The organism is Mesorhizobium amorphae (genome assembly GCF_014843845.1).
Classification (GTDB): Bacteria; Pseudomonadota; Alphaproteobacteria; order Rhizobiales; family Rhizobiaceae; genus Mesorhizobium; species Mesorhizobium amorphae_A.
The window spans coordinates 56,443-114,113 of the sequence record NZ_JHQS01000051.1; the positions used below are offsets into that span (position 1 = coordinate 56,443).

General features: G+C 64.2%; 47 protein-coding genes (2 of these 47 only partly in view). 21 read left to right on the forward strand and 26 right to left on the reverse strand.

The window, feature by feature from the left end; genetic code table 11:
• The 5 genes in view from DH08_RS18725 to DH08_RS18745 are tightly spaced (at most 57 nt apart) and all read left to right on the forward strand, a layout consistent with a single transcriptional unit that may run on beyond the window.
• Positions 1-288: the end of a Gfo/Idh/MocA family protein gene (locus tag DH08_RS18725; protein ID WP_192180738.1), read on the forward strand. Its footprint begins 801 nt before the window's first position; the window shows 288 of its 1,089 coding nt (coding positions 802-1,089); the start codon falls outside the window, past its left edge; the stop codon is at positions 286-288.
• 57 nt (positions 289-345) lie between these two features.
• Positions 346-1,260 (forward strand): sugar phosphate isomerase/epimerase family protein, encoded by a 915-nt coding sequence (locus DH08_RS18730; RefSeq protein ID WP_192180739.1) that lies wholly within the window; start codon positions 346-348, stop codon positions 1,258-1,260.
• Positions 1,261-1,279: 19 nt separating this feature from the next.
• Entirely contained in the window at positions 1,280-2,374 is a 1,095-nt protein-coding gene (locus tag DH08_RS18735; RefSeq protein WP_192180740.1) for a fatty acid desaturase family protein, read from the forward strand.
• A gap of 47 nt (positions 2,375-2,421) precedes the next feature.
• On the forward strand, positions 2,422-2,736 hold the full coding sequence (locus DH08_RS18740; protein WP_192180741.1) for a MocE family 2Fe-2S type ferredoxin: 315 nt from the start codon (positions 2,422-2,424) through the stop codon (positions 2,734-2,736).
• Between the two features lie 30 nt (positions 2,737-2,766).
• Positions 2,767-3,570 carry a 3-methyl-2-oxobutanoate hydroxymethyltransferase gene (locus DH08_RS18745; protein WP_192180742.1) on the forward strand — a complete coding sequence of 268 codons (804 nt, stop codon included), beginning with the start codon at positions 2,767-2,769 and terminating at the stop codon, positions 3,568-3,570.
• A 38-nt stretch (positions 3,571-3,608) separates the two neighbouring features.
• Here DH08_RS18745 and DH08_RS18750 read toward each other — a convergent pair whose 3' ends face one another.
• Complete coding sequence (locus DH08_RS18750; protein WP_192180743.1) at positions 3,609-5,090, reverse strand: HAL/PAL/TAL family ammonia-lyase; 1,482 nt, start codon at positions 5,088-5,090, stop codon at positions 3,609-3,611.
• Entirely contained in the window at positions 5,087-6,088 is a 1,002-nt protein-coding gene (locus tag DH08_RS18755; protein ID WP_192180744.1) for an ornithine cyclodeaminase family protein, read from the reverse strand. The genes DH08_RS18750 and DH08_RS18755 overlap by 4 nt, the downstream gene beginning before the upstream one ends.
• Positions 6,089-6,202: 114 nt before the next feature.
• Here DH08_RS18755 and DH08_RS18760 point away from each other — a divergent pair, with 114 nt between their 5' ends.
• Positions 6,203-7,636 (forward strand): DHA2 family efflux MFS transporter permease subunit, encoded by a 1,434-nt coding sequence (locus DH08_RS18760; RefSeq protein ID WP_192180745.1) that lies wholly within the window; start codon positions 6,203-6,205, stop codon positions 7,634-7,636.
• 74 nt (positions 7,637-7,710) lie between these two features.
• Here DH08_RS18760 and DH08_RS18765 read toward each other — a convergent pair whose 3' ends face one another.
• From DH08_RS18765 to DH08_RS18815, 11 genes are all read right to left on the reverse strand, one after another.
• The gene (locus tag DH08_RS18765; protein WP_192180746.1) at positions 7,711-8,598 is read right to left on the reverse strand and encodes an amidohydrolase family protein; all 888 of its coding nucleotides are present in this window, start codon (positions 8,596-8,598) and stop codon (positions 7,711-7,713) included.
• Positions 8,598-9,716, reverse strand: coding sequence for a vWA domain-containing protein (locus DH08_RS18770; protein WP_192180747.1), 1,119 nt, complete (start codon positions 9,714-9,716; stop codon positions 8,598-8,600). Before DH08_RS18770 ends, DH08_RS18765 begins: the two co-directional genes overlap by 1 nt.
• Before the next feature lie 149 nt (positions 9,717-9,865).
• Complete coding sequence (locus DH08_RS18775; protein WP_192180748.1) at positions 9,866-10,747, reverse strand: AAA family ATPase; 882 nt, start codon at positions 10,745-10,747, stop codon at positions 9,866-9,868.
• An 8-nt stretch (positions 10,748-10,755) separates the two neighbouring features.
• Positions 10,756-11,760, reverse strand: a complete 1,005-nt coding sequence (locus DH08_RS36925; RefSeq protein WP_192180749.1) for a xanthine dehydrogenase family protein molybdopterin-binding subunit — start codon at positions 11,758-11,760, stop codon at positions 10,756-10,758.
• A 1-nt stretch (position 11,761) separates the two neighbouring features.
• Positions 11,762-13,129: a xanthine dehydrogenase family protein molybdopterin-binding subunit gene (locus DH08_RS36930; protein WP_192180750.1), complete on the reverse strand. Its 1,368-nt coding sequence runs from the start codon at positions 13,127-13,129 to the stop codon at positions 11,762-11,764.
• 10 nt (positions 13,130-13,139) lie between these two features.
• Entirely contained in the window at positions 13,140-13,622 is a 483-nt protein-coding gene (locus DH08_RS18790; protein ID WP_192180751.1) for a (2Fe-2S)-binding protein, read from the reverse strand.
• Between the two features lie 59 nt (positions 13,623-13,681).
• Entirely contained in the window at positions 13,682-14,476 is a 795-nt protein-coding gene (locus tag DH08_RS18795) for an FAD binding domain-containing protein (protein ID WP_192180752.1), read from the reverse strand.
• 15 nt (positions 14,477-14,491) lie between these two features.
• Positions 14,492-14,935, reverse strand: a complete 444-nt coding sequence (locus tag DH08_RS18800) for an SRPBCC family protein (protein ID WP_192180753.1) — start codon at positions 14,933-14,935, stop codon at positions 14,492-14,494.
• 187 nt (positions 14,936-15,122) lie between these two features.
• The gene (locus tag DH08_RS18805; protein ID WP_192180754.1) at positions 15,123-15,950 is read right to left on the reverse strand and encodes an AraC family transcriptional regulator; all 828 of its coding nucleotides are present in this window, start codon (positions 15,948-15,950) and stop codon (positions 15,123-15,125) included.
• Between the two features lie 175 nt (positions 15,951-16,125).
• The gene (locus tag DH08_RS18810) at positions 16,126-17,124 is read right to left on the reverse strand and encodes an ABC transporter permease (RefSeq protein ID WP_192180755.1); all 999 of its coding nucleotides are present in this window, start codon (positions 17,122-17,124) and stop codon (positions 16,126-16,128) included.
• A 76-nt stretch (positions 17,125-17,200) separates the two neighbouring features.
• A complete protein-coding gene (locus tag DH08_RS18815; RefSeq protein ID WP_006202797.1) occupies positions 17,201-17,944 on the reverse strand; it encodes an ATP-binding cassette domain-containing protein in 744 nt (247 codons plus the stop codon).
• A 451-nt stretch (positions 17,945-18,395) separates the two neighbouring features.
• Here DH08_RS18815 and DH08_RS18820 point away from each other — a divergent pair, with 451 nt between their 5' ends.
• Both DH08_RS18820 and DH08_RS18825 read left to right on the forward strand, forming a co-directional pair.
• Positions 18,396-19,385 carry a sugar-binding protein gene (locus DH08_RS18820; protein WP_192180756.1) on the forward strand — a complete coding sequence of 330 codons (990 nt, stop codon included), beginning with the start codon at positions 18,396-18,398 and terminating at the stop codon, positions 19,383-19,385.
• A gap of 189 nt (positions 19,386-19,574) precedes the next feature.
• Complete coding sequence (locus tag DH08_RS18825) at positions 19,575-20,360, forward strand: FadR/GntR family transcriptional regulator (protein ID WP_192180757.1); 786 nt, start codon at positions 19,575-19,577, stop codon at positions 20,358-20,360.
• A 27-nt stretch (positions 20,361-20,387) separates the two neighbouring features.
• Here the strand turns inward: DH08_RS18825 and DH08_RS18830 are convergent, their stop codons facing one another.
• Positions 20,388-21,326: an NAD(P)-dependent oxidoreductase gene (locus DH08_RS18830; RefSeq protein WP_192180758.1), complete on the reverse strand. Its 939-nt coding sequence runs from the start codon at positions 21,324-21,326 to the stop codon at positions 20,388-20,390.
• Between the two features lie 132 nt (positions 21,327-21,458).
• Between DH08_RS18830 and DH08_RS18835 the strand changes: the two genes are divergently transcribed.
• Together DH08_RS18835 and DH08_RS18840 are read left to right on the forward strand one after the other, a co-directional pair.
• Complete coding sequence (locus DH08_RS18835) at positions 21,459-22,349, forward strand: NAD-dependent epimerase/dehydratase family protein (protein WP_192180759.1); 891 nt, start codon at positions 21,459-21,461, stop codon at positions 22,347-22,349.
• Positions 22,350-22,457: 108 nt separating this feature from the next.
• Positions 22,458-23,234, forward strand: a complete 777-nt coding sequence (locus DH08_RS18840; RefSeq protein ID WP_006202802.1) for a FadR/GntR family transcriptional regulator — start codon at positions 22,458-22,460, stop codon at positions 23,232-23,234.
• A gap of 45 nt (positions 23,235-23,279) precedes the next feature.
• Here DH08_RS18840 and DH08_RS18845 read toward each other — a convergent pair whose 3' ends face one another.
• Positions 23,280-24,212, reverse strand: a complete 933-nt coding sequence (locus DH08_RS18845) for a GlxA family transcriptional regulator (protein ID WP_192180760.1) — start codon at positions 24,210-24,212, stop codon at positions 23,280-23,282.
• A 222-nt stretch (positions 24,213-24,434) separates the two neighbouring features.
• On the opposite strand from DH08_RS18845, the gene DH08_RS18850 reads away from it, so the two are divergent.
• Together DH08_RS18850 and DH08_RS18855 are read left to right on the forward strand one after the other, a co-directional pair.
• On the forward strand, positions 24,435-26,432 hold the full coding sequence (locus DH08_RS18850; protein WP_192180761.1) for an oxidoreductase: 1,998 nt from the start codon (positions 24,435-24,437) through the stop codon (positions 26,430-26,432).
• Positions 26,433-26,586: 154 nt separating this feature from the next.
• A complete protein-coding gene (locus DH08_RS18855) occupies positions 26,587-28,239 on the forward strand; it encodes an ABC transporter substrate-binding protein (protein WP_192180762.1) in 1,653 nt (550 codons plus the stop codon).
• A 67-nt stretch (positions 28,240-28,306) separates the two neighbouring features.
• Here DH08_RS18855 and DH08_RS18860 read toward each other — a convergent pair whose 3' ends face one another.
• Entirely contained in the window at positions 28,307-28,594 is a 288-nt protein-coding gene (locus DH08_RS18860; protein WP_192181038.1) for a DUF3175 domain-containing protein, read from the reverse strand.
• Positions 28,595-28,769: 175 nt separating this feature from the next.
• Between DH08_RS18860 and DH08_RS18865 the strand changes: the two genes are divergently transcribed.
• The 7 genes from DH08_RS18865 to DH08_RS18895 all read left to right on the forward strand — a co-directional run bounded on the left by DH08_RS18865 (position 28,770) and on the right by DH08_RS18895 (position 36,744).
• Positions 28,770-30,002, forward strand: a complete 1,233-nt coding sequence (locus DH08_RS18865) for an MFS transporter (RefSeq protein WP_192180763.1) — start codon at positions 28,770-28,772, stop codon at positions 30,000-30,002.
• A 152-nt stretch (positions 30,003-30,154) separates the two neighbouring features.
• Entirely contained in the window at positions 30,155-31,183 is a 1,029-nt protein-coding gene (gene gntR, locus DH08_RS18870) for an HTH-type transcriptional regulator GntR (protein ID WP_192180764.1), read from the forward strand.
• A gap of 305 nt (positions 31,184-31,488) precedes the next feature.
• Positions 31,489-32,613 carry a sugar ABC transporter substrate-binding protein gene (locus DH08_RS18875; RefSeq protein ID WP_192180765.1) on the forward strand — a complete coding sequence of 375 codons (1,125 nt, stop codon included), beginning with the start codon at positions 31,489-31,491 and terminating at the stop codon, positions 32,611-32,613.
• A gap of 59 nt (positions 32,614-32,672) precedes the next feature.
• The gene (locus DH08_RS18880; RefSeq protein WP_192180766.1) at positions 32,673-34,220 is read left to right on the forward strand and encodes a sugar ABC transporter ATP-binding protein; all 1,548 of its coding nucleotides are present in this window, start codon (positions 32,673-32,675) and stop codon (positions 34,218-34,220) included.
• Positions 34,217-35,197 (forward strand): ABC transporter permease subunit, encoded by a 981-nt coding sequence (locus tag DH08_RS18885; RefSeq protein ID WP_192180767.1) that lies wholly within the window; start codon positions 34,217-34,219, stop codon positions 35,195-35,197. Before DH08_RS18880 ends, DH08_RS18885 begins: the two co-directional genes overlap by 4 nt.
• Positions 35,194-36,180, forward strand: coding sequence for an ABC transporter permease subunit (locus tag DH08_RS18890; protein ID WP_192180768.1), 987 nt, complete (start codon positions 35,194-35,196; stop codon positions 36,178-36,180). The genes DH08_RS18885 and DH08_RS18890 overlap by 4 nt, the downstream gene beginning before the upstream one ends.
• A 3-nt stretch (positions 36,181-36,183) precedes the next feature.
• Complete coding sequence (locus DH08_RS18895; protein ID WP_428338626.1) at positions 36,184-36,744, forward strand: gluconokinase; 561 nt, start codon at positions 36,184-36,186, stop codon at positions 36,742-36,744.
• On the opposite strand, the gene DH08_RS18900 is transcribed toward DH08_RS18895, so the two are convergent.
• The 10 genes from DH08_RS18900 to DH08_RS18945 form a co-directional block, all read right to left on the reverse strand.
• On the reverse strand, positions 36,739-37,890 hold the full coding sequence (locus tag DH08_RS18900) for a hypothetical protein (protein ID WP_192180770.1): 1,152 nt from the start codon (positions 37,888-37,890) through the stop codon (positions 36,739-36,741). The two genes, DH08_RS18895 and DH08_RS18900, sit on opposite strands and share 6 nt — an antisense overlap.
• A 123-nt stretch (positions 37,891-38,013) precedes the next feature.
• Positions 38,014-38,463, reverse strand: coding sequence for an RrF2 family transcriptional regulator (locus DH08_RS18905; RefSeq protein WP_006202816.1), 450 nt, complete (start codon positions 38,461-38,463; stop codon positions 38,014-38,016).
• Between the two features lie 343 nt (positions 38,464-38,806).
• The gene (locus DH08_RS18910; RefSeq protein ID WP_192180771.1) at positions 38,807-39,793 is read right to left on the reverse strand and encodes a sulfate ABC transporter substrate-binding protein; all 987 of its coding nucleotides are present in this window, start codon (positions 39,791-39,793) and stop codon (positions 38,807-38,809) included.
• A gap of 211 nt (positions 39,794-40,004) precedes the next feature.
• The gene (locus DH08_RS18915; RefSeq protein ID WP_192180772.1) at positions 40,005-41,045 is read right to left on the reverse strand and encodes a sulfate/molybdate ABC transporter ATP-binding protein; all 1,041 of its coding nucleotides are present in this window, start codon (positions 41,043-41,045) and stop codon (positions 40,005-40,007) included.
• 13 nt (positions 41,046-41,058) lie between these two features.
• Entirely contained in the window at positions 41,059-41,943 is an 885-nt protein-coding gene (gene cysW, locus DH08_RS18920; RefSeq protein ID WP_192180773.1) for a sulfate ABC transporter permease subunit CysW, read from the reverse strand.
• Positions 41,936-42,787: a sulfate ABC transporter permease subunit CysT gene (gene cysT, locus DH08_RS18925; protein WP_192180774.1), complete on the reverse strand. Its 852-nt coding sequence runs from the start codon at positions 42,785-42,787 to the stop codon at positions 41,936-41,938. The genes cysW and cysT overlap by 8 nt, the downstream gene beginning before the upstream one ends.
• 74 nt (positions 42,788-42,861) lie before the next feature.
• Positions 42,862-43,890, reverse strand: coding sequence for a sulfate ABC transporter substrate-binding protein (locus DH08_RS18930; RefSeq protein ID WP_192180775.1), 1,029 nt, complete (start codon positions 43,888-43,890; stop codon positions 42,862-42,864).
• A 230-nt stretch (positions 43,891-44,120) separates the two neighbouring features.
• Positions 44,121-44,843: a M15 family metallopeptidase gene (locus DH08_RS18935; RefSeq protein ID WP_192180776.1), complete on the reverse strand. Its 723-nt coding sequence runs from the start codon at positions 44,841-44,843 to the stop codon at positions 44,121-44,123.
• Between the two features lie 18 nt (positions 44,844-44,861).
• Positions 44,862-46,952, reverse strand: coding sequence for a penicillin-binding protein 1C (pbpC, locus tag DH08_RS18940; RefSeq protein WP_192180777.1), 2,091 nt, complete (start codon positions 46,950-46,952; stop codon positions 44,862-44,864).
• Between the two features lie 213 nt (positions 46,953-47,165).
• Entirely contained in the window at positions 47,166-52,646 is a 5,481-nt protein-coding gene (locus DH08_RS18945) for an alpha-2-macroglobulin family protein (protein WP_192180778.1), read from the reverse strand.
• Positions 52,647-52,926: 280 nt separating this feature from the next.
• Here DH08_RS18945 and DH08_RS18950 point away from each other — a divergent pair, with 280 nt between their 5' ends.
• Positions 52,927-54,855: an autotransporter assembly complex protein TamA gene (locus DH08_RS18950; RefSeq protein WP_192180779.1), complete on the forward strand. Its 1,929-nt coding sequence runs from the start codon at positions 52,927-52,929 to the stop codon at positions 54,853-54,855.
• Positions 54,856-54,858: 3 nt separating this feature from the next.
• Positions 54,859-57,671, forward strand: the start of a protein-coding gene (locus DH08_RS18955) for a translocation/assembly module TamB domain-containing protein (RefSeq protein WP_192180780.1). 3,238 nt of this gene lie beyond the right edge of the window; only the first 2,813 of its 6,051 coding nucleotides appear in the window; its start codon is at positions 54,859-54,861; its stop codon lies beyond the right edge, outside the window.

The window sequence follows — 57,671 nt, forward strand, 5'->3', positions numbered from 1 at the left end:
GGTGTGGCCAAGGGCACGATCGGCTGGCCGAAAGGCGTGGCCTCGACACTGACCTATGCCTCGACAAAGACGACGGGCGGCGAATGGGTGACGCCGCGCTGGGACACGATGTGGTTCCCGCATGCCTTCATCGGCGTCATGGAACAGCTGCAGCATGCAGTGAAGACCGGAACGCCACCGGCGCTGTCCGTCGCCGACAACGTCAAGACGATGGCGCTGGTCGAGGCCGGCTACCGCTCCATGGCGGAAGGCCGGACGATCAGGCTGTCCGAAATATCGACTGACTGAACATGTGGCCATCGAATAGCGTGGCGGCTGAATCGCTTACCGGGAGGAGTTCACATCATGATGCAGGCAGGTATCTTCACCGGCTATTTTCCCTATGAGCTCGAGGAGGTCGCCAGGCGCATTCGCGGGCTCGGCTTCAACACTGTGCAGCTCGACCTGCATTTCAAGGATATCGACCTCTCGGCCGGGCAGATTACGAAGGACAAGGCAAGCAAGGTCCGCGATACGTTCCGCGACTACAATTTGCCGATCTGCTGCGTGTCGGGCTACACGAACATCATTCATCCGGACAGGGCCGAGCGCGAGCGGCGACTTGCCTATCTCAAGGAGATCATCCGCAACGCGCGCGAGTTCGGCAGCCCTTACGTGATTTCGGAAACCGGCACCTACAACACCGAGTCCGACTGGGTGCATCACCCCAGGAACAAGACCGAGGAAGGGTTCGAGGAATGCCGCAAGGTGATCTCCGATCTCGCCCAGACCGCCTATGACCATGGCGCGGTGTTCCTGCTCGAAACCTATGTCAACAACGTCGTCGGTTCGGTCGAGGAGACGGTGAGGATGTTCGCGCAGGTCGACCATCCCGGCCTTGGCCTGCTGATGGATCCGACAAACTATTTCGAGGCGCACAACATCGACCGCATGGACCAGGTGCTCAACCAGGTGTTCGACACGCTGGCCGACAAGATCAAGATCGCGCATGCCAAGGACGTCAAGCGCGCCGGCAGCGACAAGTCGGAGAAGCATGCCGACATCGGCGACGACGACGCACATGAGGGGCTGACGTTCCGCGGCGTCGGCGAGATCGAGCTGCCGGCACCCGGTCTCGGCTCGCTCAACTATGACCTTTATCTGAAGCGGCTCAGCGAGAAGCACCCAAACATCCCGGTCATCATCGAGCATCTGACCGAAGACGATGTGCCGCGCGCGAAAACTTTCCTCGATGGGAAATTCCGCGCCAACGGCCTTTGAGGGCCGGCGGGAGGTGACAATGGCGACGACGGCCAAGACAAAACGCGATTACAGCCTGGTCGGCGAAAGCACCCGTCGGGCGATCGAGACCGGGCTTGCCTCGGCCGAATGGTACCACACCGACGTCTCGCGCAAGACGATGAAGGAGTTGATGCAGCGTTCCGACGGTCCGGCGATCCGCGACACGATCATCTGGATCGCCGCCATACTGGGCTCGGCGGCCGGCATCATCTGGTTCTGGGGCACCTGGTGGGTCGTGCCGTTCCTGGTCGTCTATGGCGTGCTCTACGGCTCCTCAAGCGACTCGCGCTGGCACGAATGCGGCCACGGCACCGCCTTTCGCACGCGCTGGATGAACGATGTCGTCTACCAGATCGCCAGCTTCATGGTGATGCGCAATCCGGTGACATGGCGCTGGAGCCATGCCCGCCACCACACCGACACCATCATCGTCGGGCGCGACGCCGAGATTGCGGTGATGCGGCCGCCAGACTTGCTGAAGGCGGGACTGGCTTTCACCGGCATACTCGATTTCCGCTACTCGCTGCCGGCACTGGTGCGCCAGGCGTTGGGCAGGCTGTCGGACGACGAGAAGAGCTACGTTCCCGAGATGGAACAGGCCAAGGCCGTCACCGCCGCGCGCTGGCATGTCGCCATCTATGTCGCGACGATCGCTCTTGCGATCGCGCTGAGGTCTTGGCTGCCGCTGGCGCTGATCGGCTTGCCGCGCCTCTACGGCACCTGGCACATGGTAATGACCGGCCTGCTGCAGCATATCGGGCTCGCCGACAATGTCGTCGACCACCGGCTGAATACCCGCACCGTCTACATGAACCCGATCAGCCGCTTCATCTACTGGAACATGAACTACCATGTCGAACATCACATGTTCCCGATGGTGCCCTATCATGCGCTGCCCAGGCTGCACGAACTGATCAAGCACGATCTGCCCGTGGCGAACCCGTCGATCTGGCATGCCTATCGTGAGGTCTGGCCGGTACTTCTGAGGCAGCTGAGATATGAGGACTATTACCTCAAGCGCGAATTGCCGCCGACGGCGCGGCCCTATCGCGAAGAGTTCCATGGGGTCGATATGTCGGCTGCGGCCGAATAGCTTTGGCCGTGATCCGTCGTGCTGGCGGGGACTAGGAGGAGACGGAAATGGCCGAATGGGTCGAGGCGTGTGCCGTGGACGATGTCGACGAGGAGGATGTTATCCGCTTCGATCATGGCGGCCGTACCTTTGCGATTTATCGCTCCCCGGACGACCGTTTTTTCGCCACGGACGGGTTCTGCACGCATGAGAAGGCGCATCTTGCCGACGGCCTCGTGATGGACGAGATCATCGAATGCCCCAAGCACAATGGCCGCTTCAACTACAAGACCGGGCAGGCCAAGGGAGCTCCGGTGTGCGTCAACCTCAAAACCTATGCGGTCAAGGTCGCGGCCGGCAAGGTCATGATCGAGATCGACTGATCGCATCCCAAACCGCAAGGAACCAGTCCGATGAGCCGTAAGAGACCGACGATCGCAGATTTGCGCGCCACGAAAGGCAAGCGGCAGCTGACCATGCTGCGCGTGCTGACCATGGATGAGGCCGAAGCCGCCGAACGGGCCGGTGTCGACATTGTGTCGGTGCCGCCGGAACTGGTGCTTAATCCTCAGTATCGCGATGCGGCGCCGAGCCTGTTCACCATGCCCGGCGAGAATTTTTTCGAGATCGGCACCGCCGACGATTTCGTGCGCTGGGCGTTCCGCCTCTACAAGGCCGGCGCCGACGCCGTCTATTGCAGCGCCGGCTACGCCACCGTCAAGCGGATGGCCGACGATGCGATCCCGGTGATCGGCCATGTCGGCCTGATCCCGTCGCGCGCCACCTGGACCGGGGGCTTCAAGGCCGTCGGCAAGACCGCCGACACCGCCATGCAGGTCTTCGAGGCGGTCAAGCAACTGGAAACCGCGGGCGCCATCGGCGCAGAGATCGAGGTGGTGCCGGTCGAGGTGGCCAAGGCGATCTCGGAACGCACCTCGCTGATCATGCTGTCGATGGGGGCAGGCACCGGCTGCGACGCGCAATACCTGTTCGCCGAGGACATACTCGGCCAGAACCGCGGTCACATGCCCCGCCATTCCAAGGTCTATCGCAACTTCGCCGCCGAATACGACCGGCTGCAGGCGGAACGCATCGCCGCTTTCTCGGAGTACGTCGCGGACGTCAACAGCGGAGCGTACCCGGAAGACAGGCACGTCGTGCACATGGATCCGAACGAACTCAGCCTGTTCATGAAGAGGGTCGATGGCGTGGCCTGAGCGCCCGGGCCTGCCTTGGTTCGGCTCGTTAGCCGCAGCTAAGCCTGCCAGCTCCCCTTGGCGAGCGCGGCGTAGAGCGCCTCGGCCTCGACGCCGAGCGGCCTGTCTTCGGTGAGCTTCGGCACGTGCGTGCGCACCGCCGCATGGATCACGCCGGTGGCCGGCGCCAGCGTCAGCCCATCGCGCAGGTCTATCGCCTGTGCGGCGGCCATCAGTTCGAAGGCGATCAACCGCCGCCACAGCACGATCATCTCGGCGCATTTCGAAACGGCCAGCAGAGTCTGCGTGGCATGGTCCTCGACGCCTTCCGAGACCGGCAAGAAGTCGAGCATCACCGGATTGGCCTTGTGACGGAGCGTGGCCAGGATCGCCGCCACTGTCTTTTGCAGCGGCACGAAGCCGGCCGAGGCGCCGCCGAGCGGCGACAGATATTTCGGCAAGCCGTTGCGGCCGGAGCCGGTTAGCTGGATGAAGCGGGCGGCGCAGGCGGCGGCCGCTTGCGCAATGGCGAGGCCGAGAGTCTCGAAGCCCAATGCCAGCGACGCGGTGTGGAAGTTGCCGGTCGACAGCACCAATTCGTCTTCGCCCAGCACCAGCGGATTGTCGGCAGCTGAATTGAGTTCGATCTCGGCGGCCAGCCGCGCGTGATCGATCGCCTGGATCAGCGCGCCGTGGATCGACGGCATACAGCGGATCGACAGGGGATCCTGCAAGGTCGTCGGCGCGGGGGGCTCATTGCGGGCAAGCAATTCCCGCAGGCCCTTTGCCGCCAGTTGCTGGCATGCGGCGGGCCGCGCCAGATGCAGGCGCGGGTCGAGGACGGTGTGGTTGGCGCCGATGCCTTCCATGGTCAGAGCGCCGGCCTGCTGCTGTTGGGCGAAGGCAGAGAGCGCATCGGCGAGCGCCAGCGCGCCGCTGCCGGTGGAGCCGGCCGAGGCATTGATCAGCGACAGCCCGTCCTTGGGTGCCAGGCTTACGGGCGCGAGGCGCGCCATCATCAGCGCCTTGGCCGAGGGCATGCGCCGGCCCTGATAGTCGGCTTCGCCTTCGCCGATCAGCATGCGGCCGAGCGCCGCCATCAGCACCAGGTCGCCGGCGCCGATCGAAGCCAGCGACGGCATGACCGGATGGACACCGGCGTTGAGCGCGTCGAGCAAGGCTACGAACACATGCGGCGACAGGCCGGAGCCGCCTGCAGCAAGCATCGCGACGCGGGCAAACATGACGGCGCGCACGGTTTCGAAGGGTAAAGGCTCGCCGACCGCACCACTGCGACCGTCGAGAAGCTGGCGCTGGAAGGCGCTGGCGTCGCCGCTGACCGACGTGCCGAGATTGGCGCCGAGCCCGGTGTTGAGACCGTAGATCTGCTGGCCGGCGGCCGCGGCGTCATCGAGCACCTTGCGCGCCTTGACCAGCCGTTCCAGGACAGTGGGTGTGACCTCCACCTTGCATCCCTCGCGGGCGACGGATGCAACGTCCTCGATGCTGACGCCGGCGCCGGTGAGAACGAGCGGGCTCATGCGAAACGCAACCTTTGGCCGATGCCTTGCGCCTGGGCCTTGGCCAGCATCGCCTTGCCGAGCGCGATGTCGGACAGCGACAGGCCGCGATGCCAGAACAGGATCGTCTCGCCGTCGCTCTGACGTCCGGCTTTCAGCCCGGCGGCGATCTGGCCAAGTTCGGCATGCAGCGACTTCTCGCTCAGCCGTCCCGTCTCGACATGGGCGCGCAGCGAACCGAACTTGCCGCCCTTGCACTGGCCCCAATCGTCGACGACGATTTTCTGCATGATGTCGGTCAGCGACAGCTCCACTGCGCTCATCGTGCCGTAAGGCACGACCAGCGCGCCACGCTTGATCCATTCGGTCTTGAGCAGCGGCTGCGGTTCCGGCAGCCGCGAGGCCTCGACGACGATGTCGGCGCCTTCCACGCAAGTCTTCCAGTCGGCCACCGCCGTGACCGGCTTGCCAAGGTCCGCCGCCAGTTTGGCGGCAAAGCCGTCGCGGCTTTCGGGCCGGCGCGAATGGACGCGGATCTCGTTGAAGTCGAAGAGATGATCGAGCAGGCGCACGTTCCAGTAGGCGGTGCCGCGCGCGCCGATATGGGCGAGCACGTTCGATGTCTTCTTCGCCAGATGTTTCGCGCCGATGGCGGTGATCGCTCCGGTGCGCATGTCGGTGATGACGGTGGCGTCCAGGATCGCGCGCGGCGTGCCGGTGCGCGGATCGAACAGGTTCAGGATGCCGAACTCCGAGGGCAGGCCATGCTTGTAGTTGTCGACATAGTCGCCGACGATCTTGACGCCGGCCGCATCGAGCGGCGCGACGTAGCCGCGCAGAACATTGAAATGGCCATGGAAGGACGGGTCGGGCTCGAGATCGACACGCGGCTCGATCACGGTCTGGCCGTTGCCCTGGGCGACGAGCCCGGCCTCGACCGCGTCGATGATTTCGGCATCGGTCATGGCAAGCGCCTCGATGTCGAGGGCGTTGAGGTAGTCGATATAGATGGGCTTCATGCGTGCGTGTTCCCGGGAGCCCCTTTCATGCCATAGCAGGCGGCGAGGCGACACGAAAGTTTGTTAGTCGATATCTGGACGCAGCCGGCCAAATGCTGTTCAAACCGGTTCGTCATGACTGCCATCCCCGAAAGTGAAGTTTCGTCAAAAACGGCCACGAATTCGCGGCGCGTGGCGCTGATCGTCGCCATCGCCTTCTTCATGCAGCTGCTGGATTCGACGATCATCTCGACCTCGCTGCCGCAGATGGGAGCCAGCTTCGGCGTGCCGGCGGTGGCGATGAGCATCGGCATTACCGTCTACATGCTGACAATGGCGGTGTTCGTGCCACTGTCCGGCTGGCTCGCCGACCGTTTCGGGGCGCGCAACATCTTCCTTGTGGCGATAGCGCTGTTCACGCTGGCCTCGATCGCCTGCGGCTTCTCGGAGAATTTGACCGAATTCGTCGCCGCGCGCGCCGTGCAGGGCCTCGGCAGTGCGTTGATGACGCCGGTCGGGCGCATCCTGGTGCTGCGCAACGCCTCCAAATCGGAATTGCTCAACGCCACCGCGCTGATCACCTGGCCGGCGCTGTTTGCGCCGGTGGTCGGGCCGGTGCTCGGCGGCTTCATCACCACTGCGCTCTCCTGGCACTGGAACTTCTTCATCAACATTCCGCTTGGGCTGGCCGGCCTGGTGCTGGTCGCCCGCTTCGTCCCCGGTTACCGCGAGGCCGACCGAAAGCCGCTCGACTGGCCGGGCTTTTTCCTGACATCGGCGGGGCTCGCTTGCCTGCTCTACGGCCTCGAGCGCATCGCGCATGCGGAAGATGGCGTCTTGCCGACCGTGATGCTGCTCGCCCTTGGCAGCCTGATCGGCTGGTTGGCTGTGCGCCACCTCTTGCGCACGCCGCATCCGCTGCTCGACCTTTCATCGTTCAAAGTGCTGACCTTCGCCCTCTCGACATTGTCGGCCGGCACCATCTTCCGGGTTGCGATCAACGCCACGCCGTTCCTGTTGCCGCTGCTGTTCCAGGTCGGCTTCGGCCTCAGCCCGATCGATGCCGGCATGATGATCTTCGCCTATTTCCTCGGCAATCTCGGCATGAAAGCGGTGACGACGCCGACGCTGAGGCGCTTCGGTTTTCGCTCGGTGATGGTCGTCAACGGCGTGGTCGCCTCCCTGTCGATCATCGCCTGCGCGGCGATCTCGCCGCAGACACCGCAGGCGCTGGTGGTGGCGCTGATGCTGATCGCCGGCCTGTCGCGCTCAATGCAGTTCACCGCGCTCAACACGCTAGCCTTCGCCGACATCGCGGCCACGCAGCGCAGTTCCGCGGCGACCCTGTCCAGCATGCTGCAGCAGGTGGCGATGCTGTTCGGCGTCGCGGTCGCGGCGGCGATCCTCAATTTGTCGCAGATCGCCAGAGGCCAACCGGCGCTCGATCTCGTCGACTTCCGGATAGCCTTCCTCGTGATCGGCGTGATCGGGCTGGTAGCCGCATTCCGCTTCCTGGCATTGCCGCGCAGTGCGGGCGCCGAAGTTTCGGGCCATGCGCTGGAGAATTGACGTCGAATTTATCGCTCCGGCGTAGGCGCGCCGATTCACCTTCTCCACAGGGGAGAAGGGCGGTCGATGCCGCGCTACACTGGCCGGTAAACCTTCTCAGCCGTGTTCCAAAAAATATCTGCCTCTGCCGCCGCACCATGTTTCGCCACCGCTGCGCGGTGCGCCTTGATCAGTTCGGCGTGGCTGGTCCACAGTTTTTCGATCGGAAAGTTCGAGCCGAACATCAGGTGGTCCGAGCCAAGGATATCGATCGCATTGTCAACGATGTAGGCGATCAGCGCCGGGTCGTTGCGGTGGACGAAGGTGCCGAGGCCGGAGAGCTTCGCGTAGAAATTGGGCGCAGCGGACAAAGTGCGCAGGCCGGCCTTCCAGGCCTCGGTGGTTTCCGGTTCCATGCCGGTCAGCATGCCGGCATGGGTGAGGATGAAGTTCGTCTCCGGATTCTCGCCGACCAGCGTCAGCCCGTCTTTCATCTGTGCCGGGAAAAGCTGCAGGTCGAACGACAGGCCATAGTCCTTAAGCCTGGCGACATTGGCGCGCACCTTGGGATCGATCACCTGGTCTGTGGAAGCCGCGAAGCGGAAGGCCGGTGTCTCGTGCCAGTGAAGCTGCATGCGCACCCCGCGCAGCAGCGGATATTTTTTCAACCGGTCGATCTGGTGGCGGACATCGTCCACCGTCATGTCGGCATAGCCGACGATGGCGTGCGGCCAGCCGGTTTCTTCCGCGGTCTTCTGCAGGAAGGCGACCTCGTTTTCGAAGTCTCCCTTGGCCCAGTTGGTCTGGACATAGACAGCCTTCTCGACGCCGGCCCCCTTTTGGTCGGCCAAGAATTCCTCGATCGGATAGTCGCGGCGGATCGGCTCATAGGGACCGAAGATGCGTGGCACCATCGGTCCGACCAGCCAGGGCTGGTCCTTTTGGCGCCAGATGTGGAAATGCGCGTCGATCGCTTTCTGCATCACGAAACCCTCTTCCAGATGGCTGCGGCCGCCGGGGCAGGGCGGGCGAGCGACAGGATGAAATCGGTGAGGCTTTTCACCGAGGAGCCGTCGACCAGATCGTCGAGCACCGGCAGGATGGCGCGAAGCGCTGCCGTCGCCGGCCGAAAGCGCGGATCGCCGGCCAGCGGCGTTGCCAGCGAAAGCCGGAAGGCGCGGGCGCTCAGCCGGCGCATCGCGATCTCCAGCTCGGCATGGTCGCCGCGCTCCAACGCGTCCGACAGGATGACCACCGCCGCCCCGCGCGCAAAGGCGGAAAAGCGTGCCACCGAGAGGAAGGCGAGCAGCGTCGGTCCCATTCTCGTCCCGCCATCCCAGTCGTCGACCTGGGCCGCCGCGCGCGCCAGTGCCTGGCCGCGGTCGCGGATGCGCAGCGCCGTGGTGATGCGGGTGAGCCGCGTGCCGAAGGTGAACACTTCAGCGCGGCCGGCGCCCTGCACGGCGGCATTCGCCAGCTTGAGGTAGTCGGCCGTGTGCAGCTTCATTGAGCCGGAGACATCGATCAAAAGCAGAAGCTTGCGCGGCACGGTCTGGCGGCGGCGCAGAAGCGGCGAGGGGATGTCGCCATCGGCACTGACGATTTCGCTGAGCGAGCGGCGCAGGTCGAGCGTGCCGCGCGAGCGCGTGCGGATGGTGCGGAAGGAGCGGCGGGCGGGCAGAGCGGAGGCGAGCTTGCGTCGGAAGGGGGCGAGGCTGTCGCTGTCGCGCTGGAAGTCGCGGCTGTTCAGTTGCTCGGTGGTCGAGGAGAGTTCGCCGCCCTTCTCGTGGGGGGTGGTCTGGTTGTCCTCCTCGTGGGTGCCGCGATCATCCTTGATGCGGGTTTCCTCGTCTTCCTCACCGTCGATCGAAGGTCGCGCATCGCCATAGAAATAGCTGCGAAAATGCGTCTCGAACTCGTCGCGGCGGTCGGGCGAGGGGGCAAGCGTGGCCAATGCCGCCTCGCGAATATCGGCCATCGAGCGCGGCCCGAGCAGCGTGATCGCCTGCATGAAGCTGGAGACCTGCTCCGGCGCGATGGCGAAACCATAGCGGCGCAGCAACCGGCCGAAGCCGAGAAGCGGCGCGGCGGCGCGGGGCAAGCTCTCCTCTCCCCGTTCACGGGGAGAGGATGCCGGCAGGCAGGTGAGGGGCAGCGCCACCTTCTGCCCATCATGGCGCTGCCCCTCATCCGCCCCTTCGGGGCACCTTCTCCCCGTAAACGGCGCGAAGGGAGCGTTGATGTCTCGCGTCACGCCAGCGCCTCCTCGACGATACGGCCGAGCTCCGGCGCTATCGAGGACATATCCTCCTCGTCCTTGATCAGCACGCCGATGGCGCGGCGGAAGGCTTCCGGCCACGGGCTGCCGCCCTTTTCCAGAATGGTGGCGGCATTGGCCCATTCGACGGCCTCAGCGATGCCGGGTGGCTTGGCCAGCGGGCGGGCGCGGATGGTCTGCACGGCATTGGCGACGGCGCGCGCGGTGGCCTCTGCCACGTCGCCGGCGCGCAGCATGATGATTTCGGCCTCACGTGTGGCGTCGGGATAGCCGATCCAGTGGTAGACACAGCGCCGTCGCAGCGCTTCGGCGAGTTCCCGCGTGCGGTTGGAGGTCAGGATGACGATCGGCTGCGTGGCGGCGCGGATGGTGCCACGCTCGGGGATGCTGATCTGGAAATCGGAGAGGAATTCCAAGAGCAACGCTTCGAATTCATGGTCGGAGCGGTCGATCTCGTCGACCAGCAGCACGCGCTGCTCCGGCACCCGCAGCACCTGCAGCAGCGGCCGTGCGATCAAAAAACGGTCGTCATAAATGTCGATCTCGTGCTCTCCGGCATGACGGATGGCGAGCAATTGACGCTGGTAGTTCCATTCGTAGAGCGCATGCGCGGCGTCGATGCCTTCGTAGCATTGCAGCCGCACCAGTTCGCGGCCGAGCAATTCGGCGATCGCCTTGGCTGCTTCCGTCTTGCCGACGCCGGGCGCACCTTCGAGCAGCAGCGGCTTGCCCAGCCGGATCGCCAGGAAGATGGCGGTCGCAAGGCTCTCATCTGCCAGATAGCGCGAAGCGGCGAGCCGCGATGCCACCGCCTCGGGCGAGGGCGCGACAGTCTCGGCGCTTGGATCAGGCATTTCGGCCCTCAGCTCGCGGCCTGCACCTTGAGCGCGCGCAGGATGCGCTCCGGCGTGATCGGCAGCGTGTCGATGCGCACGCCGACGGCGTCGAAGACGGCGTTGGCCACGGCCGGGATTTGCGGATTGGCGCACATTTCGCCCGGCCCCTTGGCGCCAAACGGTCCGTCGGCCGACGGCCGCTCCAGCACGATGATCTCGGTTTCCGCAAGATCGCCCGGCCCCGGCATCAGATACTGGTTGAAGTCGGTGCCGCCATGATCGCGGTTCGGATAGTAGGGCTCGGTGGTCTCATAGAGCGCGTGGCTGATGCCCATCCAGGAACCGCCGACCAGCTGCTGCTCGACCATTTTCGGGTTCAGCGCGCGGCCGATCTCGAAGACGTTCTTGACCGTCAGCACGGTGACCTCACCGGTCTCGTCGTCGACCTCGACCTCTGCCACCGTGCAGGCATGCGCGTAGCAGGTCGACGGCTTCATCGCGCCGGTTTCTTTCTCCGGATAGGAGCGCGGGATCAGGAACATGCCGCGGCCGGAGATCGAGCGGCCGCGCTTGAAATGTGCCGACAGCGCGACATCGAAGATCGAGATCGATTTCTGCGGCGCACCCTTGACCAGGATGTTGCCTTGGCCGTCGGTTTCGAGGTCCGACGCGTTGACCTCCAGCTCTTCGGCCGCCACCTCCAGCATCACCTGGCGGGCTTCCTTGGCGGCCTGGATGACGGCGTTGCCGGCGCGATGCGTGCCGCGCGAGGCGAAGGTGCCCATGCAGTGCGGACCGGTGTCAGTGTCAGCGGTGTCGATAATGACGCGGTCGGTCGGCACGCCGATGGTCTCGGCGCAGATCTGCGCCATGATCTGCTTCATGCCCTGGCCAAGATCGACTGATGACAGCGTCACCATGAAATTGCCGGTCGGCGTCGAATGCACCAGCGCCTGGGTCGGGTCGCCGCCGAGATTCATGCCGGTCGGATAGTTGATCGCGGCGACGCCGCGTCCGCGCCTAATCGCCATCTCAAGCTCCCTTTTTATAGGAGGACATAGCCATGAATTTTTCCGCCACCGGCCAGTTGGCGGCGCGCGAGGCCTCCTGCATGCATTCGATAAGTGCTGCCCCTTCCGTAGGTTGCCGATGCGCCTTCATGTCGCCGTCGCGATAGGCGTTGATGAAGCGGAACTCGAGCGGGTCCATGCCGATCAGCCGCGCCAGCTTGTCCATCTGCACCTCCAGCGCGAAGTCGCCGATGGTGACGCCGAAGCCGCGCATGGCCGAGGACGGTGTGCGGTTGGTGTAGACGCAATAGGTGTCGATCCAGACATTGGGGATCGTATAGGGGCCGGGATAGTGCGCCGCACCCTTTTGCGCGCCATAGGGCGAGTGGCGCGAATAGGCGCCGGCATCGGTGTAGCCGGTGACCTTGCGCGCGACGATGCGGCCATCGTTCATAACGCCGTCCTTGATAACGACCTTTTCGGCGGCGCGGGGTGACGATATCTGCATCTCCTCCTCGCGGCTGTAGATGAAACAGACTGGTCGTCCGGTTAGTTTGGCCCCGAGGATGGCGATCGGCTCGACGATGACATCGACCTTGCCGCCGAAACCGCCGCCGACCGTGCCGCCGACGAAATGCAATTTGCTGCCCGGCATCTGCAGGATGATCGAAGTGTTGTCGAGGGTGAAGAACATCGCCTGCGTGTTGGTGTAGCAGGTGAAGCGGTCATTGCCCTCGGGCGCCACGACGCAGCCCGTGGTCTCGGTCGGCGCGTGTTCGATGGGCGAGGACTGGTAGCTCTGTTCGAGAATATGATCGGCCTGGGCAAAGCCCGCCTCGACATCGCCGAAGCGCACTTTGCGGCATTCGCCGCTGTCATAGAGATAGTAGTTCTGGCCGTGATATTCGTTGACCAGAGGTGCGCCGGGCTTCAGCGCTTCCTCCATGTCGAAGACGGCTGGCAGAACCTCGTAGTCGACCTTGACCTTGGCGCCGGCTTCCTGCGCCGCGCGCTCGGTCTCGGCCAGCACCGCCACCACGGCCTCGCCCTTCCAGCGCACCTTGCCGTCGGCGAGCACCGTTTCGTCCTCGGGGCCGATCTGGATCAGGATCAGGATGGTGTAGACATTGTGCGGCACGTCCTTGGCGGTGAGGATTTTCACCACGCCCGGATGCTTCTCGGCCTCCGAGGTGTCAATCGTGCGGATACGGGCGTGATGGTGCGGGCTGCGGACCATCTTCAGGTGCAGCATGCCCGGAAAATTGCGGTCGGCGAAATAGGCGGTCTTGCCGGTGACATGACCAGGGGAATCGAGCCGCGGCCGCGGCTGGCCGATCTCGTTGAGGCCGTCCTTGCGGACATCGGCGAAGTAGCTCTTGCGCAGTTCCATTTTGCTTCCCTCAGGCCGCGTTCTGCGAATTGGCGCGGGCCGCACGCAGCACCGCCTGGATGATCGGCTCGTAGCCGGTGCAGCGGCAGATGTTGCCCGACAATGCCTCGACCACCTCTTCGCGGCTGGGGTTGGGCGTGTGGTCGAGCAGCACCTTGGCGGCCATGATCATGCCCGGCGTGCAGAAACCGCATTGCGTGGCGAAGGCATCGAGGAAGGCGCGCTGCAGCGGATGCAGGACGCCGGCTTCGGCGAGGCCCGACGTTGTCCTGATTTCGGCGCCGTTGCAGGTTTCGGCCAGGGTCAGGCAGGAGAGCCGGAGCTCACCATCGATGATGACCGAGCAGGCGCCGCATGTGCCTTGATGGCAGCCGCCTTTCGGCGAGGTATCGCCGATTTTGTCCCTGAGCGCGTGAAGCAGCGTCGTGCCGCTGTCGACGAATTCGGCCTTCTCCGCGCCGTTGAGCGTGAACTGAACCGGAACCTTTGCCATTTTTTCCTCCCAGCGCGCCTGCCCGAAGCATCGGACAGACGCGCGCCCCCAGCCGATGGTTAAGCGAGCAGCAGCCGGCCAAGATGGACCGGCAGAACTTCGTTGCGATACCAGGCGCTGGCGACCGGATCGGTGATCGGCGACGTGCCTTCGCCGGCGGCGGCGAGCGCCAGTGCGATCTCCTCAGCGGTCAATTTGCAGCCGAGCAGCGCCTTCTCCGCCGCCCTGGCGCGCATCGGCCTGTCGGCCATGCAGCCAAGGGCGATCCGTGCGGACGTCACCGTGCCGTCGGCCGTCCGTTCCAGGAGCGTGGCGATGCTCAGCACCGAAACCCCTTTCGGCTTGACCCGCGACACTTTGAGAAAGCGGAAGCTCTCCGCGCGGGGCAAAACAAAGGTGACCCCGGTAACGATGGCGCGGCTGGTGTCGCGCCCGGCCAAAAAGGTCTGGATCGGCACCTCGCTGTCTTCGGTGGCAACAATGGCATCCAGCGCCAGCAGTGCGACGGTGAAGTCGCCATAGGGCGCCGGCGCGAACAGATTGCCGCCGACGGTCGCCATGTTGCGGATCGCCGGCCCGCCGACGGCACGCGCGGCCGGCGCGAGTGCGGCAAGCTCGGGATGACGGGCGATCGCCGCCATGGTGACGGAGGCGCCGAGCCGAGCGTCGCCGCCGGAAACGGCGATCGCCGACAGGGAGGTCTCGGTAACGCGCACCAGGCTGGACACGGAAACATCGCCTTCGTTGGCGGCGCGCACGGCCAGCGTGCCGCCGCCGAGATAGCGCGTGCCTTCGGCCATCAGCGCTGCGTTGGCATCCTTCACCGTCGAGAACGTCTGGAGGGTAAGCGCCATGTCACGCTCCTGGTTTCAACCTTGGCTGGCGAAGTGGGTCTTCAGGGCATTGAAGCCGCCCTGGAAGACGTTGGCGCCCATGCCTTCAGCCAGCTTGTCGGCCTCGTCCGGAGCCGCGTCGAAGCTCGCGGTCCATTCGGCATAGGTGCGGTCGCCGTCGGTGACGCGCCTGAGCTGCAGCGTCGCGTTGTGGTTGGTGATCGGCTGCGGGGTTTCAAGGATGGAGTAGCTGACGAGGAAATTCTGGTCGGAAAAATCGAGCAGCTTCTCACGGATGCGAGCACCGCTGACGAGCTGGAAGTTGCGCACGCAACCGATCGCGCTCGCGTCCTTGCCGTCCTCGATATGGCTCTCGACCATGCGCGGGTGCCAGCTTGGCAGGCCGTTGAAGTCGCGTATCAGCGCCCAGACCTTTTCGACCGGCGCGTCGATGACGCTGGATATGGTGACTTTCGCCATAAGCTCGTTCCCTTGCGAAGATATCTGCATCGAGGGTAGGGCGCCGCACCCGGCAACGCTTATCAATGCGTCTTGAGCGCCTATCATTCAGTCTGAAAAAAGCCGGGCAGTCTGAAAAAAGCCGGGCAGTCTGAAAAAAGCCAAGCAGTCTGAAAAAAGCCAAGCAGTAGGAAAAGGGCCGCCTGGTTCAGGCGGCCGCCCGCGCGGCCTCGCGGTAGAGCGTCGGCGGGACGCCGACATGGTCGCGGAAGAAGCGCGAGAAATTGCCCTGGGTGGTGAAGCCGAGATTGCAGGCGACCGAGATCAGCGGCGCCTCCGACCACTGCAACTGCCGCACCGCTTCCTCCATGCGCAGCGTGTTCCAATAGACGTTGGGCGTCAGATTGGTCTGTTCCTTGAACAGGGCGAAGAAATGCGGCCGCGACAGGCCGACGCTGCGCGCGACGTCGTCGAACGAGATGCGCTCGCAGACATTGGCCTTCATCAGCTGGATCGCCTTACGGACGCGGAAATCCTGCATGGTGTGGATGCGGCCGCGCGCTACCTGCGGGGCCGAGGCGTCGGCGGCGTCGAGCACGCTGTCGATGAAACGTTCGATCTCGTAATTGGCGAGGTCGTCGATGCTCTCATTGTCGGTGAGATGATCGAGCAGGTTGCCCGCTGCCTGGTGCAACCAGGGCTCCAGCGTGATCGCCGCCTGTGCGAACAGCGGAGCCGACGAGGGCAGGTCGCGGCGCCGGCGGGCCCAGTCGGGATCGATGTAGAAGGCCAGGAACAGGCCGGGCCTGCCGTCATGGGACAGAGCATGGCTGTGCGGCTGGAAGGAGTTGATGCCGGCGGCGGTGGTGGGGCCGAGCCGCACCGTCTCGCGGCCGATGGTCATCTCGCCGGCCGTGCCTTCCAGCCAGATGATCAGGTGGGCCTCGACATGGGCATGGGTGACGAAGTCGCTGGCGACATTCAGGACAGAAACATGTCCGAACCGGCCCCAGTAGAGCCTGATCGCTTCCGTCATGGGTATATCCTCCCGCAGGCGACTGGCCTCCCTTCGCCTGCTGAGTGAATAGTGCGGCGGAGGTCGTGCCCGCGTCAAGGCGTAGCCACGAGACCTTGGGCGCGCCACACCTTGGGCCGGCCGATTTTCAGACTGAGCGATAGGAGCCGGATGGTACAACGGCCCCGGTCGAGAGCTAGTCGTTGCGCCTGAAGTTGCGGATACGGTCGAACAAGACCGCCAGCAGGATGGCGCCGCCGATGAACACGCCTTGCCAGAAGGCGTTGATGCCGAGCAGGCCGAGGCTGTTGCGGATCACCTCGATCAGCGCCGCGCCGACGATGGCGCCGAAGGCGGTGCCGACGCCGCCGGCAAGATTGGCGCCGCCAATGACAGTGGCGGCGATGACCTGAAGCTCCATGCCTGTGCCGAGATTGGTGGTGACGGCGCCCAGCCAGCCGGTCTGGATGATGCCGGCGATGCCGGCCGCCAGCGCCGAGATCATATAGACCGCGACCTTGATCTGGCGCACGGGTACGCCGGTCAGCGTCGCCGCGTGCTCGTTGCCGCCGATGGCGAAGATGTGGCGGCCAAACTTGGTCCAGCGCAGGATGAAGCCGGTGATCAGCGCCAGCAGGATCATGTAGAGCACCGGGTTGGCGATGCCGAACACCCAGGCGCCACCGCCGAGCGCCAGGAGCTTGTCGTGGTCCGGTCCGAACTGGAAGACGACCGTGTTGTTGGAGGCGACCATGGCCAGGCTGCGCGCGATCGACAGCATGCCGAGCGTCACCACGAAGGGCGGAAAGCCGAGATAGGCGATCAATATGCCGTTGAAGGCGCCGATGATCAGCGCCGTCGCGATCGAGACGGCGATGCCGACCTCGATGCTGTAGCCGGCATGCATGGTGACCGCCAGCACCATCGAGCACAGGCAGAGCACCGAGCCGACCGACAGGTCGATGCCACCGGTGATGATGACGAAGGTCATGCCGAGCGCGATGATGGCGACGAAGGTGATGTTGCGGGTGATGTTATAAAGGTTCTTCTGCGTGGCGAAGGCATCGGTGGCAAACGACAGGAACATACAGGCGAGGATGACGGCGATCACCACCCAGAAGGTCTGGCTGGCAAATATCCGTGACAGCAAGGTGTGCTGTTTCTGCGCGATCGTCTGATCAAGGGTGACTGCCATTATCGACCTTTCCTGGCGGCGGCGGACCGCGCCAACCCGGCGCATTCGCAGCTGCGAAATTCCGGACGCATCAATTTCACAATACCTGTTCGATGGCGCCGGTGATCAGCCCGGTGACTTCCTCGGGCGAACTCGACGCGATCGTCTTGTCGGCGACCTTCCTGCCGCGCCGCATGACGATGACGCGGTCGGCAACGTCAAAGACGTCAGGCATGCGGTGGCTGATCAGCACGACCGCGATGCCCTGGTCGCGCAGATGCCGGATGAGGTTCAGCACCTCGGCCACCTGGCGCACCGAGATCGCTGCCGTCGGCTCGTCCATCAGCACGATCTTGGCTTGCGAGAGCATGGTGCGGGCGATCGCCACCGCTTGCCGCTGGCCGCCGGACATCTGCTTGACGAGGTCGCGCGGTCGGGTCTCCGACTTCAGTTCGGCGAAGATCTGGCCGGCGCGCTTGTACATCGCGGCATAGTCGAGGATGCGGAACGGCCCGACGCCCCGGCGCAACTCGCGGCCGAGATAGACGTTGGCGGCGGCGGTCAAATTGTTGCACAGCGCCAGGTCCTGGTGGACGATCTCGATGCCGTGCTGGCGCGCCTCCACCGGCTTGTGCAGGATCAGCTCCTTGCCGTCCATCTGCATGGTGCCGTGGCTCGGGCGGAAATTGCCGGCGATCATCTTGACCAGCGTCGACTTGCCGGCGCCGTTGTCGCCCATCAGGCCGACGACCTGGCCGGGCTCGATCGACAGCGACACGTCGTTGACCGCCTGGATGGCGCCGAAATGTTTCGAGATGTTGGTGAGTTCGAGAACCGCCACCAGCCTTCATGCCTCCCATGTTTCCCGGCCTGCGGTTGTCCCCGCGGCCTCGCTCTCCCAGCTCCTCCCGGGAAGGGCGATTTCACGCATTTACGCGAATGCTCATGCAAGCGTCAATCATTTGTCGGACGAATTGAACGCATGTTTTTCCAAAAATCCGTTTTGTAGGACAAATAGCAATTGACGTTGGCGGCGCGCCGATATTAGCTAAGCGTCGGAGGAGATTATGCCGATCCATCGGCCGGTTCGCCGGATGGGATCAGCGGAGGTTATGGGTCCCGGGATTCGGCAATGCCCTTTTGGGGGGCGCCGTCCAGGACCGCATCTGGAAATGCTTATCGACCTGGCCTTGCGGCTAGAGTGCTCGTGAAACGACCCTCTGTCATCGCTCGGTCCGGGTTGATCTGTGTGGCGGGCACGCCGTGCCCGTCTGTTTCAAGGGAGGACTGACATGAGGAAATCACTTTTGCTCGCCGCTGCCGCCGTCATGGCGTTGGGCGCCGGGCCGGCTTTGGCCAAGAAACAGCTCGTCATCGTCGTGAAAGGTCTCGACAATCCGTTCTTCGAGGCCATCAATCAAGGTTGCCAGAAATGGAACAAGGAAAACGCCAGCTCGGAGTATGAGTGCTTCTACACCGGTCCGGCTTCGACCTCCGACGAGGCCGGCGAAGCCCAGATCGTCCAGGACATGCTGAGCAAGCCCGACACGGTGGCAATGGCGATTTCGCCGTCCAACGCGCCGCTGATCGCGCAGACGATCAAGAGCGCCAATCCGTCGATCCCGATCATGACAATCGACGCCGACCTGACCAAGGAAGATGCTGGCCTGCGCAAGACCTATCTCGGTACCGACAACTACCTGATGGGTTACAAGATCGGTGAGTACATCAAGAAGGGCAAGCCGAACGGCGGCAAGATCTGCACCATCGAAGGCAATCCGGCCGCCGACAACATCCTGCGCCGTGCGCAGGGCATGCGCGACGCGCTTTCGGGCAAGGAAGGCCTCGCGGCGCTCGCCGGCGAAGGTGGCTGGACCGAAGTCGCCGGCTGCCCGGTGTTCACCAATGACGACGGCGCCAAGGGCGTGCAGGCGATGACCGACATCCTCGCCGCCAACCCCGACCTCGACGCTTTCGGCATCATGGGCGGCTGGCCGCTGTTCGGCGCTCCTCAGCCCTATCGCGACCTGTTCAAGCCGATGGCCGACAAGATCGCCAGCAACGCCTTCGTCATCGGCGCCGCCGATACGATCGGCGACGAAGTGGCGATCGCTCGTGAGGGCCTCGTCACCGCACTGGTTGGCCAGCGGCCGTTCGAAATGGGCTACAAGGCGCCATCGGTGATGATCGACCTGATCGAAGGCAAGAAGGTCGACGATCCGGTCTTCACCGGCCTCGACGAATGCACCAAGGACACGGTCGACACCTGCATCCAGAAATAGGCCTCGATCTCGGGGCGCCCTTCGAAGGGCGCCCCGTCACTTTCCTTCAGAACAAGGACAAGGCAGCATTGTCGGGGCAGCGTGCTCCGGCTTTGACGCGCCCATACTTCTCGCATTTCGGCCTATATCCGCGGGCGCGGACAATTCCGGACAGTTTCCCTGCGACAGACTGCCGATGCCGGAACGCCGATGCCGGACGACAAGTCAAGAAAGCGATCCGCCAGGGCAGGGGCGCCAGCCAGCCCCCCTCCCGCTGCTGCTGTTCGACGGCCCGACATGGCATGGAACCCGGGATCGAGCGTGCATGCCTCGCTGGCGAGCGAGATCGGCCTCAGGATCGTGCGTGGCGACTATCCGCCGGGCACAATTCTGCCGAACGAAGCGAAATGGTCGGAAACCTTCAACGTCAGCCGTTCGGCAGTGCGCGAAGCGATCAAGATGCTGATGGCGAAGAGCCTCCTGGCATCGCGCCCCAAGATCGGCAGTTGGGTCGAGCCGAAGGAGCGCTGGAACCTGCTCGACCGCGACGTGCTCGCCTGGTACGCGACCGCGCCGGACCGCGAATTGTTCCTGCGCACCGTGCAGGAATTCCGCCACATCATCGAACCGGAAGCCAGCGCCTACGCCGCCATGCGGCGCAGCGAAGAACAGATGATGGAGATCAGCCAGGCCTGCCGGGAGATGGGGCAAGCCACGAATTTGCAGGAACGCACGCGTGCCGACACGCGCTTCCACCTCGCCATCCTGCGTGCTTCCGGCAACGACCTGCTGGTGCCGCTCGGCGTGCTGATCGAATCGGCGCTCGACCACCTCTTTGTTTTCGTCACCCGCGAAACCAGCGATCAGCGCCTGGCGCAGAAGCTGCACGAGGCGATCGAGAAGAACATCCGGCTGCAGCGGCCGGACGCGGCCCGCAACGCCGTGCGCAGGTTGCTCGCCAACACCGACGAAGTGATCGGGCGATCGCGGCGGTGACACGCTCGCGATCTTAAGGAGCGCGCCTCAGATCGTCTGCTTCTTGCCGTCCTTGATCGGCATCAGGTCGACGCCGTTGACCTTGGCGACGTGCGTCGCCAGCATCGGCACGAATTGTTCGGCCGGGCCGGCGGCGAAGGCGCCGGCGAAAGAATTCTTGGTGGCGTTCCCGAGCGGGTTGGCGATGCCGGCGGCGCCCGCCATCGACTCCAGATAGGTGAGGTCCTTGAAGGCATTGGCGATGGAGAATTTATGCGCGTCGCGATCGCCTTCCAGCGTCCAACGCATGAAGGTCTGGTAGAAGCCGCAATCCATGCGGCCGTTGCGGATGACGCTGTCGAAGCGCGGCGGCGAGATGCCGACCTTCTCGGCCAGGGCGAGCGCTTCAGAATAGATCGCAGCGTAGCCCAGCGAAATGAAATTGTTGAGCAATTTCATGCGGTGGCCGTCGCCGGTGCCGCCGATATGGACGATGCGCCCGGCCCAGGTTTCGAGCACCGGTTTCAGCCTGGCGAAGAGCGCGTCGGAGGCGCCGACCATGGTGTCGAGCGTGCCTTCCCAGGCTTCCTTCGGCGTGCGGCTGAGCGGCGCGTCGACATAGTCGACGCCAAGCGCCTCGAGTTCGGCGGCAAGCGCTATCGTCGAGACCGGATCCGACGTCGAGCAATCGACGACGACGGAGCCTTTCTTCAGACCCTCCTTCAGGCCGCCGGGGCCGCGGATGATGGCTTCGACCTCGCGCGAGCCGGTGACGCAGATGAAGACAATGTCGGACGCCGCTGCCACCTCGCTCGACGTCGCCGCTTCCTTGGCACCACGGCCGAGCAGGTCCTCGGCCGGCTTGCGGTTCTTGCGGCCAAGGAATGTCAGCGCATAGCCCTTGTCGACGATGTTCTTGGCGATGCCGTGCCCCATCAGGCCAAGGCCGATGAAACCGATCTTCTCGCTTGCGGCAGTCGTGCTCATGTCGTTTCGTCCTGTCTGGAAATTATCGATAATGGTGCCGTCGTTCTTGCCGCATGCGGTTGCAGAATGCAATATTGTCTGACAATACACATAATCCCAAAACACATTATCCCAAGCAATGTGGAGAGCAAAATGACGAAGCGGATCATGTTCACCGGCGGCAGCGGCAAGGCCGGCCGCCATGTCGTGCAATATCTGGTCGAGCATGGCTGCCAGGTGCTCAACATCGACACCAAGCCGCTCGACAATCCCAAGGTGCGCACTTTGATCACCGACATCACCGACAGCGGCCAGGTGTTCAACGCGCTGTCCAGCTATGCGGGCCTGCACGAGTTCGATCCGTCTCTGCGTCCGCAGCCGGTCGATGCCGTGGTGCATTTCGCCGCCATTCCGCGCATCATGATCACCACCGACAACGAGGTGTTCCGTATCAACGCGCTCGGCACCTACAATGTCATCGAAGCGGCGGTGAAGCTCGGCATCCGCAAGGTGGTGATCGCCTCCAGCGAGACGACCTATGGCGTGGTGTTCGCCAACGAGCCGCGCGACCCTAAATATTTCCCGCTCGACGAGGAGTACGACGTCGATCCGATGGACAGCTATGCGCTGTCCAAGGTCGTCAACGAGAAGACGGCGCGCGCGTTCGCGCAGCGCAACAGCACCGACATCTACGCCTTGCGCATCGGCAACGTCATCGAGCCGCATGAATATTCGCTGTTCCCGAAATGGTTTGCCGATCCGGGCTTCCGCAAGCGCATAGCCTGGAGCTACGTCGACGCGCGCGACCTTGGCCAAATCACCTTGCGCGCCATCGAGAAGGACGGGCTCGGCTACCAGGTGTTCAACGCCGCCAATGACGACACCTCGTCCGATCTGCCGACCGCGGAGCTTTTGCAGCGCTTCTACCCCAACGTGCCGGTCAAGGCGGAGCTCGGCGAATACGAGACACTGCTCTCCAACCGCAAGGCGCGCGACATGCTGGGCTTCCGCCCCGAACATAGCTGGCGCAAATACGTCAAATAGGCCCGGCCGGGCCATGATACCGGACTGATCTGTGCACAGCCGCCCGCATTGCGCTCCGGCGCCTGTCGGTGGCTTGACAGCTTTCGAAATCCAGACTTTGTGAAACACATGCGGGACGGGAAGCCGAACAACGAAAAGACGCCGGCCAAGGCGGCATCCGCCGAGCGTCCGGCTGCCGTTCGCCGGGCCGACGCGGCGCGTATTCCGGGCTCCAGCGTGCATGCCTCTTTGGCCAGCGAGATCGGACTTCGGATCGTGCGCGGCGACTATCCGCCGGGCACCATCCTGCCCAATGAAGCCAAATGGTCGGAGACCTTCGACGTCAGCCGCTCGGCGGTGCGCGAGGCGATCAAGATGCTGATGGCAAAGAGCCTTCTGGCGTCACGCCCGAAGATCGGCAGCTGGGTCGAGCCGAAGGAGCGCTGGAACCTGCTCGACCGTGACGTGCTCGCCTGGTACGCGACCTCGCCCGACCGCGAAGTGTTCCTGAAGACGGTGCAGGAATTCCGCCACATCATCGAGCCGGAGGCGACCGCCTATGCCGCCATGCGGCGCACCGACGAGCAGATGGCCGAGATCAGCCAGGCCTGCCGGGAGATGGGCGAGGCCCCCAGCCTGCAGGAGCGCACGCGCGCCGACACGCGCTTCCACCTTGCCATATTGAGGGCTTCCGGCAACGACCTGCTGGTGCCGCTCGGCGTGCTGATCGAATCGGCATTCGATCATCTGTTCGCCTATACGACGCGCGAGCTGGACGATCTGCAGCACGCACAGAAGCTGCACGAGGCGATCGAGAAGAACATCCGCCTGCAGCGGCCGGACGCGGCGCGCGCCGCGGTGCGCAAGCTGCTCGCCAACACCGACGAGGTCATCAAGTCGAGATAGGCGCGAGATCGTCGCGAGTAAGGTTCGGGTAGGTGCTGCCTCACTCTATTCGCCTGATCCTGCAGCATCTTTCTGCATAATTCGCCTGAACTCTCGAGGAGTCATCGAATAGTGCTTCTTGAATGCGCTGCAGAAATGCGCAGTGTCGCTGAAACCTGTTTCGTAGGCGATTTCGGTTACGCTGCGCCGGCGACTGTTCAGGAGTTCGCGCGCCGCCATCAAGCGAATCTGTCGCCAGAACGCTGCAGGAGCCATCTGCAGATCGGCATGGAAGGCGCGGTTCAATCGTGTTTTTGTGGTGTTCAGCGATAGCGCCAGATCCTCGACCGAACATGGCGAATCGATGCGGGTCTCCATCGTCTTCACGGCCTCCACCGTCAGCCGCGCTGCGCTGCCAAGGGCTTCCTCGTAGGGCTTTGCCTTGAGGACGATCCGGGATTCTTCCGGTTTGAAGAGAAGATAGTTCAGAGCTTTCCGGGCCCGGCCCGCATCGCTGTATCGCGCGATCAGGAACGCCGCGATGTCGATGGCGACGATGCTGCCCGGGCACGTGATGATGTTGCCATCGATGACGTAATTCTGGCTCGTCGCGGGATTGCTGTTTGGAAACCTGCTCAAGAACTCGCCCAAAGTATCGAAATGCAATGCGCATTCGCGATGCTCCAGGAGCCCTGCCTGGGCCAGGACGAAGCTGCCCGTGCATAGACCGACAAGAGGGATTCCGCGGGCGTTTGCGGCACGCAGATATTCAAACGTCGCCTGATGGATGCCTCCAAGGTCACGTATCAATCCGCCGCATACCGCAATGCAATCGTACGCCTCGGGATCGTCCAGATTCCCTGTCGGCGTCATTTCCAGTCCGCAGCTGGCGCGCACAGGTGACGGCCCCGCCGAGATGAAATCCCAGGCGAAATAGACCTGACGGCTATGGTCCTGCTTATCCGCGGCAAGTCGAAGAGCGTCGACAAAGCTGGCCATTGGCGTCAGCGTGAAGCTCGGACAAAGGATCAAGCCGACGCGAAGGTAAGGAAGGGCCGTTCGGTTCGGCACCCTTAGCGTAGATGTCAACGCGCGCTCCCAATCCGCCTCCCGATTCAAATATTATGAAAAATGAGCCGGAATCACAATCCTCCAGTGTCGCGCGCCGCTAATCATATTAGTCACACCTAACCTGTGTCCACGATACCGGACAGATTGGGCATGACTGTGAAGCCGGCCTTTCATAGGATTCTCGAGCCGCTCCAATTGCGCCACAAGACGCTGCGCAATCGCATTACTTTCGGAGCGCACACCGCGAATATGGCCGAGGATGGACTGCCCGGCTCGCGCCACCTGGGTTACTACCGGGAACGCGCCCGAGGAGGCGCAGCCATGATCGTGGTCGAGCCGATGCCGGTTCATCAGACCGCCCGTCTGACGCGAGGCAATTTCCGCCATGATGATGACGCTGTAATCCCCGGATTCAGGGCGATCACCGAGGCATGCAAGGCCGAGGGATCGGTCATGGTCCATCAGCTCTATCATGTCGGACAGCATGGCGATTTCGACAATTCGTACAGCGCGAACTGGTCCCCCTCCGGCCTCCCGTCCTACCACGACGGAGACGGCAGTCACCGCATGCGAGAAGCCGAGATCGAGGAGATAATCGAGGGCTTCGTTCGCGCGGCTGTGCGGGCGAAGGCGTGCGGCTTCGATGGGGTGGAGCTGTTCGGGCCCTACAACTCGCTCATCGAGCAGTTCTGGCTGCCCTGGTCAAACCGCCGCGACGACCGATGGGGCGGCTCGTTCGAAAACAGGATGCGGTTCTCGACCGAGATCACCTCGCGCATTCGTGCGGCCGCGGGCGACGAATTCATTATCGGGCTCGCCTCGAGCATCGATACCTCAGTCGACATCGGAATGGGTACCGAACTTCTCCAGGAAATCGCCGCGTACCACGATACGCGTGCTCTGATCGACTACATCACTTGCGGCACCGGCAGCTATTTCGACCACGCCTCAGTCATGCCCACGTTTCTCTTCGCCGACAAACTCGGCGCTCCCAATGCGCAGGCGCTGAAGGAGGTCTGCAAGCACATACGCGTCCAGGCTGAGAGCCACATCCGAACGCCCGAGAACGCAAATGAAGTCATATCATCGCGACAGGCGGACATGGTCAGTATCGTGCGAGGCCAGATCGCGGATCCGTACTGGGTCAAGAAAGTGGCGAGCGGCCGTGACACCGAGGTCCGGGGCTGCATCTCCTGCAACCAGATGTGCTGGGGAAGACGCTCGAGGGACTATTGGATCTCGTGCCTCGTCAATCCGTCTGCCGGCCGTGAATTCGAATGGGGAGGCGACACGTTCATTCCGGCCATAACACCGAAGCGCGTGCTGGTGGTGGGAGGCGGACCGGCCGGACTCGAAACGGCTCGCGTCGCGGCCGAACGTGGCCATAGCGTGACGCTCGCAGAAGCCGCCCCGCAACTCGGCGGACAGTTCAGGCTGGCCGGCATGCAGCCGCGCCGGTCGCAGATCGTAGAGTTGGTCGATTGGTACGAACGACAGTTGACCCGGCTGGGCGTACGGGTGCTGCTCAATGCGCCGCTCGACGCTGCGGAGATCGCCGGGCACGACGTTGATGAAATCGTCATCGCGACCGGTTCGCAACCTGCCGGGACAGGCTTCCAGCGCGGCTTGCCGGGGCAGGATCGTCTGCCAGGGGCGGACTTGCCGAATGTCTGGTCCGTCGAGGACGTGATGACGAGGACGGCGCGGTTGGGCGACCATGTCCTTCTCATCGACGACACGGGCGACTGGCGCGGGCTTGGCACGGCCCTCGAAATCGCAGCACGCGGACACCGTGTGACGGTTATCACGGCATGGCCGGTCCTCGGCCGTTACCTGCAGCGAACGGAAAGCGACGGCGTTGCGCGAGCTCGGCTGAAGATCGGGGGCGGTGGCTGGATAACAGACACGGTGGTCAAGGCATGGCACGGCGACGGCGCCACTGTCAGGTGCCATCTCGATGGGACCGAAACCGTGATCAAGGCCGACACCCTCGTCCTTGCGACCACCAACGTCTCGGACACATGGGTGCTGGACGATCTTGCGGAGCAGATACCGGCATTGCAGCCGAAGGTGATAGGCGACGCCTTGGCACCGCGGCTAGCTGTGGCGGCAATCTACGAGGGGAGGGTGCTCGGCCAATCCATTTAAACTGCTCCAACTGCCAAAGGGCAGACCAGATCCTCGGCCGACCAGGCGCGTTTCCGTGCAGTGACGGTCCCGAGATCCGAGACCCGGGCGGAATATCCCGGGGTTCAACGATTGGTTGGGCAATGCGTCAAACACAAACAATGGGAGATCCAAAATGAAGTTTTTCAGAAGCGGCGGAACCCGCGTTCCGGAAGCAGTCACGAGCATGGCCAAGGACGTTCGCGAGGGCTTTATGGACCGGCGCGAGTTCCTCGCGATTGCCAGCACCTTCGGCGCATCGACCGCGCTGGCCTACGGCATGCTTGGCCTGGCTGTGCCGGTCCCCGCCTTTGCCGAGGAAGGCAAGAAGGGCGGAACGCTTCGCGTTGCCATGGTCGTGAAGCAACAGAAGGACCCGCGTACCTATGATTGGGTCGAGATGGCCAATATCAGCCGCACCTGGCTGGAGCCGCTGGTCAAATACACCCGCGAATTCACCTTCGAGCCAATCCTTCTGGAGAGTTGGGAAATCAACGGCGACGCCACCGAATACGTGCTCCATGTCCGCAAGGGCGTAACCTGGAACAATGGCGACGCGTTCAATGCCGACGATGTCGTCTACAATTTCAACCGGTGGTGCGACAAGAAGGCGTCAGGCAATTCCATGGCAGCACGCGTCAACAGCCTGATCGACCAGAACACCGGCAAGGCGCGCGAGGGCGGCATTACCAAGGTCGATGACCACACGGTCAAGCTCTCGCTCGGCGCCTCGGATATCGCGCTCATCGCCAACCTTACCGATTATCCTGCCTTGGTCGTACACCGCAATTTTGACGCTGATGGCGCCGACCCGGCCACAAAACCGATTGGTACGGGTGCATTCGAGCTCGTCTCCTACGACGTTGGCCAAAAGGCAGTCCTCAAGCGGCGTGAGAACGGCAAGTGGTGGGGCGGCGAGGCGCTGCTCGATGGGGTCGAGTTCATCGACTACGGCACCGATCCAAACGCCATGGTGAACGCGTTCGAGTCGGGTGAGGTCGATCTCAACAATGAAACCGGGGCGGACTATGTCGAGATCCTGGACGGGCTTGGGCTCAAGAAAACAGAGATACAGACGGCGACTACGCTCGTTGCGCGCACCAACGTCACGAAAAAGCCTTACGACGACAAGCGGGTGCGCAACGCGCTCCAGATGGCAGTCGACAACAACGTCGTGCTTCAACTCGGCTACGCCGGGCGCGGCACAGTGGGCGAAAATCATCATGTCAGCCCAATTCATCCCGAATACTTCCCCCTGCCTAAGAAAGCTCGCGACGTGGAAGGGGCCAAGAAACTCATGGCCGAGGCCGGCCAGGCGGATTTCGAGCACGAGTTGATCACCGTGGACGATGATTGGAACAAGAGCACCGGTGATGCGATCGCTGCCCAGCTTCGCGACGCAGGCATCAAGGTCAAGCGCACGGTACTGCCTGGCTCGACCTTCTGGAACGACTGGACGAAGTATCCTTACTCCTTGACGGTTTGGTACATGCGCCCGCTTGGAGTCCAGGTTCTGGCGCTGGCCTATCGTTCCGGCGAGGCCTGGAACGAGACAAGCTACTCCAATCCGGAATTCGACAAGAAGCTCCAGGAGGCTCTGTCGGTGAGCGCCCCCGAGAAACGCCGTGAGGTGATGAAGGAGGTCGAGGCCATTATTCAGGACTCGGGGATCATCATCCAGCCCTATTGGCAAAAGCTCTACAATCACATGAGTGAGAAGGTGAAGAACTACTCCATCCACCCAACGTTCCAGATAGATCTGCAGAAGGTCTGGCTGGAACAGGCCTGACGAAAAGGCCAAGTGGCGGCCGCGAAAAATCCCCTTGCTTCGGAAGGAAAATTTCGCGGCCGCCACTTCAGTCCTGTTTTGGGCGCCCGAACGCGGCGCGCAATTCGTCCTTTGCCTCCTCCAGCACCTTCCGGCGCTCCTGCGGCAGGTTCTTGCCGGCGCGGTTGATGTAGAAATTCAGCATCGACATGGCGGACTGGAACGGCTCGGCATTGCGGCGGTCGCTGTGCTCGGCCGATCGCTTGAGCGAGGTCGCGATCTTTCTGGCATCATCGGATTCGAAGACATGCTCCTCAAGATCCATCGCATCGCTGTGCTCGGTCACTTCGGCTGACCATTTTCTTTTCGCGGTCATAACAGGAACTCCTTCTGTGACGGGAAACGTCAGGCGGTGTGGCGGGTTCCCGCAACCGCTGAAGCCGCATCTCCTGGCGTCACGGAATTGCCCGTCGTGGCGCTGCTCGCAGTGGCGAATGCGCCGATAGTGCTGCGGAACCGGTCGATCTGCAGCACCGCGGACAGGAAACGCCTTGACCCCAATCGTCTCCAGCCAGGCGAGCAGCCCTGGCATCGACAGCGCCTATGCATGGACCCGGCTCGGCATTTCGATGCTGCTGTCGACGATCGGCGGTGTCGGCATGTGGGCAGTGGTCGTGGTGCTGCCCGCCGTGCAGGCGGAGTTCGGCGTCGACCGTGCCGCCGCGTCGGTGCCCTACACCGCGACCATGGTCGGCTTCGCCGCCGGCAATGTCCTGGTCGGACGCGCGATCGACCGCATGGGCTACTGGATCCCCGCGCTGATCGCGGCGATCGCGCTCGGCGCCGGTTTCCTTTTGGCGTCGCTGACCACATCGATCCTTCAGTTCACGCTTGTCCAAGGGCTGCTGATCGGCGTCGGCACGTCGGCGATCTTCGGCCCGCTGATCGCCGACATCTCGCACTGGTTCAGCCGACGCCGCGGCGTCGCGGTGACGGCGGCTGCTTCGGGCAACTACCTCGCCGGCGCGATCTGGCCATTCGTCATGCCGATGCTCATGAAGGAAGAAGGCTGGCGCTTCACCTATGCCGCGATCGGCGTCGTCTGCCTCGCCACCATGGTGCCGCTGGTGCTGATGCTGAGGCGCGGCGCGCCCCGCGAAGCCGCGCCCGGCTCGCCCGGCAGCCGGCCGGTCCGGCCGATCTCGCTGTCGCCGGCGGCGCTGCAGGTGCTGCTGGTCGTCGCCGGTTTCGGCTGCTGCATGGCGATGTCGATGCCGCAAGTCCATATCGTCGCCTATTGCATGGATCTCGGCTACGGCGTGGCGCATGGCGCCGACATGCTGTCGATCATGCTGGCGGCCGGCGTCGTCAGCCGGCTCGCGTCCGGCTTCCTCGCCGATCGCTTCGGTGCGGTGAAGACGCTGCTGATCGGCTCGGTGCTGCAATGCCTGTCGCTACTGTTCTACATCCCCTTTGACGGGCTTGCCTCGCTTTACGTCGTCTCGCTGGTTTTCGGTCTGTCGCAAGGCGGTATCGTGCCCTGCTACGCGATCATCGTGCGCGACTACATGCCCGCCAAGGGGGCCGGCCAGCGCGTCGGCATCGTCATGATGGCGACCATCTTCGGCATGGCGGTCGGCGGCTGGATGTCGGGCTGGCTCTATGACCTCACCGGCTCCTATGCCGCCGCCTTCTTGAATGGCATTGCCTGGAACCTGGTGAATCTGGCGGCGATCTTGCTCCTGATGTGGAAGGCGCAGCGCAGCGCGGTGGCGATGGCCTGAGGGCTGACGCCGACAGGCTCGATGTCCCAGCCCCCCAGCTGGGCCATTGGCTTGACAATGGGCAAGCGCTGCGCGACGCCAAGCTGACACGGCGTGGCGAGGGAAGCCGGGATGGACATGGCGAGAAGGGTGATGCTGCCGGAAACGAGGCCGTGAGCAAACCGCGCTCGCGCCGTGGCGGCGGCCGGCCGACCATCGCCGATGTGGCGCGCAGGGCCGGCGTCGGCGCGATCACCGTATCGCGGGCGCTGCGCGAACCGGGACGCGTCTCGGAAGATCTGCGCCGCCAGATCCAGGCTGCCGTCGACGAACTTGGCTATGTGCCCGACCCGAACGCGCGTGCGCTCGCCTCGGCGCGCGCCGAGGTGTTCGGCGTGCTGGTGCCGTCGCTGACCAACAACGTCTTCGCCGAGGTGGTGCGCGGCATCTACGACAGCCTGTCGGACAGTCCGTTCCGCATCCAGCTCGGCAACACGCACTATTCCGGCCTCGAGGAAGAGCGCCTGTTGCAGGTGTTCGGTCCGCAGCGTCCGGCGGCGCTGATCGTGGCGGGCATCGACCAGACGCCGACTGCGCGCAGATTGCTCGAGACGGCCGGCTGTCCGGTCGTGCAAGTGATGGAGACCGGGCCCGATCCGGTCGACATGCTGGTCGGCTTCTCGCATCTCGACGGCGGCCGTGCCGCAACGGAGCACATGATCGAAGCAGGTTACCGCCGGATCGGCTTCATCGGCGCGCGCATGGACCCGCGCTCGCAGCGGCGCCTGGCCGGATATCGCACGGCGATGGAGACAGCCAGCCTGTTCGATCCTCGGCTGGTGACAACCACGCCGGTGCCCTCCAGCATACCGCTCGGCCGCGAGCTGTTTCGCGATGCGCTGGCAAAGGTGCCGACGCTCGAGGGGGTTTTCTGCAACAATGACGACATCGCTCTCGGTGTGCTGTTCGAGTGCCACCGTGCCGCCATCGCGGTGCCGAAGACCATCGGCATCACTGGCTTCAACGATCTCGACATGATGCAGTCGGCGTTTCCGTCGATCACCAGCATCCGCACGCCCCGCTACGAAATCGGCCGACGCGCGGTTGCGATGGCGCTGGCAGCGATCTCGGGGAAGAGGCCGGAACAACGGATCGTCGACCTCGGTTTCGAGCTCAGGCGCCGCGAGAGCACAGCGCGTTGAAACACGCAGAAGCGACTGTGCGAATGCCGGTTTACACAATTTCTTGGTAGCGCTACCATCCCCTTCGCATGGGACCTCGAAGCAAAGTCAAAGACTGTTTATTATATATAAGCGACAGCTTAAGCTTGTTTATTATGTATAATATGATAGTTTTTGCATTCGCCTGAGCGGCGACGGAGGAGGGGATCGGGTCGGCATGCGGCCACCCGGAAGGCGCGGTTGGCAAGGCGGGAGGTGCCTTGGCCAAGCCAGGCGCGAGACGTCACGACACATACCAACAAGAACTGCAACTGGGAGGAATATCGATGATCAAGTCACTCGTTGGTGGCATCGTTGCCGCCACTGCATTCGTCATGTTGAGTTCGTCGGCGATCGCCGAACCTGAAATCGTCAAGGGCCCGGCCGCCGAGCCGGACTGCTTCGCGCCCTGGGCGGCCGACACGCAGTTCTTCAAGTTCCCCAGGAAGGAAGGCCCCTACCGCATCGCGCTGGCCAACGGCTATATCGCCAACACCTGGCGCATCCAGATGATCCAGACGGCAAAGGCCTATGCCGCACAAAAGGACGTCGCGGCGAAATTGAAGGAATTCAAGGTCGTATCGACCGGTGAGGACGTGCCGGCGCAGATCTCCGCGATCAACAACTTCATCGATTCCGGTTTTGATGCGATCGTCGTCAACGCGCAGAACCCGACCGCTTTCGGGCCGGTCATCAAGCGCGCCAAGGAAGCCGGCGTCGTGCTGGTCGCCTTCGACAACATCCTCGACACCAAGGACGCCATCAACGTCAATGTCGATCAGAAGGGCCTTGGCGAGTTGTGGGCCAACTGGCTGGTCAAGCATGTGCCGAACGGCGGCAAGGTGCTCGAAGTGCGCGGCGTTGCCGGCACGTCAGTCGACACCGACCGCCACAACGGCATCCATGAAGTCCTCAACGCTTCCGGCAAGAAGTGGGAGGTGACCGAAGTCGTCGGCAAGTGGGACGACGGCGTGGCGCAGAAGGCCACGGCCGACGCCATCGCCACCAACGGTCCCTTCGACGCCATCACCGGACAGGGTGGCGACACCGGCATCGTGCAGGCGATGATCGATGCCAAGCACGCTTTCGTGCCCTTCGGCGGCGAGACCGAGAACGGCTTCCGCAAATTCTGCGCGGCGCATGCCGCCGACGGGTTGAAATGCTCTTCGGCCGGCACCGGCCCCGCCCAGGTGGCGGTTGCCATCAAGACGGCGATCGCCGCACTCGAGGGTGAGGTCGTGCCGCAGTCGGTGAAGCTGCCCTTAGCCATCGTCGAGGATCCGAATTTCAAGGAAGGCCAGGACTACTTCCCCGACCAGTCCGACAATTTCTTCGTCGGCAATGCCTTCCCGACCTGCGGCATCAATTTCACCGCGCAGGAAATCATGGGCCAGACCAAGGCGGACCAATAGAAAGCACGCTCGGCGCCGGTCGCTTGCAATCTCAATCGTAAGACTGCCTCGGAGGACCGATGGACGGTGCGGTTCCGCTCTTTCGCATGGAAGGCATATCCAAGCGCTATGGCGGCGTGCGGGCGCTGGAAAAGGCCGAGCTTTCGGTCACACCGGGCAGCATCCACGCCATCCTCGGCGAGAACGGCGCCGGCAAATCGACGCTGATCAAGGTCATGGCCGGCGTCGTGGCGCCCGACGAGGGTCGCATGATTCTGGACGGAAGCGAGGTGAGTTTCGCCTCGCCGGCGGCGGCCAACAAGGCCGGCATCGTCTGCATCTTCCAGGAACTGTCGCTGGTTCCCGAACTCAGCGTCGCCGACAACATCGTCATCTCCGACCCGCCAACGCGTTTCGGCATGATCGACCGCAAGGCGCAGCGGCGCATCGCGGAAGAAGCGCTGGCGCGGGCGGGCGGCGCCGACATCCACCCGCTGGCGCTGGTCAAGGATCTTCCGCTCTCAAGACGGCAGATGGTCGAAATCGCCAAGGCACTGGCCAGGAAGCCGCGCATCCTGATCCTCGACGAAGCAACTTCGGCGTTGACCGCGACCGATGTCGCCAAGATCTTCGAGGTGCTGAAGCGGCTGCGGGAGGAGGGGCTGGCGCTGCTCTACATCTCGCACCGGATGAACGAGATCGCCGAGCTTGCCGACCAGTGCACCGTGTTCCGCAACGGCCGCAACGTTGCGTCCTATGCGGCCGGTTCGAAGAGCGACAACGAAGTCGTCGAGCTGATGATCGGCCGCGAATACAGCCATATCTTTCCGCCGAAACCGGTGCGCGCCGTGTCCGATGCCGCTCCGGTTCTGGAAGCGCGAAAACTGTCCTGGGCCGACCGGCTGGACAATGTCTCGCTCACGGTCGGCGCCGGCGAGGTCGTCGGCCTCGGCGGTCTCGACGGCCAGGGCCAGCGCGAGCTGCTGCTCGCCTTCTTCGGCGTGCTGCGCGGCCTTTCCGGACAGATATTGATCGACGGCAAGCCGGTGGCGATCGCCAGCCCGGCCGCGGCGCGCGACGACCGGATCGGCATGGCGCTGATCCCGGAGGATCGCAAGACGGAAGGCCTGATGCTGCCGATGACGGTGCGCGAGAACCTCTCCTTCGCCGCGCTCGACCGGCTGTCCAAAGCTGGCATCATCGACCGTGCCGCCGAACAGCGGCTGATCGACGACATGGTGGGATTGCTGGCGATCAAGACTGCCGGCCTCGACATTCCGGTCGGGGCGTTGTCCGGCGGCAACCAGCAGAAGGTCGTCATCGCCAAATGGCTGATGCGGCAGCCGCGCATCATCCTGCTCAACGATCCGACGCGCGGCATCGATGTCGGCACCAAGCAGGAGCTCTATCAGCTGATGCGCAAGCTTGCGGACGCGGGGGCGGCGATCCTGTTCTATTCGACCGACTATGACGAGCTGATCGGCTGCTGCGACAGGGTGCTGGTGCTCTATGACGGCGCGGTCAAGCGCGAGCTGGTCGGCGCCGAGATCACCGAGCGGGCGCTGATATCAAGCGCGCTCAACATCCACGGCGAGAACGCCGGCCCAAGACAGGGAGCGGACGCGTGAAAGATTGGCGCTACTGGCTTGCCGAACAGCGCGGAACGCTGCTGGCGTTCGGCATCTTCATCGCCATGTTCGTCATCTACACGACGAACCATCCGGCGGGCTTCACCGCCAATGTCGTCCAGACGGCCTCGAACAAGGGCGTGCTGCTGGCCTTCGTCGCCATGGCGCAGACGCTGGTGGTGATCACCGCAGGCATCGACCTCTCGGTCGGCATGATCTTCACGCTGACCAACTGCCTGGCGTCCTGGCTGGTCATCGGCACCGGCATCGAGACCGCTTTCGGGGTCGTTGCCGTGCTTGGCACCGGGCTGCTGTGCGGGGCGATCAACGGCGCCATCGTCATCTACGGGCGCCTGCAGCCGATCGTCGCCACCATCGCCACCGGTGCCGTCTATTTCGGCATCGCGCTGCTGCTACGGCCATTTCCGGGCGGTTCGGTCAATGAGGATCTTGCCGACGCGCTGACCGGGCGCCTGTTCGGCGTCGTGCCGGCAAGCCTGGTCGTGCTGCTCGCCGTCGTGCTTATCGTCTGGGTGCCGTTCAGCCGCTCGGTGCTCGGCCGCGCGGCTTACGCGGCCGGCTCCTCAGAAACGGCCGCCTACATGTCCGGGGTGCCGATCCGGCGCGGCAAGTTTGCCGCCTATGCGCTTGCCGGGCTGCTGGCGGCGATCGGCGGACTGTTCCTCACCTTCTTCACCTATACGGGCGATGCCGCCTATGCCAGCGGCAACGCCTACACGCTGTTTTCGATCGCTGCAGTGGTGCTCGGCGGCGTCTCGCTGTTCGGCGGCAAGGGCAGCGCCATTGGTGCCATCTTCGGCGCGCTCGCCTTCCGCACCATCGGCGACCTGCTCTTCGTCTTCGATTTCGATCCGCTCTGGCAGCCGCTGTTCCAGGGCGTCATTCTCCTGATCGCGGTCAGCCTTGGCGCCTTCGCCCTTTTCAGAGTCCGCAACCGGCTGGAGTGGTTCCTGTGAGCGAGACGACGATGAACGGCATCGCCAACCGTATGCCCAAATTCATCCGCCGCGCTGACCCGGCCGTCGTCACTGCCTTTGCCTGCATCGTGCTCTTGCTGTTTCTCGGCAGCCTCTATTCGCGCAGCTTCCTGTCGCCCGAATATCTCCTGCAGCAGCTCAAGGTGGCGTCATTCCTCGGCGTCATCGCCACCGGCATGATGCTGGTCATCCTGCTCGGCCAGATCGACCTGTCGGTGCCGTGGTCGGTGGCGGTCGGCGCCATGATGGCCTGTGCGGCGGCGGCTTACGGTCCCGTCGGCGTGGCGCTCGCTATTCCGTTCGGCATTTTCTGCGGGGTTGCGATCGGCGTCGTCAACGGCATCGGCGTTGCCTATCTGCGCATTCCCTCGATGATCATCACATTGGCCACCAACGCCGTCGCGCAAGGTTTGATGGTGGTCTACACTGGAGGCTTCTCGCCACAGGATTCGGCGACAGGAGCGATGCGCTACCTGGCGACCGGCTTCGCCATCCCGGCGGTTCCCAACGCCGTCATCATCTGGGCGCTGATCGGCGCGGCGATGGTCTTCGTGCTGACCCGCACCGGCTTCGGCCGCACCGTCTATGGCATCGGCAACCGCGAGCGCGCCGCCTATCTATCCGGCATCGACACAAGGCGTGTGGTGATGATCGCCTTTGCCGTTTCCGGCGGCCTCTCTGCTTTCGGCGGCGTGCTTCTGGCTGGCTATGCCTCCAAGGCGGCGCAGTCGATGGGCGATGCCTATCTGTTGCCGTCGATCGCCGCGGTGGTGCTCGGCGGCACCTCGATCCTCGGCGGGCGCGGTTCCTATCTCGGCACGGTGGCTGGCGTGATCCTGATCACGCTGCTGCAGTCCATTCTTTCGGTCATGCAGATGCCGGAAGCGGGGCGGCAGATCATCTACGGTGTCGTCATCGTCGCCATGCTGCTGCTCTACGGCCGCGCGCCGGCAAGCCGCTGAGCCGTGGACGAGAAGGCAACACCGCCGGCACCGGCGCGAGCAGACGAGACCCAACAGGTGTCGGTCATCGTTGTGATGGGGGTCGCCGGCAGCGGCAAGTCGGCAGTCGGCGAGGCCCTGGCCGAAGCCCTGGGCGCGGCTTTCGTGGAAGGCGACAGGCTGCATCCGCCCGAAAATGTCGCTCGCATGGCGAGCGGCGAACCACTCACCGATGCGCTGCGCGCAGGCTGGCTCGACGCCATCGGCCAGCGCATAGCTGGCTCCCTCGCCGGCGGACAAAGCGTCGTCGCCGCCTGCTCGGCGCTGAAGCGCAGCTATCGCGACCGGTTGCGCGGTTTTTGCGCCGACATCGTTTTCGTCTACCTGGAGATCGACCGCGAAACCGCCAGGCAGCGCGTCGGCCACCGCAAGGGGCATTTCATGCCGGCAAGCCTGGTCGACAGCCAGTTCGCCATCCTGGAAGCGCCGGCGCCGGATGAACGCGCCCTGACCCTCGACGGCACCGGCTCCATCTCCGACATCGTCACCGGGACCGTCGGCCTGCTGGGTCGCAAGACCTTATGAGGTCCCCGTCTCGCTTTCCGTCACGTCGTCCGAGCGCTCGGTGAGCCTCGGGGCGGCGGACCATGCCATCATCTGCTCGGGATGCAGCTTCAGCGCTTCGAGGACGCGGTCGCGCTTGAGCAGGATGTAGCGCGCCTGCAGTTCCAGGTTCTTTGCCGCCATGTCCTTCGTCGCGGGCGCGGCCGATGCCGGCTTTTCCCCCGCCACGAGTTCGGGACTGATGACCGCCCGGTAGTCGCGGAAGGGGACGATCTCGAAGGTCGACATCGCAAACAGCGCCGTGCCGCCTCTGGCGGCGAAATTCGCCGGCGCCGAGGCCAGATGGGCCCAGCCGCTTTCGCCGATGGCGGCCTCGGTGAATGTCGTGCCGGCGTGGATGGTGTTGGTCATCAGGATGATGCCGTTTTCCCTGAGAATCCTTTGCATGCGCACGGTCACCTGATAGGCGTCGCCGCGCTCGAACACGACCCGACTCTTCAGGAAGCGGTTCTCCACCACGACCAGCGGCCGGTTCAGAAAGCGCAGGCCGAAGATCGTGTCCGAGAAGCCGTGGAAATCGACGCTCACCTGGTGGGCTTCGACGCCGGCTTCGTGCAATGCGCGCTTGCCGATGATGGTCTGGGCGGTGAACTGATCGCACCAGATGATGGCGCCGCGGCCGCGCTTCAGCGCAGCAACCAGGCCTTCGAACCCCTCCAGCCGGATCGCCGGCGACCAGCCCCAGCCGGTCAGGTGCGCGGCAAGCAGCAGCTGCCGGCGATGGGTGGCGGCAAGCAGGCCCCGGAACAGCGCCTCCGGGTCGATGCCGCTGCCAAGCACCGCGCGGACCGCGGCTGCGTAGCGCGAAAAGTCCTTGCGGAGATGCCGCTTCAACCGGAGCTTCGAAGTCCAGCCGCAGATTGATGTCCACCAGGCGACAGGCAGCACCGCAGCGACAGCGAGATAGAAGCCGAGCAGCAGGCTCTCGCGAAAATCCCGGTTCGAGAAGCGGCGCAGCTTGCCGGGCCTGACCAGCTTGCGGCTGAAGAACCGCACCGGCTCGCCGCGCTCCGGGACGAGCACGTCGGCGATGATTTCGGTGTGGTAGCTGGCGGCGGATGGTGCGCGGTTGGCCCTACGGGATTTTCCGAACCACGGCAGCTTCATCCGATCGGTGTCTCGCCTGTTCCTGGGTTGCGCCCAAAAGCCTCTACTGCGTCCGCAGCGGCGGCGCAATTGGGTGCCAGACGGGGTGTTGGGCGCCGAACAGATGGAAAGCCGGAACTTCGGTCAGATCTGTGAGGTCAGTTCGACCGGGAAATCGTCATTGTCGGCGTCGCGCATGGCGGCGAGGCTGCGGTTGTCGAGCACCTCGGCGATTGCCTGGCGCACCTCCAGCATCATGTGCCGGACCTGGCAGGTCGCCTCGTCGCAGTCCTCGCAGCGCTGATATTGCGTGCGGCTGGCGCAAGGGATCGGCGCCAGCGGCCCGTCGAGGACGCGCACGACATGGCCGATCTTGATCTCGGAGGCCGGCCGGGCGAGGCGATAGCCGCCTTCCTTACCCTTGCGGCTCTGGACGAAGCCGGCGTTGCGCAGTTCGCCCAGAATGGCGTCGAGGAATTTCTTCGGGATGTTGTTGGCGACGGCGATGTCGTTGACGAAGGCCAGCTGGCCAACCGGCAGGCCGGAAAGATGCACGAGGGCCTTGAGGCCGTATTTGCCCTTTTTTGTCAGCATGCCCTGATCAACCCATGAAGCCCCAACCACCCGGATCTGGCGGTTGTTTGTGTGCAAATCATGACGTTCTGGCCGCGCAACGCCGTTTCGCGAAACAATCCGCCCCGGCGGCAGGGTAGGCACAAACGCGTTGATTCTTTGTAACGTTCTTCACAGATGACGCCGAGATTTCGTCGGAGACGGATTGCCGGCGCATGAAACGAAGACAGCCGGCAAAGCCGGCTGTCTTGCCCAGTCCATGAGGCTACGGTCCAGAGCGGTTCAGAAACGCTGACCCGCCCTAACTCTTTGGTTTTCCACAATTCCGAACGGAAAACCGCTACGCACTTTTCCTGGAATTGCTTTAGCGGGCGCCGTAGACCTGGTCGAGCAGGCCGCCAGCGGCGAAGTGTTCGGCCTGCACCTTGGCCCAGCCGCCGAAAACATCGTCCACCGTCAGCAGGCGGACATCGGGGAACTCGGCCTTGTACTTGGCGGCGACAGCCGCGTCGCGGGCTCGCAGGCCGTTGCGGGCGGCGATGTCCTGTCCCTCGGGCGTATAGAGGAAGTCGAGATAGGACTTGGCGAGATCGCGCGTGCCGTGCTCATCGGCGACCTTGTCGACGATGGCCACCGGGAACTCCGCCAGCAGGCTGACCGAAGGCGTGACCTGTTCGAACTTGTCGTCGCCATATTCCTTGCGGATCCCGCGCGTTTCCGACTCGAAGGTGATCAGCACGTCGCCGATCTCGCGCTGCACGAAGGTGGTGGTGGCCGCGCGGCCGCCAGTGTCGAAGATCGGTACGTTGTTGAACAGCTTGGTGACGAACTCCTTCACCTTGGCGTCGTCGCCCTTGAAGGCCTCCTTGGCGTAGGCGGTGGCGGCGAGATAGGTGTAGCGCGCATTGCCCGACGTCTTCGGATTGGGGAAGATCACCTGGACGTCGTCGCGCACGAGATCGTTCCAGTCCTTGATGTGCTTGGGGTTGCCGGCGCGCACGAGGAAGGACGGCAGCGAATAGAAGGGCGAGGCGTTGTCGGGGAAATCTTTCTGCCAGTCGGCCGAGACGAGGCCCTTCTTGACCAGGAAATCAACATCGATGACCTGGTTGAAAGTGACCACATCAGCCTCCAGCCCTTCGGCGATGGCACGCGCCTGGGCGGAGGTGCCGGCATGCGACTGGTCGATGCTCACGCCCGGATGCCCGGCGATGAAGGCCTTGTTGACTTCGACGAACAGTTCGCGGCCGACGTCGTAGGAGGCATTCAGCAGCCTGTCGGCCGACCAGGCCTGGGAGGATGCGAGAACGAGGGCGGCAAGCGCTGCGGCGCCAAGCAAAAATCGCTTCATGAAAACAGGCTCCTTGAGAATATCGCGAGGGCGCAAACATAGCCTGACAGGGTCCGGCGAGGCGAGAGACGCGATCGAGGCTATGACGCCGCTGCCGGAAAAATACCGCTGAAACAGCCGCTTGATAGGATTTTCTTTCAAGCAGAGTCAAACCGCCCATGCCGCCACAACGGGCGGCTTTAGGCTTACATCAGGAAATTTCCAAGCTGGCCTAAGCAGCCGGAAAGAGCTTCCAGCGCCTGGGACGGAATGCGACGCGGCTCTTCTGCGCCGCCGGATGATCGACGGGCAGTTCGATCTCGACCCGCTGGCGCTCGCCGCCGATCTCGAGTTCCACCCGCCTTGTGCCGGCGACGCGGCGGCTGGCGGCGACGGTGCCGGCGATGCAACCGCTGCAGCCGTCGACCAATTCGACATCGTGCGGGCGGAAGTAGAGCATCGCTTCGCCGGAAGGCGCATGCGCCGCCGACAGCCCGATCGGCCCGTCGGCGAGCCAGATATCGCCATTGTCGACCTTGACGGGAAGCGAACTGGATTCGCCGATGAAGCCATAGACGAAGGGCGAGTTCGGCGTGTCGTAGATCTCGTCCGCGCTGCCGACCTGCTCGATGCGGCCCTGGCTCATCACCACCACACGGTCGGCAAGCTCCAAAGCCTCTTCCTGGTCGTGGGTGACGAAGACTGTGGTGTGGCCGGTGGCGTCATGGATATCGCGCAACCAGCGGCGCAGTTCCCGGCGCACCTGGGCATCGAGCGCACCGAACGGCTCGTCGAGCAACAGCACCCTGGGTTCGATCGCCATGGCGCGGGCGAGAGCCACGCGCTGGCGCTGGCCGCCCGAAAGCTGCGCCGGATAGCGCTTTTCCAGCCCCGACAACTGGACAAGGTCGAGAAGTTCTGACGCGCGGCGGCGGATCTCTTGCGCCGGCGGGCGCGACGACCCGTGCCGGACTTTCAGGCCGAAGCCGATATTGTCGGCGACCGTCATATGCCGGAACAGCGCATAGTGCTGGAAGACGAAGCCGACATTGCGCTCCTGGATCGACTTTTGCGAAGCGTCCTCGTCGCCGAAGAAAATGGCGCCCTTGGTTGGCCGCTCCAGCCCGGCGATCAGCCGGAGCAGGGTGGTCTTGCCGGAACCGGACGGCCCGAGCAACGCGATCAGTTCGCCGGACTTGATGTCGAGCGATACGTCGTGGAGGGCCGGAAACCGGTCAAACTCCTTGCGTACGTTTGCAACGCGAACTTCCATCAACCGTCCCTTTTCAGTGTCCGCGCGTCGCGGCGATCTCGGCGCCGTAGCGCATCTCGAGAAGTGTTTTCAAGACCAGCGTGACTAGCGCAAGGCCGGCAAGCAGCGAAGCGACGGCAAAGGCGCCGACGGCATTGTACTCGTTGTAGAGGATTTCGACATGCAGCGGCATGGTGTTGGTCAGGCCGCGTATATGTCCAGACACCACCGACACCGCCCCGAACTCACCCATGGCGCGGGCATTGCACAGCAGCACGCCGTAGAGCAATCCCCATTTGACGTTGGGCAGCGTCACGTACCAGAAGGTCTGCCAGCCATTGGCGCCCAGCGAAAGTGCTGCCTCCTCGTCGCCATTGCCCTGCTCCTGCATCAGTGGGATCAACTCGCGCGCGACGAAGGGGAAGGTGACGAAGACGGTGGCGAGCACGATGCCGGGCACGGCAAACAGGATGGCGATGCCATGTGCCTTCAACCAGGCGCCGAGCAACCCTTGAGCGCCGAACAGCAGCACATAGACCAGGCCGGAAATGACCGGCGAGACCGAGAAGGGCAGGTCGATGAGCGTGGTCAGGAAGGCCTTGCCCTTGAACTCGAACTTGGCGATCGCCCAGGCGGCCGAGATGCCGAAGACGATGTTGAGCGGCACCGAGATCGCCGCCACCAGCAGCGTCAGGCGGATCGCCGAGCGCGTGTCGGGGCTGGCCAGCGCCTCGGTGTAGGCGCCGACGCCCTTGGCCAGGGCTTCGTTGAAGACGACGATCAGCGGCAGGACCAGGAAGATGCCGAGGAAGGCGAAGGCCACGGCCATCAGCACCGCCCGCACCGGCCGGCTTTCGGTCACCGCCGCCGACTGGCTTTCGTGATGCGGTTCGTAGGATTTGATCTCGGGGTCAGCCATAGCGTTTGCGGCTCCACGACTGCACCAGATTGACGACGAGCAGCATCAGGAACGACAGCGCCAGCATGATCGCGGCGATCGCGGTCGCCGCCGGGTAGTTGTATTCCTCCAGCCGAATGACGATCAAAAGCGGCGCGATCTCCGACTTGAACGGCAAATTGCCGGCAATGAAGATGACAGAGCCGTATTCGCCGACGCCACGGGCGAAGGCCAGCGAGAAGCCGGTGACGATCGCCGGCGCCAGGCCGGGAAACAGGATGCGGGTGATGATCTGGAAGCGGCTGGCGCCGAGCGTGGCGGCTGCCTCCTCCACCTCCCTGTCGATCTCCTCCATGATCGGCTGCACCGTGCGCACGACGAAGGGCAGGCCGATGAAGACCAGTGCGATGACGATGCCGAGCGGCGTGTAGGCGACCTTGATGCCGAGCGGCATCAGCAATTTGCCGATCCAGCCGTTCGGCGCGTAGAGCGTGGTGAGCGCGATGCCGGCGACGGCGGTGGGCAGCGCAAAGGGCAGGTCGACCATGGCATCGACGATGCGGCGGCCGGGAAAGCGGTAGCGCACCAGCACCCAGGCGACGAGCGTGCCGAAGACGACGTTGACGGCGGCGGCGGCGAAGGCGGTGCCGAAACTGATTTCGAGCGCGTTGATGGTGCGGCGGTCGGCAACGATCGCCCAGAAATCGGTCCAGCCAAGTGCTGCCGAGCGCCAGACCAGCCCCGAGAGGGGGATGAGGATGATGAGCGTGAGGTAGGCAAGCGAGAAGCCGAGCGTCAATCCGAAACCCGGAATGACACTCGGCTGTCTGAACCGCCACCCCGCCTGAGCGGGTGCTGTGGTCATGGAAGTCTGGTTTGTCCCTTCTTATTCAGACCAGATTGCCGTCGGTGATATCGCGGCCTTGCGGCCGCCGCGCCTCACTGGGCCGGCTTGTAGATCTGGTCGAATATACCACCGTCGCCGAAATGGTAAGGCTGTGCCTTCTTCCAACCGCCAAAAAGCGGATCGTCGATGGTGACGAGCTTGATCGCGGGCAGTTTGGCGAGGTCTTCCGCCGGCACCAGATCGGGCTTTGCCGGACGGTAATGGTTCTTGGCGATCAGCGTTTGACCTTCCTTGGAGTAGAGCCAGCCCAGATAGGCCTCAGCGACCTTGCGCGTGCCCTTGGCGTCGACATTGGCGTCCACCACCGCGACCGGCGGCTCGGCCAGGATCGAGGTCGGCGGATAGACGATGTCGAAATTGTCGGCGCCGAATTCGTCAAGCGCCAGATAGGCTTCGTTCTCCCAGGCAATCAGCACGTCGCCGAGGCCTTTTTGCGCAAAGGTCACGGTCGAGCCGCGCGCGCCGGTGTCGAGCACCGGGACATTGGAGTAGAGCTTGCCGACGAATTCCTTGGTCTTGGCTTCGTCGCCGCCATCATTGGCATTGGCATAGGCCCAGGCTGCGAGGTAGTTCCAGCGTGCGCCGCCTGAGGTTTTCGGGTTCGGCGTAATCACCTGGACGCCTTCCTTGACCAGGTCGTTCCAGTCATGGATGCCCTTCGGGTTGCCCTTGCGGACCAGGAATATGATGGTCGACGTATAGGGGGCGGAATTGTTCTCGAATTTCGTGCGCCAGTCCGGATTGATCTTCTGCGATTTCGAGACGATGGCGTTGATGTCGCCTTCGAGCGCCAGCGTCACCACGTCGGCATCGAGGCCGTCGATCACGGCGCGGGCCTGGGCGCCAGATCCGCCATGCGACTGCTGGATGGTCACGGTCTCGCCGGTCTCGGCCTTCCAATGGGCGGCGAACGCCTCGTCATAGGCCTTGTAGAGCTCGCGTGTCGGGTCATAGGACACGTTGAGAAGGGTTGTGTCGGCAAACGCGAAACCGAGCGTGCCGAACTGGACAGATGTGGCGACCAGTGCGCCGAGCAGTTTCCTGAAATGAGGGTTGGTCATTTCCGCCTCCGTTGATGATGGCCGAACTCTACCGAATTGATAGAAATTAGATGCATTCAACGTTGCCTTTTTTGCCCTCTTGAAGCAATTTTTCGCTGGGCATCGACCTCCCGAGGAAACATTTTCCTCATATTAGCCCTGTCGATTCCGCGTCGGTTCGACGCTATTTAGAAACGGGTCGCGCCTAAGGCAAGGCCAGCCGGCCGGAGGTTCACCTTCGCGGCGGCCAGCTATTCTGCCCTGACGGGGAAGTCGAAACGCTGTTTGGGAAACGGTTCGTCTGCCAGCGTGAAGTGCCACCATTCGCGGGCATAGTTCTTGAAGCCGCCGGCACGCATGGCCTCGACCAGCCTTTTGCGGTTTGCCGCAGCGCCGCCGGCAAGCGGGCGGTGGGTGGTTTCGCTCGTCGGATCGAAGCAGTCGAAGCCGGTGCCGAAATCGAGCGTGTCGGCATCGGGTGCGCCACAGGCGGGCTTCGGCGCGCTCTCGCGATCGGCCTGGGCGATGGCGACGTCGACGGTTGAACCGCGCGAATGGGTGGACAGTTCGCCGATGTAGCCCTTGGCGATGAGGTCGTTGCGCTTGACCGCCGGATACCATTGCGGGTCGGGCGGTCCGCCCTTTCTTGTCCATTCGCTCATATCGGTGACGGCGCGCGCCGGCCGGTAACAGTCGAAGACGACCAGCGTCAGGCCCTCGGCGGCAAGCGCGTTCTGCACGCTGGATAGAGCCGCTGCCGCCTGCCGGGTAAGGATGCAGACCGGGGCGTCATAGCCATTGGCCTTGCGATGCAGGAAATTTTCGAGGCCGGCATAGCGGATGTCCTGGCGGATCGAGGGATCGACATCGGCAAGGCGGACGAGGCCGGCCGGGAGGGGATCGGCGGAGGCGGGAAGGGTGCAGGCGAGGGGCAGCAGGACGCAAAGCCCAATGCGCTGAATCGTTTGGCGCATTCTATTCAACGAGCACTTTCACTCGACGAACACCTTCACGCTGGCCGCGCGTCCGGCGGCGTCGATCACGGTGAGCGTCGAATAGCCGGCGCCGTCTGGTAGCCAGGTCGCTGTGCGGCGACGGTCGATGCCGATCAGTGGCTTGCCGTTGGCGAGCCACCGGAACGGCGCACGGCCGCCTTGCAGTTTCAGCACCAGCGGCGAGGCATCGGCCGAGTTCGCGCCGAGATCGACGCGGGCGCCGTCGGGCGGAAAGATGATCGTTGGCGCGGGCTCGGTGGGTGCTGCCTGCGCCAGCCCCTCGGTGACGGCGCCGAAGCGCGCCAAGGTCACCGGCAGGTCCTCGCGCCTGGGCCTGAACACACCGGTCGGCCGCCCCGGCAGCGGTACGGTGGCGAGCCCGGAGCGGACGAAGCCATCGAACAGGATCGGCGCCGCCGAGGCATAGCCGGAGAGGCCCGGCACGGCGCCGGCATCGGCGCGGCCGACCCAGACACCCAGCACGTAGCGGCCGTCAAAGCCGACCGACCAGGCATCGCGGTAGCCATAGGAGGTGCCGGTCTTGTAGGCGATGCCGCGATGGGAGGCGCCTTCGGGCGGTTTTACACCCGACAATATGTCGGTGATCTGCCAATTCGCCTGGTCGTCGAGGATGGTGGCGGTGGAGCGTTCGGCATTTGCCGGCTCGGTGCCGTCATGCAGCGTGTGCGCCTTGCCGCCATTGGCAAGTCCCGTATAGAGCTGGACGAGGTCGCGCAGCGTCACGCCGACGCCGCCGAGGCCGATCGCCAGCCCTGGCGCCTCGTTGATTGGCAACACCGGGCTGACGCCGGCCTGGCGGAAGCGCGCCGTCAGCCGCGCCGGGCCGACCGCGTCGAGCACGCGGATCGCCGGCACGTTGAGCGACAGCTGCAGCGCCTGGCGGATGCTGACGTCGCCCTGGTAACCCATGTCGAAATTCTTCGGCCGGTAGCCGGAAAAGTCGGCAGGGCTGTCCTCGATGATGGTCTCTTGCGCCACCAGCCCCTGTTCGAAGGCGAGGCCATAGATGAAAGGTTTTAGTGTCGAACCCGGCGAGCGGACGATCCTGGTCATGTCGATCCAGCCGGAGCGGCTGGCATCGAAGAAATCGGCCGAACCGACCTCGCCGAGGATGTCGCCGGTGCGGGAGTCGGCCATCACCATGGCCACCGACAGGCGCGGACCGAGCTTGGCAGCCGCCTCCTTCGCCACCTGCTCCAGCCCTTGCTGGACGCTTTTGCGGATCGTCAGCTGCAGCGGCTTGCCGGGTGTGGCCTTGGGCAGCATGGCATAGGCAGCGTGAGCGGCGAGCGCCGGCAGTTTGCGGCGCAGGCCCGAAACATCGTCCAGCGCTGCGCGGGCGGCCTCGCGTTCGCCTAGCAGGCCGGCCGAAACCATGCGGGTCAGCACACGGTCGCGGGCGGCGTGCGCAATGCCGAGGTTGCGGTCGGGCCGCCGCCTTTCCGGCAATTGCGGCAGGGCGACAAGCAGGGCGGCTTCCGAGACGGTGAGCCGCTTTGGCTCCTTGCCGAAATAGGCGAGCGAGGCGGCGCGCACGCCTTCGAGATTGCCGCCATAGGGCGCCAGCGTCAGGTAGCGCTCGAGGATTTCGCGCTTGGAGAGCCGCCGCTCGATCTGGATGGCGCGCAGCATCTGCTTGATCTTGGAGCTGAGGCTGCGGCTGTCGCGCGGCTCGATCAGCCGGGCAAGCTGCATCGACAGCGTCGAGCCGCCGGAGACGATATGGCCATTGGTCACGAACTGGCCGGCGGCGCGGGCCAGCGCCAGCACGTCGACGCCGTCATGGTCCCAGAAGCGCTTGTCCTCATAGGCAACCAACATGTCGACGAACTGCTTGTCGACTTGGTCGAGGCGGGTTTCGAGCCGCCAGTAGCCGTCGGGCGTGGCGAAGGCGCGCAGCAACTGGCCGTCGCGGTCCTGCACTTCGGTCGAGACCGTGAGTTTTTCGGCCAGCGGCGGCGGAAAGGCCCGGTCGAGATGCCAGAGGGCGCTTGCGGAAACAGCGAGGAGGCCGGCGAGCGAGGTCGCCGCGATAGCCGATCGGCGCAGGAATTTTCTGGAGGGCATGGCGCCGCCCCTCATCCGCCTGCCGGCACCTTCTCCCCGTATAGTGACGGGGAGAAGGGAGCTGTTGCTGCGTTCGGCACCTTTTCCGCAGCGTTCGAGATTGGCGAAAGCTTTGGCGCAGGCTTCTTTCTCCCCGTCTCTATACGGCGAGAAATGCCCGGCAGGGCAATGAGGGGCTGCGCCATCGCGATGTTCCTGTTCGCCATCTTAGCCTTACGGCGCCTTGACCTCCATCATGCCGGTGGCGGTGCGGGCCGAATATTGCGGGCGGTACATGTCCTCCACCGTCGCCGCCGGATGAGCGTAGGTGCCGGGCGTCACCGCGCGCACGACATAGGCCAGCGCGATGCTGCGGTCGCCGTCGCCGTCATTCGGGTTGAAGGCCGCGACGAAACGGTCATCGCGGAATTCGAGATGGGCGGCATCGGTCTGCGCCAGCCAGGAGAAGTTCGACAATTGCGCGCTGGAAACCAGGCCCGGATTGTCGATCTCGAAGCCGGCTGGCAACAGGTCGGTGATCAGGAGGCGCGACGGCCACTTGTTCTGCTCGTAGACCTTGAGCACGACCACGTAGCGTTCGTTCTGCTGGACCTCGGTGACGTTGGCCTCGGTGCCGTCGAGCTTGTAGTAGGTGCGCTCGATGGTGAAGCCGTCGCCGCCGGCCGGCAGCGGCTCGACCGGCGAGGCCACCGTGGTGACGACGGCCTGCAGCGGCGTCTTGCCGGTGTTGGCGATGGTGAGCGGGCTGTCGGCTATGTCGCTGCCGCTGAGCTGGTCGGAATAGCCGCCGGCGTGCGGCGTGCCATTCACCGTCAGCGTGATCGAGTCGTTGCCCTCCTTCAGTGCCCGCGCCGCCAGCAGCATCCAGGACTCGTCCTGCGTGCTCGTCCAGCGGGCGTCGGCGCGCTTCCTCGCCACCAGCCTGGTCAGTGCCGGCACGATGGTCGGCACGGGCTTCGATTCCGCGGCAAGCGCCAGCATCGCCGCGCCGTCACGCAACGGCGAACCGTAGTCCGAGCGGTAGTAGTCGTAGTCGGTGGCCGACTGGGCCAGCCGGAACGCCGCCTGGAACGTGGCTTCCGAGCGCTGCGTATCGCCATAGAGCGCCAGGCTCGCCGCCAACTGGGCGACGGCCATCGGGCTGGTGAAGGCCTCGAGCTGCGTGTCGGCGTAGTAACGCAGGTCGCCGACCGAAGCCTTCTTGTTGCGGGCCAGGACATAGAGCGCGTAGGCGATCTCGCTGCCGCGACCCTGGACGTCCTGGTCGTAGCCGAGCGAGTTCTGCAGATTGTTCAGCGCCTGGCTCATCGCCAGTGCAGGCACGTCATATTTCTGCTCGCGCGCCCGGGTCAGGAAGTCGCTGACATAGGCGTCCAGCCAGAGATCGCCGGAGCCCGGCCCCCACAGGCCGAAGCTGCCGGCCGAGGCCTGGTAGCTCAGCACCTTGTAGATGGCCTCCTGGACGCGGTTATGCAGGTCCGGGTCGCTGGCCATGCCGACGCCGGATGCCAGCTCGTTGACGTAAAGCAGCGGCAAGGCGCGGCTGGTCGTCTGCTCGGCGCAGCCATAGGGGTAGCGGTCGAGCGTCATCAGCAGCGACGGCACGTCGAAGGCTGCCGCCTGCGAAACACCGACGCTGACGGAAGCGCCGTCGAGCAGGCTTGCCGCCAACAGTTCCTTGTCGACGCGTAGCGCGCCGACATTGGGCTTGAGGTCGACCACCAGCCGGGTGGTGACCGGCAATTGCGGTGGCCGCACCGGGACGTAGAGCGTCTGCTCGACCTTGGTGCCATCGGCATGGGCGAGCTTGATGGTCAGTGAAGCATTGCCGGCGGTCTTGGCGATCAGCGGCACGGTCAGCGTCTGGCGCTTGCCCTGGGCGAGCGTCAGCATCTGGGGCAACGGTTTGTCGCCGGTCGACAGATCGCCTGTCGTGTCGATCGACAGGGCATAGTCGCCGGCCGGACCGTCGGTGTCGGCAATGTCGAGCCGCATGACGGCGGCATCGCCGGGCGCCAGGAAGCGCGGCAGGCCGGCGGTGATCACGATCGGATCACGCACGATGACGTCGGACTGGGCATGGCCGACCGCTTCCTTGGTCCAGGCGACGGCCATGACGCGCACGGTGCCGTTGAACTGCGGAATGTCGAAGTCGACCCTGGCCTTGCCGTCGGCATCGAGCTGGACCACGCCGGAGAAGAAGGCGACCAGCTTTTCGGTCGGCGGTCTGCCTTGCGCCTGCAGGTTGGAGCCGTCGCCGCCGGTGCGCAACTTGCCGGTGGTGCCGAGCGAACCGTCGATCAGGCGGCCATAGAGGTCGCGGATCTCAAGCCCGAGCATGCGCTGGCCGAAGAACCAGTTCTCCGGATCCGGCGCCTTGTAGTTGGTGAGGTTGAGGATGCCGACATCGACGGCGGCGACCATGACATAGGCATTGCTGCCGGGTTGCACACCGGCGACGGAGACCGGGATCGACAGCTGCTGGCGCGGCATCGTCTTGTCGGGCGGCGTCAGGGTGACCGCGAGCTTCTTCGAGCCCGGATCGACATTCAGCCATTTCACGCCGATGGCGCGGGCCGGCATGCGCGTTTCCTGCGCATCGCCCGGCCTGAACAGCGTCGCGGTGATGTAGGCGCCGGCGCCCCAGTCGTCGCCGACCGGGATGTCGACGGTGCTGCCGCCGACCGGCACCGTGGCGGTGACGGTCTTCAGCAGCTTGTCGGCGCCGATGGTGACCAGCAGTTCGCCGGCAAAGTGCGGCGAGACCTTGAGCCTGGCCACTTCGCCTGCTGCATAAGTGTCCTTGTCGAGAGCGATCTCGAGGCCGTCGGGCGTTTCGGTGGTGGTGGAGGAGACATACCAGCCGCCATCGAACTCATAGCTGGTCGCCGGTCCCTCGGGATCGGCAGTTTCGACCTGCAGCCGGTAGCGGCCCCAGTCGACCGGCAGAGACACGGTCGCTTCGCCATCGGCGCTGAGATCGACCTGGCCGTTGGCCACCGACTTGGTGAAGGTCACCGGCTCATAGTTCCAGGAATTGTTGGAGCGGTACCACTGGTAATTGCGTTCGACCTTGACCAGCGACCACAGCGCACCTTTCAGCGCCTCGCGCTTACCGTCGGGATCGACGGCGATCAGGCTGAACTTGGCCGTGCCGCCCTGCGGCACCTCGTCATTGTCGAAATCCGGCCGGATGCCGATCATGTGGCCTTGCGGGCGGATGCCGATCTGGAGCGAGCGCTCGACGGCGCGGCCGCCTGTTTCGCGCATCCTGACCGTCACCTTGGCGTCGACCAGCTTGGTGGTCGAGGGCAATTGGTCGACGGAGACCGGGAAGATCGCCTTGCCGTCTTCGCCGACCACGGGCAGGCCGGTGAACGGGGTCACCGAGGGTTCGGCCGACTGCTCATCGGCGAGGCCGAAGGAATAGCCCTTGAAGCGGTCCCAGTCGCGGGCAGTCGACAGCGTCAACTCGCCTTCGAGTGCAAGGCCCGCCGCCGGCGCGCCATAGAGGAAGCGGCCGTCGACGGTGACGTTGGCGGTCTCGCCCTGCGCGATCTCCTTCTTGTCGGCGGAGAGGTCGAATTCGATGCGATCCGGCACGAAATCCTCGACCAGGAACATCTGGCTGGCGACCGCCGCCTGCTTGGGATCAGTGTAGATCGACACCGTCCAGGTGCCGCGCATGGCGTTGGGTTCGAGCGGCAGGTCGACGGCATGGCCGCCGGCGGATGCGCCGTCGCTGACGATGCGGCGGTTCTCGACGCCGTCGGGACGCGTGAAGATGAAGGTCAGCGGCAGGTTCTCGACCGCCTTGGCGGCGCCGTCGCGGGCGAGCGCCGCGACATGGACATCCTCGCCGGCGCGATAGATGCCGCGCTCGGTCCAGGCGTAGACGTCGAGCGCGCCCGGCGCCGGGCGCCCGGAGACGCCGCGGTCGGACAGGTCGAAGCCGGCCCGGCCCATATCGAGGAAAACGAAATCGTTGTCGCCCTGCTTGGCCATCAGAACGGCCGGCACCATGCCGCCGTCGCCGCGCGTCAGGCCGGGATTGAAGACGGCACGGCCCTCGGCGTCGGTGGTCGCCGTGCCGAGGATTTCGTTGTTGCGGGCAAGCAGCGTGAGTTCGGCGCCTGATATCGGCTTGGCGGTTCCGAGCGACCGGGCAAAGACGTTGAGCCCGTCCTGCCCGGTATAGGTCGACAGGCCGATGTCGGAGACGACGAACCATTGCGTGGCCCGTGAATTGTAGTCGTCGCTGCGGTCGTCGACAGCCTGCGCGGTCAGCACATAGACGCCCGGCTTGCGCTGCGGCAGGGCCTCATCGACCGGGAAGGAGGTGGTGACCTCCTTGTTGAGGTCGTTGGCGATGTCGAGTTGGCCTTCCCAGACCGGCTCGCCCATCTGATCGGAGATGTTGGAAAGGTCGTAGCCGTCGAGCTGCTTCAGGAACTGATAGCCGGACAGAAGCTGCGCCAGCGAACGGTCGCCGATGCGGTAAAGCTTCATCTTGGCGGCGGCCATGTTGACGGTGACGACCGGAAGGCCGCGGCGCGCGCCGGCCGGCAGCACGAAGCTGTCGCCGGTGAAGCGGGCCGATGGCGCGCGGTCCTGCACATAGATCGACAGCACCACGGGTGCGGAAATCACCTCGCCGATGGCGGCCGGCAGGCCGGTGCGGAAGGTCACTTCATAGTGCTGGCCATGTTCCAGCCCTTCGACGCAGATCTGCTTGTCCTTGGCTTCGACGCCCTTCGGCGGCGCATTGTCGACGGTGACGAACTGGGCATAGTCGACGCCCGTCTTGACCAGGTCCTCGGAAAACTGCGCGCAGATGCGTGGCGCGCTGGTGTCGGCGTCGACCGTGTGATCGATGACGCGGAAGCCCTTGCGCGACTTCAGATCCGCATAGTCGGCCTGGACCGAAGGCGATGCGACCAAAGCGAGGCTGGCTTCATAGGCCTGGAGTGCCGGCCGGTAGAGGTCGCGGCGGTCAAGCCCGGCGCCGAGCAGCGCCAGCACTTCGGCGCGCGTCCTGGTGGTGCGCAGGAGCTTGTAGGCGTTGAAGCCGGCGGAGGTGGCGTTTGCCGGCAAAGTCGATGCTTCGGAGGTGTTTGAGGCCGGCTGCACCGCAAGTGTCTCGCGCGCCAGTTCCAGCCAGAGGTGGCCGTTATCGGGCAATATCGAAACGGCGGCCTCGTATTTCTGCATGGCGGAGCGATGGTCGCCGGTCAGCGACGACTGTTCGGCCGCTGCTTTGAGCGCTTCCAGCCCTTCGGTCGGCTTGTCATAGGCCGGATCGGTCAGCTTGTTGCGGTACTGCTGGGCCTGGTCGGCCATCCAGTTGGGGAAGAAGGCAAGCTCCGGCGGCGCGCCGATATCGGGATCGCCATCGACATTGGCGACCTTGCCGGCGATGGCGCCGTTGAAGGTTTTCAGCTGGTTATAGTCGGATTTGAGGAAACACCATTTGGCCTTGGTGTTGTAGGTGAAGGCGCGGCAGGCCGGATCGCCCAGGCAGGTCGTCTTGCACTGGTCGAGGCTGACATTCTGGTCGGAGCGGAGATCGAAACCGAAATAGTCGGAATTGTCGGTCGTCACGATTCGCCGGGCTTCGGCCGCTTGCGCGACGCTTCCCAAGGCAAAGAAAAGAAGGAGAAGAAAAGACAGACCACGAGCCGCGCGCATTGCCATAACACCCTCCAGACAGTGCTTACGTCCCGGCATGATCAAGCTTCAGTCAGGCTTGTCAACACAAGGACGCGGCAGGTCCCGCCTGCCAACGGTTTCCTTTCCGGCCGAGAGCCGGTATCGGATAGAACCTCCATAGGACAGGGGATCACGCATTCTTGCGGCGACGCAGAAGGTGTGAATTCCAAGCCCTGTCTATTTCAGACAATTGGATTGTGGCCCCTTTACGAGCACTTCAGAACTTCATTCCAATTTTAGTATTGCAAGCTAGGTTAGATTTGTAATGTCGGTGCGTGAAAGGCATATGTCGGGAGGAATCGCGCGGATGCGCGGGCTTCCGCGCGCCCTGCTTTTCGTGCTGATGTGTTCCACCATGCTCGCCGCGGAAAGCCGGAATGTGGCCGCTTTCGAGATTTTCGGCATCAAATTGTGGGGCTCGTCGAAGGACGAGGACGCCGATATCGTCGATCCGCTGCGCTACGCCGTGACCATCGAGGCAACCGACGCCGACAAGGATCTGGTCAAGAAACTCGAAAACGCCTCGACGCTGAAAGCCGACGAAGAACGTCCGGTATCCGGTTCGCTCGGCCTGCTGGCCAAGGCGCGCAGCGACCGCGAACAACTGGTTGCCGCGCTTTATGCGGATGCCCGCTACGAGGGCATCGTCACCATCACCATCCAGGGCAAGCCGCTCGACGACTTGCCGCCGGACGCCGAATTCACCGGGCCGCAGCCGATCCCGGTGGTGGTCACGGTGACGCCCGGGCCGAAATTCACGCTTGGCAACATCAGGCTGGAAGGCGATGCGGCCGGGCTGGCGAGCGCCGATTTCGGCCTGATCGCCGGCGGCGATGCCGGTTCCGGCGCCGTGCTCAAGGCCGAAGCGCTGATCATCAGGGCGCTGAAGCAGGAAGGCAGGCCGCTGGCCAAGGTCACGGGCAGCCATATCGTCGCCGACCATGCGACCTCGACGCTCGACGTCACGCTGACCGTGGCGGCCGGACCGGTCGCCGGCTATGGCGACACCACGGTGGAGGGCACCGAGAAGGTCGACCGCGATTTCACAGAATACATGACCGGCCTGAAGCGCGGCCGCCAGTATTCGCCCGACGAGATCGACGATGCGCGTGACCGGCTGCTCGGGCTGGAAGTGTTCAACAGCGTGACGCTGAAGGAGGCAGACGGCCTCGACGCCGACGGCAACATTCCGATCAACGTTCAGGTCAGCGAACGCAAGCCGCGCTATTTCGGCGTCGGCGGCACCTTCTCCAACACCGAGGGGCTCGGCCTCGAAGGCTATTGGGGCCACCGCAATCTGTTCGGCCGCGCCGAAAAGCTGCGCATCGACGGCGCCATCAGCGGCATTGGCAGCAACGACCTGGGCGAGCTCAACTACAATGCCGGCATCATGTTCGAAAAGCCTGGCGTGGTCGGGCCGGCGTCGAAATTCATCGCCAGCGTCAAGACCGTGCTCGAGCATCCCGACGCCTATGACCATTTCTCGATCAAGGGCAGCACCGGGCTTTCCTATGACATCGACAAGAAGCAGAGGGTGTCGGCGGAAGTCGCGCTCGATTATTCGAAAATCACCGATGCCTTCGGCAAACACACCTATCTGATTGCCAGCATTCCGCTGCAATATGTCTATGACAATCGCGACGTCAGGCTCAATCCTACAAAAGGTTTCAGGGTGCTGGCCTATGCCGAACCGAGCTACGACATTTTGAGCGGCGCTGCCTTCCTCAAACTGAAGGGCGAAGGGTCGGCCTACCAATCGATCGACTCTGCCTCGAAGTTCGTGCTCGCCGAGCGCGTTGCCATTGGTTCCATCGTCGGCACCAGCCTGGAACACGTCCCGGCCGATCGCCGCTTCTATTCCGGGGGTGGCGGCTCGGTGCGCGGCTATGCCTACCAGGGCATCGGCCCTAAGGACATCGACGGGCAGCCGATCGGCGGCCTTTCCTTCTTCGAAACCTCGGTCGAGATGCGCATTGCCGTCACCGACACGGTCGGCATCGTGCCGTTCGTCGATGCCGGCACCGTCTCGACGCAATCTTTCCCGGACTTTTCCGACATGAAGGTGGGCGCCGGCGTCGGCGTGCGCTATCTAACGCCATTCGGGCCGCTGCGGGTCGACGCGGCGATCCCGCTCAACCGCGACCCGGGCGACCCGCGTTTCGGCATCTATGCCGGCATCGGTCAGGCGTTCTGAGCCATGAAGACGTTCTTGCGCATCTTCCGCATTGTTCTTTACACGCTGCTCATCGTGGTGGCGGCAGCGGTCGGCGCGCTGGTCGTGCTGACCAAGACCGAACGCGGCCGCGACAACCTCGCCGGCATCGTCTCGAACCTGGCATCGAGCGATGACCGCAAGGTCACCGTCAGCGGCATAGACGGCATCTGGTCGGGCGCGCTCAGGCTCGACCATGTCGTGCTGGAAGACCGCAACGGTGCTTGGCTGGTGGCCCGCAAGGTCGCCGTCGACTGGTCGCCGCTGGCGCTTCTGTCGAAGAGTTTTGACGCCGAGCGCATCGGTGCCGAGCGCATCGAACTCGCCCGCTTGCCGGCTGCGAGCACCCAGCCGGCGGAGAGTGGTGCAACGACGCTGCCGGTTTCGATCGACATAGAACAGATCGATATGCCCGAAATTGCGCTTGGCGAGCAACTGGCCGGGAGTGGCATTGCCGAGCTTGCCGCCAAGGGATCGGCCAAGGTCGATGCCTCGCCGCTGGCGGTCGAAACGGTTGTCAACGTCACCCGCCATGACGGCAAGCAGGGCAATGTCGACGCCAAGATCCATTTCGCGCCCGCCGACAACAAGCTCGACCTCGATCTCAAGGCATCCGAGCCGGCGGGCGGCATCATCGCCAATCTGCTCAAACTGCCTGACGCGCCGCCGGTCGACATCATTGTCTCGGGGACGGGGCCACTGGCCAACTGGAGCGGCATCGGTACCTTCGTCGTCGACGGCCAGATCGTCACCCAACTCACCGGCCGCCACCAACTCAGCGACAAAGGAAACTACGTCGAGGCCAAGGGTGACGGCGATTTCGGGCGCTTCCTGCCGGAGAAGCTGAAGCCGCTGTTTGCCGGCAAGACCAGCTTTGACCTTGCCGGCACCGCGACGCCGGCCGGCGGCGTCGCCATCGAGCGCGCCACGATCGAGAGCGACGCCGTGCATGGCACTGCCGCGGGCACTGTCGATCCCAAGGGCGCGAGCGACCTTTCGGTGGAGATCGCCGCCAAAGGCGAGCCCGTGGTGCTCGACGTCGGCACCAAGGCGCAGCCGGTTACCGTGGCGGTGAAAAACGCGACCGCCCGCGCCTTTGGCGACGGCAAGGCGCCGATGGTCGATATCGGCGCGTCGCTGGTTTCGGTGGCGGCGGGCGGCACGCAGCTCAACGATCTGGCGGCGCAGATCCATTCCGACGGTTTCGACATCGAGAACCGCAGCGGCCCGGTCACCATCAAGCTCTCGGCCGGCGGTCTGAAGACCGATGTCGCGACGCTGACGCCGCTAGTGACCGGCAAGCTCATGGCCGATCTCGCCGGCAAGATCAGCAAGGACGAGATTTCGCTCGACCAGGGAACGCTGCGCAGCGATGCGCTCAACGCCTCGCTGACGGCCACTCTATCGCTGACCGACCTGGCGATGAAGCTGAAGATGAACGCCGATGCGGTTTCATCGGCGCTGCCGCCGCAGATCAGCTCCGTGCTCGGTGAGCGCGTGACGTTCTCGGCGACCGCGACCCGCGATCCGCAAGGCTCGTTCGCCGCCAATTCACTCGAATTGACCTCCGGTTCGCTCAAGGCCAGCGGCACCGCCAGCGCGCAAGGCAGCGATATCCAGGCCGACATCAAGGGCACGCTCGGCGACGTTTCGGTGCTGTCGCAGCTGGCCGGCGTGCCTCTCGCCGGCGGTGTCAACTTCGCGCTGACGGCAAGCGGCGCGCGCTGGGCGCCGGACTTTTCCGTTTCGGCCGACAGCGCCAGCCTGACGGCGTCGGGCCGCACGGTCAAGGACATCAAGCTGACGGCATCGGGGAAGGCCGATATCGCCAGTCCGGCGGCGGATGTCTCGCTGACCGGTTTGGTCGACGGCCAGCCGCTCGACATCAAGGCGGCACTGGTGACCAGCGACGGCAAGCGTTCGATTAAGGGGCTTAGCCTGTCGCTGGGCGACAACAAGGTTTCAGGCGACCTTGTGCTCGACGACAAGTTGCTGCCGCTCGGCACGCTGACGCTCGCAGCCCCCGATATCGCGCCGCTGGCTTCGCTTGCCGGTCAGGCGGTGGCCGGTGATATCGGCGGAGCCATTGCCTTCGCCAAGGATGGTGAAGCTCCGACCGTCACCATCAATGCGGCCAGTGCATCGATCTCGCGCGGCGAGATGGCGGCGAAGGCAATCACCGTCAATGCGCTGATCGCCAACTATCTCAAGAGCCCGGCGATCTCCGGTACGATCAAGGCCGACAGTGTGACATCGGGAACGACAGTCATCAGCGGCATTGGCGTCGACCTGAAGCGCGACGGCGACTGGACCAATTTCACCGGCGGCGCCACGATCGCCGGCATTCCGGCCACCGCCGCCGGCCGGGCGAAGATCGCCGGCGGCACGACCAGCATCGAGATCGCTTCGGGCGAGGCGACCGTTCGCGGCATCAAGGCCGCCATCGCCAGCCCATCAACCCTCTCTATCGCCAATGGCGTGACCAGCATCGAGCGACTGGTGGTCGATGTCGGCGGTGGCGCCGTGACGCTCTCCGGTACTGCAGGTCAGACGCTCAACCTGGCGGCAATTTTCTCCGCGCTGCCGGCCGCGCTTGCCAATGATTTCTCGCCGGCCCTGGACGCCGTGGGGACACTCGACGGGACGGCGCAGGTGACGGGATCGCCGGCGAATCCGGACATTCGCTTCAATGCAAAGCTGGCTGGCGCCGAAACCAGCCAGACCCGCCAGGCGGGGCTCGGGCCGCTCGATCTCAATGCCGCCGGCAGTTTTTCGACAGCCGGTGGCGTCGTTCTCGA

What these genes read in the sequence shown, in the direction of transcription:
- DH08_RS18835 (WP_192180759.1), top strand. Translation starts at nt 21,459, where the DNA reads ATGACGAAGCGGATCATGTTCACCGGCGGCAGCGGCAAGGCCGGCCGC.
- DH08_RS18910 (WP_192180771.1), bottom strand. Translation starts at nt 39,793, where the DNA reads ATGAAGCGATTTTTGCTTGGCGCCGCAGCGCTTGCCGCCCTCGTTCTC.
- DH08_RS18760 (WP_192180745.1), top strand. Translation starts at nt 6,203, where the DNA reads ATGACTGCCATCCCCGAAAGTGAAGTTTCGTCAAAAACGGCCACGAAT.
- DH08_RS18765 (WP_192180746.1), bottom strand. Translation starts at nt 8,598, where the DNA reads ATGCAGAAAGCGATCGACGCGCATTTCCACATCTGGCGCCAAAAGGAC.
- DH08_RS18900 (WP_192180770.1), bottom strand. Translation starts at nt 37,890, where the DNA reads ATGAAGCTGCCGTGGTTCGGAAAATCCCGTAGGGCCAACCGCGCACCA.
- DH08_RS18880 (WP_192180766.1), top strand. Translation starts at nt 32,673, where the DNA reads ATGGACGGTGCGGTTCCGCTCTTTCGCATGGAAGGCATATCCAAGCGC.
- DH08_RS18935 (WP_192180776.1), bottom strand. Translation starts at nt 44,843, where the DNA reads ATGCGCCAAACGATTCAGCGCATTGGGCTTTGCGTCCTGCTGCCCCTC.
- DH08_RS18875 (WP_192180765.1), top strand. Translation starts at nt 31,489, where the DNA reads ATGATCAAGTCACTCGTTGGTGGCATCGTTGCCGCCACTGCATTCGTC.
- cysW (WP_192180773.1), bottom strand. Translation starts at nt 41,943, where the DNA reads ATGGCTGACCCCGAGATCAAATCCTACGAACCGCATCACGAAAGCCAG.
- DH08_RS18735 (WP_192180740.1), top strand. Translation starts at nt 1,280, where the DNA reads ATGGCGACGACGGCCAAGACAAAACGCGATTACAGCCTGGTCGGCGAA.
- cysT (WP_192180774.1), bottom strand. Translation starts at nt 42,787, where the DNA reads ATGACCACAGCACCCGCTCAGGCGGGGTGGCGGTTCAGACAGCCGAGT.
- DH08_RS18945 (WP_192180778.1), bottom strand. Translation starts at nt 52,646, where the DNA reads ATGGCAATGCGCGCGGCTCGTGGTCTGTCTTTTCTTCTCCTTCTTTTC.
- DH08_RS18845 (WP_192180760.1), bottom strand. Translation starts at nt 24,212, where the DNA reads ATGGCCAGCTTTGTCGACGCTCTTCGACTTGCCGCGGATAAGCAGGAC.
- DH08_RS18840 (WP_006202802.1), top strand. Translation starts at nt 22,458, where the DNA reads ATGCGGGACGGGAAGCCGAACAACGAAAAGACGCCGGCCAAGGCGGCA.
- DH08_RS36930 (WP_192180750.1), bottom strand. Translation starts at nt 13,129, where the DNA reads ATGGAACTGCGCAAGAGCTACTTCGCCGATGTCCGCAAGGACGGCCTC.
- DH08_RS18810 (WP_192180755.1), bottom strand. Translation starts at nt 17,124, where the DNA reads ATGGCAGTCACCCTTGATCAGACGATCGCGCAGAAACAGCACACCTTG.
- DH08_RS18730 (WP_192180739.1), top strand. Translation starts at nt 346, where the DNA reads ATGATGCAGGCAGGTATCTTCACCGGCTATTTTCCCTATGAGCTCGAG.
- DH08_RS18915 (WP_192180772.1), bottom strand. Translation starts at nt 41,045, where the DNA reads ATGGAAGTTCGCGTTGCAAACGTACGCAAGGAGTTTGACCGGTTTCCG.
- DH08_RS18740 (WP_192180741.1), top strand. Translation starts at nt 2,422, where the DNA reads ATGGCCGAATGGGTCGAGGCGTGTGCCGTGGACGATGTCGACGAGGAG.
- DH08_RS18745 (WP_192180742.1), top strand. Translation starts at nt 2,767, where the DNA reads ATGAGCCGTAAGAGACCGACGATCGCAGATTTGCGCGCCACGAAAGGC.
- DH08_RS18820 (WP_192180756.1), top strand. Translation starts at nt 18,396, where the DNA reads ATGAGGAAATCACTTTTGCTCGCCGCTGCCGCCGTCATGGCGTTGGGC.
- DH08_RS18825 (WP_192180757.1), top strand. Translation starts at nt 19,575, where the DNA reads ATGCCGGACGACAAGTCAAGAAAGCGATCCGCCAGGGCAGGGGCGCCA.
- DH08_RS18830 (WP_192180758.1), bottom strand. Translation starts at nt 21,326, where the DNA reads ATGAGCACGACTGCCGCAAGCGAGAAGATCGGTTTCATCGGCCTTGGC.
- DH08_RS18800 (WP_192180753.1), bottom strand. Translation starts at nt 14,935, where the DNA reads ATGGCGAAAGTCACCATATCCAGCGTCATCGACGCGCCGGTCGAAAAG.
- DH08_RS18755 (WP_192180744.1), bottom strand. Translation starts at nt 6,088, where the DNA reads ATGAAGCCCATCTATATCGACTACCTCAACGCCCTCGACATCGAGGCG.
- DH08_RS18805 (WP_192180754.1), bottom strand. Translation starts at nt 15,950, where the DNA reads ATGACGGAAGCGATCAGGCTCTACTGGGGCCGGTTCGGACATGTTTCT.
- DH08_RS36925 (WP_192180749.1), bottom strand. Translation starts at nt 11,760, where the DNA reads ATGGCGATTAGGCGCGGACGCGGCGTCGCCGCGATCAACTATCCGACC.
- DH08_RS18790 (WP_192180751.1), bottom strand. Translation starts at nt 13,622, where the DNA reads ATGGCAAAGGTTCCGGTTCAGTTCACGCTCAACGGCGCGGAGAAGGCC.
- DH08_RS18905 (WP_006202816.1), bottom strand. Translation starts at nt 38,463, where the DNA reads ATGCTGACAAAAAAGGGCAAATACGGCCTCAAGGCCCTCGTGCATCTT.
- DH08_RS18950 (WP_192180779.1), top strand. Translation starts at nt 52,927, where the DNA reads ATGTCGGTGCGTGAAAGGCATATGTCGGGAGGAATCGCGCGGATGCGC.
- DH08_RS18855 (WP_192180762.1), top strand. Translation starts at nt 26,587, where the DNA reads ATGAAGTTTTTCAGAAGCGGCGGAACCCGCGTTCCGGAAGCAGTCACG.
- DH08_RS18850 (WP_192180761.1), top strand. Translation starts at nt 24,435, where the DNA reads ATGACTGTGAAGCCGGCCTTTCATAGGATTCTCGAGCCGCTCCAATTG.
- pbpC (WP_192180777.1), bottom strand. Translation starts at nt 46,952, where the DNA reads ATGCCCTCCAGAAAATTCCTGCGCCGATCGGCTATCGCGGCGACCTCG.
- DH08_RS18795 (WP_192180752.1), bottom strand. Translation starts at nt 14,476, where the DNA reads ATGGCGCTTACCCTCCAGACGTTCTCGACGGTGAAGGATGCCAACGCA.
- DH08_RS18775 (WP_192180748.1), bottom strand. Translation starts at nt 10,747, where the DNA reads ATGCCTGATCCAAGCGCCGAGACTGTCGCGCCCTCGCCCGAGGCGGTG.
- DH08_RS18930 (WP_192180775.1), bottom strand. Translation starts at nt 43,890, where the DNA reads ATGACCAACCCTCATTTCAGGAAACTGCTCGGCGCACTGGTCGCCACA.
- DH08_RS18750 (WP_192180743.1), bottom strand. Translation starts at nt 5,090, where the DNA reads ATGAGCCCGCTCGTTCTCACCGGCGCCGGCGTCAGCATCGAGGACGTT.
- DH08_RS18860 (WP_192181038.1), bottom strand. Translation starts at nt 28,594, where the DNA reads ATGACCGCGAAAAGAAAATGGTCAGCCGAAGTGACCGAGCACAGCGAT.